The 57103-nt window shown below is 64.6% G+C and carries 49 protein-coding genes (1 of these 49 cut by a window edge); 25 read left to right on the forward strand and 24 right to left on the reverse strand.

The window, feature by feature from the left end; genetic code table 11:
• The 3 genes from ACDA63_RS01450 to ACDA63_RS01460 all read left to right on the forward strand — a co-directional run.
• A partial coding sequence (locus tag ACDA63_RS01450; protein ID WP_373661383.1) for a circularly permuted type 2 ATP-grasp protein occupies window positions 1–1166 on the forward strand: 1166 nt, incomplete at its 5' end.
• 103 nt (window positions 1167–1269) lie between these two features.
• A complete protein-coding gene (locus tag ACDA63_RS01455; protein WP_373661630.1) occupies window positions 1270–2211 on the forward strand; it encodes an alpha-E domain-containing protein in 942 nt (313 codons plus the stop codon).
• A gap of 43 nt (window positions 2212–2254) precedes the next feature.
• On the forward strand, window positions 2255–2989 hold the full coding sequence (locus ACDA63_RS01460; protein WP_373661384.1) for a peptidase: 735 nt from the start codon (window positions 2255–2257) through the stop codon (window positions 2987–2989).
• 15 nt (window positions 2990–3004) lie between these two features.
• Here the strand turns inward: ACDA63_RS01460 and ACDA63_RS01465 are convergent, their stop codons facing one another.
• The 3 genes from ACDA63_RS01465 to ACDA63_RS01475 form a co-directional block, all read right to left on the reverse strand.
• A complete protein-coding gene (locus ACDA63_RS01465) occupies window positions 3005–3406 on the reverse strand; it encodes a DoxX family protein (protein ID WP_373661385.1) in 402 nt (133 codons plus the stop codon).
• 118 nt (window positions 3407–3524) lie between these two features.
• Complete coding sequence (gene rsgA / locus ACDA63_RS01470) at window positions 3525–4406, reverse strand: ribosome small subunit-dependent GTPase A (protein ID WP_373661386.1); 882 nt, start codon at window positions 4404–4406, stop codon at window positions 3525–3527.
• Entirely contained in the window at window positions 4406–5650 is a 1245-nt protein-coding gene (locus ACDA63_RS01475) for a M48 family metallopeptidase (RefSeq protein WP_373661387.1), read from the reverse strand. Before ACDA63_RS01475 ends, rsgA begins: the two co-directional genes overlap by 1 nt.
• 68 nt (window positions 5651–5718) lie before the next feature.
• Between ACDA63_RS01475 and orn the strand changes: the two genes are divergently transcribed.
• Entirely contained in the window at window positions 5719–6279 is a 561-nt protein-coding gene (gene orn, locus ACDA63_RS01480) for an oligoribonuclease (protein ID WP_373661388.1), read from the forward strand.
• 4 nt (window positions 6280–6283) lie between these two features.
• Here the strand turns inward: orn and ACDA63_RS01485 are convergent, their stop codons facing one another.
• The 3 genes from ACDA63_RS01485 to ACDA63_RS01495 form a co-directional block, all read right to left on the reverse strand.
• Complete coding sequence (locus tag ACDA63_RS01485; protein ID WP_373661389.1) at window positions 6284–7480, reverse strand: hypothetical protein; 1197 nt, start codon at window positions 7478–7480, stop codon at window positions 6284–6286.
• Between the two features lie 10 nt (window positions 7481–7490).
• Window positions 7491–10283, reverse strand: coding sequence for a DUF3857 domain-containing protein (locus ACDA63_RS01490; protein ID WP_373661390.1), 2793 nt, complete (start codon window positions 10281–10283; stop codon window positions 7491–7493).
• A gap of 116 nt (window positions 10284–10399) precedes the next feature.
• The gene (locus ACDA63_RS01495) at window positions 10400–10633 is read right to left on the reverse strand and encodes a DUF2789 domain-containing protein (protein ID WP_373661391.1); all 234 of its coding nucleotides are present in this window, start codon (window positions 10631–10633) and stop codon (window positions 10400–10402) included.
• Between the two features lie 596 nt (window positions 10634–11229).
• On the opposite strand from ACDA63_RS01495, the gene ACDA63_RS01500 reads away from it, so the two are divergent.
• Window positions 11230–11847: a hypothetical protein gene (locus ACDA63_RS01500; protein ID WP_373661392.1), complete on the forward strand. Its 618-nt coding sequence runs from the start codon at window positions 11230–11232 to the stop codon at window positions 11845–11847.
• A 43-nt stretch (window positions 11848–11890) separates the two neighbouring features.
• On the opposite strand, the gene ACDA63_RS01505 is transcribed toward ACDA63_RS01500, so the two are convergent.
• The gene (locus ACDA63_RS01505) at window positions 11891–12121 is read right to left on the reverse strand and encodes a glycine zipper 2TM domain-containing protein (RefSeq protein WP_373661393.1); all 231 of its coding nucleotides are present in this window, start codon (window positions 12119–12121) and stop codon (window positions 11891–11893) included.
• Between the two features lie 259 nt (window positions 12122–12380).
• Here ACDA63_RS01505 and ACDA63_RS01510 point away from each other — a divergent pair, with 259 nt between their 5' ends.
• Window positions 12381–13685 carry an NCS2 family permease gene (locus ACDA63_RS01510; RefSeq protein ID WP_373661394.1) on the forward strand — a complete coding sequence of 435 codons (1305 nt, stop codon included), beginning with the start codon at window positions 12381–12383 and terminating at the stop codon, window positions 13683–13685.
• A gap of 63 nt (window positions 13686–13748) precedes the next feature.
• Here ACDA63_RS01510 and ACDA63_RS01515 read toward each other — a convergent pair whose 3' ends face one another.
• On the reverse strand, window positions 13749–14837 hold the full coding sequence (locus ACDA63_RS01515) for a nitrous oxide reductase family maturation protein NosD (protein WP_373661395.1): 1089 nt from the start codon (window positions 14835–14837) through the stop codon (window positions 13749–13751).
• 55 nt (window positions 14838–14892) lie between these two features.
• Entirely contained in the window at window positions 14893–15684 is a 792-nt protein-coding gene (locus tag ACDA63_RS01520) for a tetratricopeptide repeat protein (protein ID WP_373661396.1), read from the reverse strand.
• A 303-nt stretch (window positions 15685–15987) separates the two neighbouring features.
• On the opposite strand from ACDA63_RS01520, the gene ACDA63_RS01525 reads away from it, so the two are divergent.
• Together ACDA63_RS01525 and infA are read left to right on the forward strand one after the other, a co-directional pair.
• A complete protein-coding gene (locus tag ACDA63_RS01525; protein WP_373661397.1) occupies window positions 15988–16191 on the forward strand; it encodes a cold-shock protein in 204 nt (67 codons plus the stop codon).
• 254 nt (window positions 16192–16445) lie between these two features.
• On the forward strand, window positions 16446–16718 hold the full coding sequence (gene infA, locus ACDA63_RS01530) for a translation initiation factor IF-1 (RefSeq protein WP_373661398.1): 273 nt from the start codon (window positions 16446–16448) through the stop codon (window positions 16716–16718).
• A gap of 152 nt (window positions 16719–16870) precedes the next feature.
• On the opposite strand, the gene ACDA63_RS01535 is transcribed toward infA, so the two are convergent.
• Window positions 16871–17110, reverse strand: coding sequence for a DUF1653 domain-containing protein (locus ACDA63_RS01535; RefSeq protein WP_373661399.1), 240 nt, complete (start codon window positions 17108–17110; stop codon window positions 16871–16873).
• Between the two features lie 135 nt (window positions 17111–17245).
• On the opposite strand from ACDA63_RS01535, the gene ACDA63_RS01540 reads away from it, so the two are divergent.
• Complete coding sequence (locus ACDA63_RS01540) at window positions 17246–18850, forward strand: YdiU family protein (RefSeq protein ID WP_373661400.1); 1605 nt, start codon at window positions 17246–17248, stop codon at window positions 18848–18850.
• A gap of 166 nt (window positions 18851–19016) precedes the next feature.
• Window positions 19017–20528: a glycoside hydrolase family 28 protein gene (locus tag ACDA63_RS01545; RefSeq protein ID WP_373661401.1), complete on the forward strand. Its 1512-nt coding sequence runs from the start codon at window positions 19017–19019 to the stop codon at window positions 20526–20528.
• A gap of 54 nt (window positions 20529–20582) precedes the next feature.
• On the opposite strand, the gene ACDA63_RS01550 is transcribed toward ACDA63_RS01545, so the two are convergent.
• From ACDA63_RS01550 to ACDA63_RS01560, 3 genes are all read right to left on the reverse strand, one after another.
• Entirely contained in the window at window positions 20583–21815 is a 1233-nt protein-coding gene (locus tag ACDA63_RS01550) for a sugar transporter (protein WP_373661402.1), read from the reverse strand.
• Window positions 21816–22028: 213 nt separating this feature from the next.
• Window positions 22029–23090: an NAD(P)-dependent alcohol dehydrogenase gene (locus tag ACDA63_RS01555; protein ID WP_373661403.1), complete on the reverse strand. Its 1062-nt coding sequence runs from the start codon at window positions 23088–23090 to the stop codon at window positions 22029–22031.
• Between the two features lie 171 nt (window positions 23091–23261).
• Window positions 23262–23993, reverse strand: coding sequence for a hypothetical protein (locus ACDA63_RS01560; RefSeq protein WP_373661404.1), 732 nt, complete (start codon window positions 23991–23993; stop codon window positions 23262–23264).
• On the opposite strand from ACDA63_RS01560, the gene ACDA63_RS01565 reads away from it, so the two are divergent.
• The gene (locus ACDA63_RS01565) at window positions 23977–24264 is read left to right on the forward strand and encodes a hypothetical protein (protein ID WP_373661405.1); all 288 of its coding nucleotides are present in this window, start codon (window positions 23977–23979) and stop codon (window positions 24262–24264) included. The genes ACDA63_RS01560 and ACDA63_RS01565 overlap by 17 nt on opposite strands.
• Window positions 24265–24484: 220 nt before the next feature.
• Here ACDA63_RS01565 and ettA read toward each other — a convergent pair whose 3' ends face one another.
• Window positions 24485–26149 (reverse strand): energy-dependent translational throttle protein EttA, encoded by a 1665-nt coding sequence (ettA, locus tag ACDA63_RS01570; RefSeq protein WP_373661406.1) that lies wholly within the window; start codon window positions 26147–26149, stop codon window positions 24485–24487.
• Between the two features lie 173 nt (window positions 26150–26322).
• Between ettA and ACDA63_RS01575 the strand changes: the two genes are divergently transcribed.
• Window positions 26323–31275, forward strand: a complete 4953-nt coding sequence (locus ACDA63_RS01575; RefSeq protein WP_373661407.1) for a tetratricopeptide repeat protein — start codon at window positions 26323–26325, stop codon at window positions 31273–31275.
• A 30-nt stretch (window positions 31276–31305) separates the two neighbouring features.
• Here ACDA63_RS01575 and ACDA63_RS01580 read toward each other — a convergent pair whose 3' ends face one another.
• Together ACDA63_RS01580 and ACDA63_RS01585 are read right to left on the reverse strand one after the other, a co-directional pair.
• Window positions 31306–32898, reverse strand: coding sequence for a methyl-accepting chemotaxis protein (locus ACDA63_RS01580; protein ID WP_373661408.1), 1593 nt, complete (start codon window positions 32896–32898; stop codon window positions 31306–31308).
• Between the two features lie 409 nt (window positions 32899–33307).
• The gene (locus ACDA63_RS01585; RefSeq protein ID WP_373661409.1) at window positions 33308–33895 is read right to left on the reverse strand and encodes a polymer-forming cytoskeletal protein; all 588 of its coding nucleotides are present in this window, start codon (window positions 33893–33895) and stop codon (window positions 33308–33310) included.
• 193 nt (window positions 33896–34088) lie between these two features.
• Here ACDA63_RS01585 and ACDA63_RS01590 point away from each other — a divergent pair, with 193 nt between their 5' ends.
• A complete protein-coding gene (locus ACDA63_RS01590) occupies window positions 34089–35246 on the forward strand; it encodes an aminopeptidase (protein ID WP_373661410.1) in 1158 nt (385 codons plus the stop codon).
• Here ACDA63_RS01590 and ACDA63_RS01595 read toward each other — a convergent pair.
• Window positions 35219–35524 carry a hypothetical protein gene (locus ACDA63_RS01595; RefSeq protein ID WP_373661411.1) on the reverse strand — a complete coding sequence of 102 codons (306 nt, stop codon included), beginning with the start codon at window positions 35522–35524 and terminating at the stop codon, window positions 35219–35221. The genes ACDA63_RS01590 and ACDA63_RS01595 overlap by 28 nt on opposite strands.
• A gap of 158 nt (window positions 35525–35682) precedes the next feature.
• Between ACDA63_RS01595 and ACDA63_RS01600 the strand changes: the two genes are divergently transcribed.
• Window positions 35683–35847 (forward strand): LiaI-LiaF-like domain-containing protein, encoded by a 165-nt coding sequence (locus ACDA63_RS01600; protein WP_373661412.1) that lies wholly within the window; start codon window positions 35683–35685, stop codon window positions 35845–35847.
• A gap of 17 nt (window positions 35848–35864) precedes the next feature.
• The gene (locus ACDA63_RS01605) at window positions 35865–36644 is read left to right on the forward strand and encodes a hypothetical protein (protein ID WP_373661413.1); all 780 of its coding nucleotides are present in this window, start codon (window positions 35865–35867) and stop codon (window positions 36642–36644) included.
• A 130-nt stretch (window positions 36645–36774) separates the two neighbouring features.
• Here the strand turns inward: ACDA63_RS01605 and ACDA63_RS01610 are convergent, their stop codons facing one another.
• Together ACDA63_RS01610 and ACDA63_RS01615 are read right to left on the reverse strand one after the other, a co-directional pair.
• The gene (locus ACDA63_RS01610; protein WP_373661414.1) at window positions 36775–37836 is read right to left on the reverse strand and encodes a DUF6515 family protein; all 1062 of its coding nucleotides are present in this window, start codon (window positions 37834–37836) and stop codon (window positions 36775–36777) included.
• 33 nt (window positions 37837–37869) lie between these two features.
• The gene (locus ACDA63_RS01615) at window positions 37870–38421 is read right to left on the reverse strand and encodes a YMGG-like glycine zipper-containing protein (RefSeq protein WP_373661415.1); all 552 of its coding nucleotides are present in this window, start codon (window positions 38419–38421) and stop codon (window positions 37870–37872) included.
• Window positions 38422–38611: 190 nt separating this feature from the next.
• Here ACDA63_RS01615 and ACDA63_RS01620 point away from each other — a divergent pair, with 190 nt between their 5' ends.
• The 5 genes from ACDA63_RS01620 to ACDA63_RS01640 all read left to right on the forward strand — a co-directional run bounded on the left by ACDA63_RS01620 (window position 38612) and on the right by ACDA63_RS01640 (window position 43716).
• Window positions 38612–39238 (forward strand): DUF47 domain-containing protein, encoded by a 627-nt coding sequence (locus ACDA63_RS01620; RefSeq protein ID WP_373661416.1) that lies wholly within the window; start codon window positions 38612–38614, stop codon window positions 39236–39238.
• 33 nt (window positions 39239–39271) lie between these two features.
• Window positions 39272–40294: an anion permease gene (locus tag ACDA63_RS01625; RefSeq protein WP_373661417.1), complete on the forward strand. Its 1023-nt coding sequence runs from the start codon at window positions 39272–39274 to the stop codon at window positions 40292–40294.
• 120 nt (window positions 40295–40414) lie between these two features.
• Window positions 40415–41911 carry a sensor histidine kinase gene (locus ACDA63_RS01630; protein WP_373661418.1) on the forward strand — a complete coding sequence of 499 codons (1497 nt, stop codon included), beginning with the start codon at window positions 40415–40417 and terminating at the stop codon, window positions 41909–41911.
• On the forward strand, window positions 41908–42522 hold the full coding sequence (locus tag ACDA63_RS01635; RefSeq protein WP_373661419.1) for a response regulator transcription factor: 615 nt from the start codon (window positions 41908–41910) through the stop codon (window positions 42520–42522). The genes ACDA63_RS01630 and ACDA63_RS01635 overlap by 4 nt, the downstream gene beginning before the upstream one ends.
• 702 nt (window positions 42523–43224) lie before the next feature.
• Complete coding sequence (locus ACDA63_RS01640; protein ID WP_373661420.1) at window positions 43225–43716, forward strand: heme-binding protein; 492 nt, start codon at window positions 43225–43227, stop codon at window positions 43714–43716.
• 44 nt (window positions 43717–43760) lie between these two features.
• On the opposite strand, the gene ACDA63_RS01645 is transcribed toward ACDA63_RS01640, so the two are convergent.
• The 3 genes from ACDA63_RS01645 to ACDA63_RS01655 form a co-directional block, all read right to left on the reverse strand.
• Window positions 43761–45116 (reverse strand): esterase/lipase family protein, encoded by a 1356-nt coding sequence (locus ACDA63_RS01645; protein WP_373661421.1) that lies wholly within the window; start codon window positions 45114–45116, stop codon window positions 43761–43763.
• 120 nt (window positions 45117–45236) lie between these two features.
• On the reverse strand, window positions 45237–48203 hold the full coding sequence (locus tag ACDA63_RS01650) for an HD domain-containing phosphohydrolase (RefSeq protein WP_373661422.1): 2967 nt from the start codon (window positions 48201–48203) through the stop codon (window positions 45237–45239).
• Window positions 48204–48424: 221 nt separating this feature from the next.
• Entirely contained in the window at window positions 48425–49315 is an 891-nt protein-coding gene (locus ACDA63_RS01655) for a LysR family transcriptional regulator (RefSeq protein WP_373661423.1), read from the reverse strand.
• 119 nt (window positions 49316–49434) lie between these two features.
• Between ACDA63_RS01655 and ACDA63_RS01660 the strand changes: the two genes are divergently transcribed.
• From ACDA63_RS01660 to ACDA63_RS01670, 3 genes are all read left to right on the forward strand, one after another.
• Window positions 49435–50079 carry an NAD(P)-dependent oxidoreductase gene (locus tag ACDA63_RS01660; RefSeq protein WP_373661424.1) on the forward strand — a complete coding sequence of 215 codons (645 nt, stop codon included), beginning with the start codon at window positions 49435–49437 and terminating at the stop codon, window positions 50077–50079.
• A 120-nt stretch (window positions 50080–50199) separates the two neighbouring features.
• Entirely contained in the window at window positions 50200–50790 is a 591-nt protein-coding gene (locus ACDA63_RS01665) for a malonic semialdehyde reductase (RefSeq protein WP_373661425.1), read from the forward strand.
• 110 nt (window positions 50791–50900) lie between these two features.
• Window positions 50901–52088: a multidrug effflux MFS transporter gene (locus ACDA63_RS01670; protein WP_373661426.1), complete on the forward strand. Its 1188-nt coding sequence runs from the start codon at window positions 50901–50903 to the stop codon at window positions 52086–52088.
• 6 nt (window positions 52089–52094) lie between these two features.
• Here the strand turns inward: ACDA63_RS01670 and ACDA63_RS01675 are convergent, their stop codons facing one another.
• Entirely contained in the window at window positions 52095–53483 is a 1389-nt protein-coding gene (locus ACDA63_RS01675) for an MATE family efflux transporter (protein WP_373661427.1), read from the reverse strand.
• Window positions 53480–54034 (reverse strand): hypothetical protein, encoded by a 555-nt coding sequence (locus ACDA63_RS01680; RefSeq protein WP_373661428.1) that lies wholly within the window; start codon window positions 54032–54034, stop codon window positions 53480–53482. The genes ACDA63_RS01675 and ACDA63_RS01680 overlap by 4 nt, the downstream gene beginning before the upstream one ends.
• A gap of 485 nt (window positions 54035–54519) precedes the next feature.
• Between ACDA63_RS01680 and ACDA63_RS01685 the strand changes: the two genes are divergently transcribed.
• Window positions 54520–56082, forward strand: coding sequence for a glucan biosynthesis protein G (locus tag ACDA63_RS01685; RefSeq protein ID WP_373661429.1), 1563 nt, complete (start codon window positions 54520–54522; stop codon window positions 56080–56082).
• Window positions 56055–57103, forward strand: partial view of a glucans biosynthesis glucosyltransferase MdoH gene (gene mdoH / locus ACDA63_RS01690; RefSeq protein WP_373661430.1) — the 5' end (the start) only. 1243 nt of this gene lie beyond the right edge of the window; only the first 1049 of its 2292 coding nucleotides appear in the window; the start codon lies at window positions 56055–56057; its stop codon lies beyond the right edge, outside the window. Before ACDA63_RS01685 ends, mdoH begins: the two co-directional genes overlap by 28 nt.

Here is a 57103-nt window from a genome sequence, read left to right on the forward strand (position 1 = left end):
CTTCGGGCTTGCGCCAGCGCGTCAAGGCGCTCAACGCCTTCATCCACGACATCTACCACGACCAGGCGATCATCGCGGCAGGGCGCATCCCGCGCGAGCAGGTGCTGGGCAATGCGCAATACCGACGCGAGATGCAGGGCGTGAACGTGCCGGGCGACATCTACGCGGCCATCGCCGGCATCGACGTCGTGCGTGCCGGCGCAGGCGAGTTCTACGTGCTGGAAGACAATCTGCGCGTACCGTCCGGCGTGTCGTACATGATCGAAGACCGCAAGATGATGATGCGGCTCTTCCCCGAGCTGTTCGCGCGCTACCGTGTCGCCCCCGTCGAACACTACCCGGACCTGCTGCTGGATACGCTGCGCGCCGTCGCACAGCAGGGGACGCCCGACCCGACGGTAGTCGTGCTCACGCCCGGTTCGTACAACAGCGCGTACTTCGAGCATGCCTTCCTCGCCCAGCAGATGGGTGTGGAGCTTGTCGAAGGTCGCGACCTGTTCGTGCGTGGCGGGCGGGTGTTCATGCGGACCACGCAAGGGCCGCAGCAGGTGGATGTGATCTACCGTCGCATCGACGACGATTTTCTCGATCCCAAGGCGTTCCGCCCCGACTCAATGCTGGGTGTGCCGGGCCTGCTGGACGCGTATCGCGAAGGCGGTGTGACGCTGGCCAACGCCATCGGCACCGGTGTGGCAGACGACAAGTCGATCTATCCGTACGTGCCGGAGATGATCCGCTTCTATCTGGGCGAAGAGCCGCTGCTCAACAACGTGCCCACGTACATGCTGCGCAAGAAGGAAGACCTCGACTACACGCTGGCCCATCTGCCCGAATTGGTCGTCAAGGAAGTCCACGGCGCGGGCGGCTACGGCATGCTGGTGGGCCCAGCGTCGACCCGCGAACAGATCGAAGACTTCCGCAGGCGCATCCTCGCCGCGCCCGACAAGTACATCGCCCAACCGACACTGGCGCTGTCGGCCTGCCCGACCTTCGTCGAGCGAGGCATTGCCCCGCGCCACATCGACCTGCGTCCGTTCGTCCTGTCGGGGCGCGAAGTACGTTTCGTGCCCGGCGGGCTGACCCGGGTCGCCCTCAAGGAGGGCTCCCTGGTGGTGAACTCATCGCAAGGCGGCGGTACCAAGGACACCTGGGTTCTGGAGGGCTGAGGCGATGACCATCGACACCACTGTCACGCAATCGCAGAGTCAGTCCGACGAGGGCGACATCGGCCTGGTCGCCACGCGCCGCGTGGGCGTACGCGCCGGCGTCATGCTCAGCCGCACGGCGGACCACCTGTTCTGGATGTCGCGCTACGTCGAACGCGCCGAGAACATCGCCCGCATGCTGGACGTAAACAACCGCATGTCGCTGTTGCCGCAGAAGACGCAGGACGTCGAACGTCAATGGCGCGCCGCGCTCGATACCATGGGGCTGCTCGAACTGTATCGACTGACCGGCAAGCCGCACCAGCCGTCGGCGGTGATGCACTTCATGGTGCTCGATCGCGACAACCCGTCGAGCATCGTGTCGTGCCTGCGCGCCGCACGCGAGAATGCCCATGCCGTGCGCGGCACGCTCACCTCCGAGTTGTGGGAGACCATCAACGCCACCTGGATTGCCATGCGCAGCTTCACCGCCGCGGGGCTGGAAGGCGATGGCGCTTCCGAATTCTTCGAGTGGGTGAAGTTCCGTTCGCATCTGTCGCGCGGCGTGTCGGTCGGCACCATGATGCGCGACGAAGCGATGCACTTCATGCGGCTGGGCACCTTCCTCGAGCGGGCCGACAGTACGGCGCGCCTGCTCGATGTGAAGTTCCACGAACTGGGGGTGTCGAACCGTCGCGACGAAGCGGCCGAGTACTACCAATGGAGCGCGCTGCTGCATTCGGTGTCAGCCTTCGAGATCTACCGCCGCGTGTATCGCGATGTCATCACGCCGGCGAAGGTGGCGGAACTGCTCGTCCTGCATCGCGACATGCCGCGTTCGCTGGCGCACTGCACCGAAGAGGTCTACGAGTTGCTGCTCAAGGTCGCCAACCAGCGTTCGGCCGAAACGGAGCGGCGGGCGGGCGAACTGGCCGCATCGCTGCGCTTCGGCCGCGTGGACGACGTGTTCGAGGAAGGGCTGCATGAATACCTGACCGGTTTCATCGACAAGGTGGGCGATCTGGGCAACCGCATCTCGAACGATTTTCTCGTACCGCTGACATGAATGCCGCTATGCTGGCTGACGTTGCCCAGCGGATGGAACGAACATGACGTACTGCGTAGGCATGCTCCTGGATACCGGGCTGGTCTTCCTGTCGGACTCGCGCACCAATGCGGGGGTCGATCACATCAGCACGTTCCGCAAGACCTTCATCTTCGAGCGCGAAGACCGTGTGCTGGCGCTGCTGACATCCGGCAATCTCGCCGCCACGCAGGCGCTGGTGTCGGTACTGCGCGGACGCCTGTCCGACGAAACGCAGCCGAACCTGTATTCGGCCGCCAACATGTTCGAGGCGGCGACGGTGGTAGGCGAGACGCTGCGCGAAGTGCACCAGCGCGATGCCGCGGGGCTGGCCGCGTTCAATATCGAGTTCAACGCGGCGCTGATACTTGGCGGGCAGATCAAGGGCGAGCCGCCGCGGCTGTTCATGATCTACGCTGCGGGCAACTTCATCGAGGCCACGCCCGAGACGACGTATTTCCAGGTGGGCGAATCGAAATACGGCAAACCGATCATCGACCGCGTGCTCAAGCGTGACACCTCGCTCGAAGAGGCTGCCAAGCTGGCACTCGTGTCGATGGATTCCACCGTCAAATCCAACCTGTCGGTCGGGCTGCCGCTGGACCTCACGTGCATTCACACCGACGAACTGAAGGTGGCGCTGCATGAGAGCATCGACGCCGACAATCCGTACTTTGCCGCTCTGCGCAACCGGTGGAGTGACGCCCTGCGCACCGCCTTCGCGGCGCTGCCCGATCCCGACTGGCTCAAAGGGCTGTGAGCGAGGCCTGCGCCCTCAATAGAAGAAATTGCGCGGGAGGGGCCGGTACTGGATGGCGACCACGACGCACGCCAGCGCCCAGAAGATCGGGTATTCGGCGCCGCCCTGATTCCACAGCCACACCGTATTCGATGTGAGCCACGTCGCCACGGCTGCCGCGCACAGCGTGGTCACACCCAGCAGGGCGGCACGGCGTACCTGAACGCCAATGATCAGACCGAGTGCGGCCAGCGATTCGAGCGCGATCGCGACATACACGAAGAGATCAGGGTAAGGGATGCCGGCCTTGGCGAAGAAGGCCGTGGCACCTGCGAGGTTCCCCAGCTTGAAGAGAATGTGCGGAATGAAGAACACGCCACACGCGATCCGCAACACCACCAGTGCAGGTGGGACATCGTAGCGACGGCCCCGCATCATCGGACACTCCCGTGGATCGGCCAAGACGGCCGCCGACAGACTACGGGCGTTTTGCGCGGCAAGACTTGTGCGGGGTCATTGCGGACGGTCGCACTACGGTGATTTTCACAGGCGGTTCTCAATACAGGGACTGCGCGAAGCGTTTCTCGGCCAGCAACTTGAGCAACACCTCATAGCGGCGGGCATCGAAGTCGCCGCTGGCGACCGCTGTGCGGATCGCGCAATCGGGCTCGGACTCGTGCCGGCAATCGCGGAAGCGGCAGGTGCCCAGCAGCGGGCGGATTTCGCGAAAGCCTGATTCGATGTCCTCGCGCGACAGATGTGCCAGGCCAAAAGCTTGCAGCCCCGGGCTGTCGATCAAGTCGCCGCCACCGGGCAGGGCATACAGGCGCGCATGCGTGGTGGTGTGTTTGCCGCTGTCCAGAACGTCCGAGATCTCGCGCGTGGCGGCCGCCGCATCGGGGACCAGCGCATTGGTCAGCGTCGACTTGCCCATGCCGGACTGGCCAACCAGCAGGCTCAGTTCGCCGGGCAGGCGGGCGCGCAGTGCCGCCACGTCGCCGTGCGCAGACAACTCGATCACCTCGTAGCCGATGCGTGCGAAGGGCGCGAGCAGTTCGCGCGCGCGCGGCAGGCTGTCGGCCAGATCGCACTTGTTGAGCACGATGCGCAGTGGGATCTCCTGCGACTCGGCCGCGCACGCGCAGCGCGAAATAAGTTCGTCCGAGAAGCTCGGTTCGGTCGCCACCACCACCAGCACTTGCGTGACGTTGGCCGCGATGAGTTTTTCCTTGAAAGCGTCGGCTCGGTAGAGCAGCGAACGACGGGGCAGCAGTTTTTCGATGACGCCCTGGTCGGCCGAAGTGGGCGACACGTCGACACGGTCGCCGCACGCTACCACGCTTTTTTTGGCGCGAGGAAAACACAACAGGCGCGTGCCGTCCTCGAACTGCACCTCGTATTGCCGCCCGAAAGCGGCCATCACCACGCCGGTACGCATCAGCGCTGCAGGTGGGCGATACGGATCGCCGCGGGCGGGTGGGAGTCGTAGAACAGCGAGTGGAGCGGATCGGGCGTCAAGGTCGAGGCGTTGTCACGATAGAGTTTGACCAGTGCCGACACGAGGTCGGCGGCGTTGGCGTGCTGCTTGGCGTAGCTGTCGGCTTCGAACTCGTGCTTGCGCGACCACATGCTGGCCAGTGGCGAGAAGGGGAACAGCACCACCGGCAGCACCAGCGAAAACAGCATCAGCGCCAGCGCATTGCTCTGTGCCGACACGCCGAGCCCTTCGTAGAACCACGGTTGTTCGATCAGATACCCCAGCAGCGCCATGAACGCGAACGAGCCGACGGCCAGCACGGCCAGTCGTTTGATGAGGTGGCGGCGCTTGAAGTGACCAAGCTCGTGTGCGAGCACGGCTTCGATCTCGGTCGGAGCCAGCGCGTTGAGCAAGGTGTCGAAGAACACGATGCGCTTGCCCGCGCCAAAACCGGTGAAGTAAGCATTGCCGTGCGCCGAGCGCTTGGAGCCGTCCATCACGAACAGTCCTTTGGCGCGGAACCCGCAGCGGGCGAGCAGCGCTTCGACGCGCGCCTTGAGCGATTCATCCCGCAGCGGCTCGAACTTGTTGAACAGCGGCGCGATGAAGATCGGGTAGATCACCATGGCGGCGAGGTTCACCGCCAGCCAGAAGGCCCAGGTCCATACCCACCACAGATTGCCGGCGCGGGCCATCAGCCACAGCACGACCCACAGCAGCGGCGCGCCGATGATGATCGCCAGCAGCGTCTGCTTGGCGATATCGGCGGCGAACAGCCGCAGTGTGGTGTGATTGAAACCAAAGCGCGCCTCCAGCCGGAAGGTGCGGAACAGCGTCAGCGGCAGGTCGTAGATGAAGCCGATGGCACCGATCAGGCCGAACAGCAATACGCCGTGCACGAGTCCGGCCGGATCGAACCAGTGGGCGAGCAGATCATGTGCCGCCTGCAGTCCGCCGCCGAGGGTCAGCACCAGCAGCCAGATCGTGCCGAGCGCCAGATCGATCAGGCCGACGCCGGCCTTGGCAACGGTGTAGTCGGCGGCACGCTGGTGGGCGTCCAGTGGGATGTCCGCCGAGAAGGCTGCCGGCACGCGGTCGCGATGGGCCTGCACGTGGCTGGCATGACGCCGGTTGAGCCAGGCGCGCAGCACCACCGAGAGGGTGAGCAGCAGCAGGAAGACGGTCGTCAGTTGGGTGGCGGTCATTGGGGGCGCGGTGGCGGGCTATGGTCGTGCGACAATGCCCGTCAATTTTGATTCGAGGTCGAAAAATTATGGCACAAGACCAGAACCATCTCGTCTGGGTGGATATGGAAATGACCGGGCTGGAGCCCGAGCGCGATCGCATCATCGAGATCGCCATGATCGTGACCAACAGCCGTCTGGAAGTGGTGGCCGAGGCGCCGGTCATCGTCGTGCACCAGCCCGACAGCGTGCTGGACGCGATGGACGAGTGGAACAAGAACACCCACGGCCGCTCGGGCCTGATCGACAAGGTGCGCGCTTCGACCACCGACGAACCCACGGCGGAAGCGCAGCTTCTGGAGTGGATGCGCCAATATGTGCCGGCGCGCACGACCCCGATGTGCGGCAACTCGATCGGGCAGGACCGCCGTTTCATGGTGCGCTACATGCCGCAGCTCGAGGCGTACTTCCACTACCGCAACCTGGATGTTTCCACGCTCAAGGAACTGGCCCGTCGCTGGGCGCCGGCGATGGCTTCGGGCTTCGTCAAGCGCGGTGCGCACACTGCGCTGGCCGATATCCAGGAATCGATCGCCGAACTGGCGTACTACCGCGACAACTTCCTGCGCCTGCCCGGCGCCGGGACCTGAGTCGTCAGTTACCCGACAGGCGGGAAATACCGCGCTCGATGGCCGCGGCGCTCTGCTGCGAGATCTCGCCTTCGATATCCGCTTCCCGCTTGAGCTCCACGGCCAGCGTGCGGTATTGCTCCTGTTGATCGGGCACATCGAAGGTCAGTACACCGTCGGTGACACGGGTGCGGCCGAGGTTGGCTTCGGCCAGATCGAGCATGCGCCCGATGATCTGCTGCACGCGGCGCTGGTTTTCCGAAAACCGCAATTGCATGTCCAGCGAGTCGGCCAGCCGCTGTTGAACCATGCCCATCATGGTGGCGGGCATATGCTGCGCCAGGCTCTGCGTACTTGCCTCCATGTTGGCGAAGAGTTGCTCGTCGCGCTCCGTCAGGCTCGCGCCAAGGCGCGCCAGTTGGCGGCGGCCTTCTGCGATGCCTTCGCTGGTGGTCAGGGATGATGCACTCAGCCACTTGTCGATGGGCGACGCCTCCACCGCCGCGCTGTAGCGCACCTGGATGATCGTCGAGCGCTGGATGAAACCGGCCATGGCGAGCATCAGGTCGCGATATTCGGGCGGCACCGATTCCAGGCCCGCCGTATCGGTGGACAGGCGCACGTCATCGGGCGTCTCGGCCATGCGTCGCACGCGCTCGGCCAGTACTTTGTTGGCCTGCAGCAATTGGGCGTTGAACGAGCGGGCCAGCGAATCGATGACAGCCTTGGTCATCTTGCCCATCCGCTGTTCCCCCACGAGCCTGCCTCCGGGCGTCATCGAGAACGCCCCGATGGCCGGCATGTCCTGCGGCAGCAGGATCGCCTTGGCACCCGCCGGATTTAGCACGCTGGCCTTGATGTACTGACCGGCACGCCGGCCCGTGGGCGTACGCAGGAATTCGGCCAATTGGGCGCTCTCCTGCGGCGTGGCCTCGCGGCTCAGCTCATCGACGAAGGCTGCGCTCACCCGCTCGCGCGGCAATCCCTGCATCCATCGCGCCGTCATGGCGACGAACGCGCCCGAATCCGGGTTGGCTTCGAGCCGCGCCATGGCATACATGAACAGGTCGACGCAGCCGATGCCGTCGACCACGGTCTGCAGGTCGTCGGCGCGCGATGCTGGCGTTGCGGCTTGTGCCGGGGCGGCCAGCACGACAAGCGCGATGGCGGCCGCCTGGATCAAGCAGCGGGCGCGTCGGCTCCTGGTGGTGATGAAACGCATGTGCCGGCTCCTAGTGGCGGGTCGCCGCCAATCGAGCGCGCTCCTGGCGCGCCGCGTAGTGCAGTAGGCGGTTGATGGCGCCCTTGTCCTGCGAGCGGCGCAGGTAGGCTTCGGCCAGCGTGGTCTGGTTGCGCAGCAGGTAGTACTCGCCGACGTAGAAATAGGCTTCGGCCAGCAGCACGTCGAGGTCTTCGCCCTGCGCGTTGGCATACACGCCCTGCATCATCTGATCCGGCGTCTGGGTGCCGTTGAACAACGGGATGACCGGCCCCGGCCAGTCGAGTTGAGCGGGGAGGGGTGCCTTGGTTGCGCGGCCGGCGCGCGTCAGGCTGATGAGTCGCCACACCTCGCCGCGATTGCGCATGTTGGCTTCGGTCGCCAGATCGCGTGAACGTGCGAAGTCATCGGTGGCGTCATCGATCTTGCCGTTCAGATAATTCGCCAACCCACGGCGGTAGAACGAATCGCTATCCGCCAACCCCAGCGCGATGGCGCGCGAGATGTCGTTGACCGAACCGCTGAGGTCGCCTGTAACGATGCCGACGGTTGCGGCGCATTTGACGATGCCAGCGTCATCCGGCAGACGCTTGCGGGCGGCGGCAACATCGGCCAGCGCTTCGTCGGCACGGTCGAGGAAAGCATATGCCATGGCCCGTTCGCAGTAGGCGCGCGCCTGGTCCGAGTTGCCCAGCACACGGGCGGCGAGCGAATCGCTCGTCCCCTTGATGATGCGTTCGAGTTGCTCGCGCGCGGCTTCCTGATAGGCAACACCGCCCGCAGCGGACGCGTTTGCCGTCTTGATGTCCGCAGCGCCGAAGTCAAAGGCGCCCCCGGCCAGTTCATTGACCTTGCGGATGTCGGCGAGGAAGGCCGGCGTGTCGGCGGCCGCGATGCGGTCGGCACGCACTTCGAGTTCGACGCTCGCCTGAGCCTGTCTGCCGCGCTGCGTCGCCTGGTAGTTCGCCACGAAGGCCGGATTGCTGACGCTGCGTTCGGCCGGGCGGCGAAGAGTGTCGACGTTGGCGGGCAGATCGAGCGTGAATTCGTAGCGGATCACCGAAGGAAAGCTCGGGATCGCCAGCGGGAAGGTGCGGCGGCCGGAACTCGGCACATAGAACGTGTCGCGCAGGTTGCTGGCCTGGTAGGGCGCATACCAGCGGTCGCCCTCTTTTTCGAAGAAGTTCTCGATGCGGTAGTCCAGTTCGACACGGGCGATGTTCAGGGCTGCATCGTCCTTGACCTCCGGTGCGCGCAGCAATTGTGTCCTGGGGTAGCGGCGATCGAGCCCGCCTTCGTAGAACTTGCGCCACTGCTCGGGCGTGACCGAGGTCATCGCGCGGCGCAGTGATTCAGCCCCGAGGCCCGCAAAACTCAGCGTCACATGCATCGTCACCGGCTTGTCGAAGGCTTCGGCGGTCACGCGCTCGGCGCGCACTTCGGTCATCAGCGTCCGATTGGCGCGTGCCGTTCTGCGCAGCTTCGATTCGCCGCCGGCGATCACCAGCACCTGCGTGTCAGGATGCGCTTCGCCGATGCGTGCCAGCGGGCTGATTTGCGCGCGCAGCGTCGGATCGAGGTAGTACTCCTGGCCCGAGGGCAGACGCACGCGGACGATGACGTGATCGAAGTCGAGCGGACTCGGCAGCATCTGATCGAGATTGCGGCGGTTCTGCGTCGCCAGCAGCACGGGGCTGGCGTCGATACCCATCTGGCGCAGCATCGAGACGAGCAGCAGCGACTTGTCTTTGCAGTCGCCGTAGCGGCGCGAGAGGACTTCATGCGGCGCAAAGGGGCGATGCGAGTTCTCGCCGAAGGGCAGGGCCAGGTAGCGGATGTCGTTCTGCACGAAATCCAGCGCGGCCATGACCTTGCCTTCTGCGGTCGGGGCCTGTCGCGCCTTCTGCAGGATGCGGTCGAATTCGGCGTCTGCCGGTGCGGGCGTGAACAGACCGCGCGCCCAATCCACCACCTGCGACCATTCGCTGAATTCCGAAAATTGCAGGTAGCGCAGCGCTTCGACATCGCCCGGCATGTATTCGTCGATGTTGACCGGTGGAAGGTCTGCGGCTTCGAAACGCAGTGTGCGGCGTCCGGCGCTGGTGCTTTCACGTGGCTGAATCTGCGCGCCGCCATCGGGCGCGATCAGCTTGTAGCGCAGTTTGCGCTCTGCCGGCATGTCGATGCTGACGACCCGGCGCACGACCGGAATGGCGGCGTCCCACTCGGCGGATTCAAATACCTTGCCGCCGAAGACGGGGTTCTCGCCAATCAGGCTATAGGCAATGTCGAGCGTGTCGCCCACGCGTATGTCATCGCTCAGCACCACCGCCGACACCCAGCCGCTGACGATGCTGTTGTCCGCCTCCTGTTGTGGGCGGACAAAACGCACCTGCACGGTGGCGAGTTTGTCGATGGACTGCCCGCTGCGGATGATGGTGAGCCGGTGCAGGACCAGTTGCTGATAGTCCGGCTGGAAGGCAATCGAATACTGGCCGAGGTAGCCGAGCGCGGACGCGTCATTGACCTGCCACGCCCGGTGCACGAGTGTCTGCGGGCGATCCATGCCGTAGCGGAATTGCGTATGCCCGAGCCGCATGATCAGCGCGCTGGACGATGTCGGCGCCACCGGTGCGTCGATCCACTCGCCCCACGGCGGCAGTTGCGCCGAGCGGGCAAAGGCCTGTTCCGGAATGGACACCGTCTGCATGACGGGCGCGGCGGCGTCCTGCGCGTTCGCCGACAGGCTGAAGACGATCGTCAGCCAGGCGAGCGCCACGCTCGCGGCCCTGGTGCTGAATTTCATGCTATCCCCGGTGTGTGTATGCGACTTCAGCCTGCTCAGACAGGTCTGATGCCGATTTTACCGGGTTTGCGTCGCTGCCCGGCAATGGACTGCCGGGCGGGGATTGAAGATTCTTCTCAGCCGCGCAGGCGGACGTTGAGTTGGTCGACCACTTCGGCCCAGTCCGCGTCGAGCAGGATTTCTTCGCGCAGCAATGCCGATTGCGCCGGAGTCCAGCAAGCGGCCTCGTGCAGCGCGATGCTGTCGGGCAACGGACGATGCGACGCGATGAAGGCGTCGATCGATGCGTTGTCGGTGGGCAGCCCAAGTTGGGCGAAGAGATTGTTCAGTGAATGCTGGGGCGCTTCCATCGGAAACCTCGCGGATGTCGGGAAAGAGTGGCGCTGTGTCACGCTGGGGCTCATCCGCGGCAACGATACCGCGAACGAGCCCTCTGCCCGCAATATTACTGCCCGCAGGTCGTTTGCGCTCGAGCGCGCCACCGGCTTCGGGCCACGTCGCCTTGCCTTCGGACGCCGTCACGCGCAGGCCATGCCCAGCCACGGCGGCGTTGCGGATGTGCATGCCGCGTGTAGCCTTGATCGATACGTCGTTGAACACCACGTGGGTGAAAGGCTTCTCTGGCGTGCCGACGATATAGGCCACCTGCGTGAATGCGCCGGTCGAGGTCAGTTTTTCGAAGCGAATGTCATCGAAGTAGGGCGTCTTGGTTTCGTTGTACGCCTGCACTGGATCGGCGTCACTCGGGTAGATCTGATTGCCGAGCACGAAGTCGCCCTTGAATTCGCCTTTCCGCAGGGTCCATTGCGCGCGGGGCGCACAACGGGGCGCACTCTACTCGCATGCCAGGCCAGGGGGCTGACTGCAAATACCCGCTACGCGCACCGACGTTGCCGGTGGCATGCGCTTTGCCATAATGAATTCGAGACCCTTCACGGAGCGCGCGATGAATCGTACGACGGCCCGGGTGATAGTGCTGATTCTCGTCATGGGTGCCGAAGCCTGGTTGCTGTGGCCGGGCTCCGCGTGGCGCTTCGAGTGGTTGCCGTTCGTGGCCCTCGTCATTGCGCTGGCGATATGGGCCGCGCTCGAGCAATACGCCGAGCACGTAGGGCGTCGTCATGTCGAGCGGGTCAGGGGAGAACGCGACGCACTCATAGTCGATCAGGTCGAGGCGGTCATGCCCGATGCGAGCGTCGTGCAGTTCTTGTCGGACCATGACTTCATCGCGCCATTCGACAAGGCCAAAGTCGATCCGCTCTTTTATATGGTCCGCGCGTGGCGCACCCTTGCGCCCGAGTTCCTGAATGAAGCGCTCGCCCAGGCGGCGACGAACCTGGACGCTGCGGCGACCGATCTGGTCTTGCGTATCGGCCAGTACACGCATCCTTTGCCCAATGGATTTCTTGGCGTCAAGCCGGCGGAACAACAGGGCGAAGCGGCGTCGGAAAAGGTGCGCACCGAGGCGCGCCACCTGAACGAATCAGCCAATGCGTTCGTACGGACGTACGAGCGGTTTGTGGAAGTGGCACGGCGGGGGCCCGCGGCGCGCGTGGCCGAGTGATCCGATCCGGCCACGGCGCTGTGGGTGTGTTGCCTTGGGTCGGCTATTTCTTCTCTCGGTTCTTGCCGACCTGGTTGCCGATGACGCCGCCAACGGCAGCGCCGCCCAGTGTGCCGGCGGCGCCGCCGTTGTCGATGATGGCGCCGGCTGCGCCACCGACTGCTGCGCCAACGGCGGTGTCGCGTTCACGCGGGGTCATGTTCGAACAAGCCGCCAGGCCGATGCTCAATACCGCTGCCGACATGGCCGCAGCGAGGGGTCCGGAGCGTTTCATGATGTTCTCCTCCATGCGTTGGAACGGGGCGCAAGTCGTCCGACACCCCTGTACCGGTTCATCCGCAAGCTTCGCTCCCGCTACACCACAGCACGGAAAACACCCGGGGAGCCGAAGGAATCCTTACCTGCCGCAAGACCGACGACCCATGTCGTGGTTACAATCGCGCCCGCACGTTGCCCGCCACGGCCTTGCTGCAATGCGGCATCCCGTGGCATGCCGATTCACCCTGTTCCACACCCACCAAGGGGCTCATTACATGCTGGAATCCTTCTTCAAGCTCAAGGAGCACGGCACCAACGTCAGGACCGAGGTCATCGCCGGCCTCACTACTTTCCTGACGATGGCGTACATCCTGTTCGTCAACCCAACGCTGCTGTCGCAGACCGGCATGGACCACAACTCGGTGTTCGTGGCGACCTGTCTGGCTGCGGCCATTGGCACGCTGGTGATGGCGCTGGCCGCCAATTACCCGGTCGGCATGGCGCCCGGCATGGGGTTGAACGCCTTCTTTACGTTCGCCGTGGTCAAGACCATGGGCTATTCGTGGGAAGCCGCGCTCGGCGCTGTGTTCATTTCGGGCTGCATCTTTCTGGCCATCACCATCCTCGGCCTGCGCGCCTGGCTGATCGCCGGCATTCCGCACACGCTGCGTTGCTCGATCACGGCGGGTATCGGTCTGTTCCTGGCGATCATCGCGCTGTCCAATGCCGGCATCATCGTCGATCACCCCGCCACGCTGGTCACGCTCGGTGACCTGCATAAGCCCGCCGCGCTGCTGACGGTGCTGGGTTTCTTCATCATTGGTGTGCTCGATGCGCTGCGCGTGCGCGGCGCAATCCTGATTGGCATTCTGGCGGTGACGGTGATCGGCACGCTGCTCGGTTTCAACGAGATCAAGGGCGTGTTCTCTGCGCCGCCGTCGATCGCGCCGACCTTCTTCAAGCTCGATCTGGCCGGCGCTCTGCAAGGTGGCTTTGTCGCCGTGGTGCTGACCATGGTTCTGGTCGAAGTGTTCGACGCCACCGGCACGCTGATGGGCGTGGCCAAGCGCGCCGGCCTGCTGCGCGAAGACGCGCCGGGCAATCCGCAGAAGCGTCTGGGCCGCGCCCTGTTCGCGGACAGCATCGCCATTCTTGCGGGCTCACTGTTGGGCACCAGCTCGACGACCGCCTACGTCGAAAGCGCTTCGGGCGTCCAGGCCGGTGGGCGTACCGGCCTGACCGCGCTGGTCGTGGCGGTGTTGTTCGTCCTGTCCCTGTTCATTGCGCCGCTGGCGACTTCGGTCCCGGCCTACGCTACCGCGCCGGCACTGCTGTACGTGGCTGGCGTGATGATGCGCGAATTGGTCGAAGTGAACTGGGACGATGTGACCGAAGCGGCGCCCGCCGCGCTGACCGCGCTGGCAATGCCGTTCACGTACTCGATCGCCAATGGCCTGGCCTTCGGCTTCATCAGCTACAGCGTGCTCAAGCTGTGCACCGGCCGCGGTCGCGAAGTGCATCCGGCTGCGTGGGTAATCTCGGTGCTGTTCATCATCAAGTACACCTTCTTCCCGGGCTGATCGGGCAAGTCGGCAAAAAAAGGGGCATCCCTCGGGATGCCCTTTTTCGTTGACGCCGCCGCTTCAATTGCGGGCGAGGCTGCGCACGTCGTTGTAGACCAGGCAGCGCCCGTAGCGGTCCCACGAAGGTTCGTGGTTGTCATCGCGGAACGCATCGCCCAGCGAAGCGTTGGCGCGTACATCGCTCGGCTTGCAGTTGGCCGCGTCGTCCGGCGCCACGCTGTAGCCATATTGATTGCCGGCGAAGGTGTTGGACTGAAAGCGGTTGTTGGAGCTCATGCTGTTGTCCCAGCAGCGCACCGGATCGCGCGTGCGGATGGAACAGGTGATGAAAACGCCCGAGCCCCCGTTGTGCAGGAAGGTGTTGCCGCTGACTTCATTGCGGTACGCGTCGGCCAGGTAGATGCCGTGCGAACCGTTGTTGCGCAGGACGTTGTCGCGGATCTCGCTGTCCTGCAGGTTTTCGGTGGTGATTCCGGCCGCGTGATTGCCGGCCAGCGTGTTGCCGATCACTTGGGTGCGCAGTGCACGGTTGAGCGAAATTCCATCCCAGATCGCGCCGTACACCGTGTTGCCCTGGATGAGGACGTTGGCGCTGCTGTATTCGGTGAGGATGCCGGCGCTGCGGCAATTGTTGACCGTCAGCTCGCGGATGATGATGTCCTGCCCCGAACGGACCGTCACCCCGCTATTGGTGAGATAGGCGTATTGCGGATCGAATTCGCCACCCTGGTCGCCATTGCCTTCGAGCAGCATGCGCTCGATGGTCACGTGACGCGTCACGTGTGCGGGTTGTGCCTGTCGGTAGTCGCCCACCAGCAACACCGAGCTCTGCACGCCGGGCGCCAGGCGCACGATGGTCTCCACGCCTTCGCCGCGCAGGGTGGTGTTGTCGCGTTCGATGGCTACAAACCGCTGCACGCTGTACTCGCCGCGCGACAAACATACGACGGCGCGCGAGCCATCCCTGGGCAAGCCGTCGATGGCGGCCTGGATGTCGGCGCCTGGCGCGACGTTTACCGTGCAGTCGGTCGTCGGCGCGGCGGTGGGCGCCGCAGGCTTGGAGGTACTTTTGATGGGGCGAGCGGCGGCGGACACGGCCACGGCCGCAAGAAGACAGGGCAGAGCAAGCGACAGGATTTTCTTTTTCATCGTTCTACAGTGTTGCGCGGCGCTCGAAAGTCGCGCCGTGCCGTGCGGCAAAGTCTCAACTGGCGGCAAGGCCGGATTGGGCCCGCTGCAGCCATTCGCGATTCACATTGCGTGCATAGCTGGGCCAGAAACGCGAATCCTTGATGATCTCCTCATACAGCGCGCGCGCGCGGTCGTTGTCCGCGGCGCTGCCCTGCGTGCGCAACCAATCGGCGTAACGGCACTTGGGCTCCGGATCGGCGGCGACCACCAATGCGGCTTCGAAGGCCGCACGCGTACCGGCGGCGTTCGTGCTGGCAAGGGCCTGCGCGTAGCGCAGGGCGGGGTCAGGCTGACGACGCGTTTCCGGGTGCGCGCTGAACAGGCGTTCGAGCGTGGCGACGCACTCGGCGGGCAGGCCGCATTCGAGCTGTACCCGGGACAGACCTTGAAGCAGGGCCGGATCGTCGGCGAACGGGCCGGTCGCGGCCTCGCGATAGATGGTCAGTGCCTCTTTCGGCTGGCCTGCGTCGGCCAGCGCGGCGGCGAGCTTCATGCGATTGCCGACCGTGGGCGTCTGTTCGACGGCTGCGCGGGCCTCGCGCAGATTGCGCGCAGGGCTGACGGCCTGGTTGATGGCGCGGCGTACGGCGTAGGCCCCCCTGCTGCCGCGCAGCTCCGGCAGGTAGATCGCAAAGAAGTACACGATGCTCCCCAGTAGCGGGAACATGAACAAAATGAACACCCAGTACATGTTCTGCCGGCTGCGTACGGCATGAATGCCGAAGTACAGGGCGATGAGGATGTGCAAGCCAATACCGAAAATTGGCATGGTGGCCAGGTTGGCAAGAAGATTCAGGAGCGACATAGTATCGGCAATGACTCAGGGAAATCCCTCGTGTTCCCGCAAGACATGGAAACTCTTTGTAAGTTAAGCAGAAGCCGCGCCACGCCTCGTTTCCCGGGCAACGGATGCTTTGTCACGATATGTGACGAAGGACACTTGCGTGATGTCTCGCAAATGGGCATTATATTCGCTGGGAATCCGGGTTAAGTGTGTCTCTCCATACTGTTCCCAACGGTACGTCGGTTAGTCATCTAGCAGATCTTGATTCTCCAACCGCAGGATTTTCCTGCAAATCGTTTTAATTCAAATTTTCAGGACGCTATTATGGCAACTGGTACTGTCAAGTGGTTCAACGACGCCAAGGGTTTCGGTTTCATTACTCCGGACGGCGGCGGTGAAGACCTCTTCGCTCACTTCTCCGCAATCCAATCGCAAGGTTTCAAGTCGCTGCAAGAAAACCAGCGCGTGACCTTCGATGTGACGACCGGCCCGAAGGGCAAGCAAGCTTCGAACATTCGCCCCGAGTAATCAGGCGTAGTGTGCGAAAAAAGCCCGGCCGCGCCGGGCTTTTTTTCTTCCGGGCCGACGTCACATAGTGGACGGTACGACCCGACAGTGCCTCGTGACGAGGACCCCGCCCGTCCGTTTCTGGACCCGCACGCGCCCCCGCCCCAAGCATTTTTATCCCGGCCATTGCCGGCAGGACCGATCAGGCGGCTATACTCTCGCGCCTGCTGTCCATACTGCATCCCGCCGAGCGGGACCAAAGGAACCAACTATCTATGGCAAAAGAAGAAGTCATTGAACTGAGTGGCGTTGTAAACGAAGTACTCCCCGACACGCGTTTTCGCGTAACGCTCGACAACGGCATCGAGGTGATCGCCTACGTTGCGGGCAAGATGCGCCAGCACCGCATCCGTATCCTCGCCGGCGACAAGGTCGACCTGGAAATGTCGCCCTACGACCTGAGCAAGGCTCGCATCACGTTCCGTCACATCGAGTCCCGCGGCCCCGCTCCGACCGGCCAGCGCAAGGGCAACTTCCGCCGTCGCTAAGACGTATCCCCGGCCCGATCGCGTGATGTAACCGCTACGGCGGCGCACACGGCGACGCCATCTGGCCGAGGTCCATTCAGGCAGACGTATCTCCCGCTCCAGCGGGGTTTCAGGCATCGCCCGGGCGGCGAGGCTTTGTCACATCTGCAGGATCAGTCGCCGATCCGCGCAAAGCGGGGTTGCCGCTGGCCCTGCACTTCAATCTCTTCCACGAACATCGCCCACGGGCGCACCCACCAGCCGCTGTCGTTGTACAGCGGTCGATAGACCACCATGGGTTCGAGCGTCTCGGAATGGCGGGCGACACTGACCACTTCGTATTCGCCGCCCTTGTAGTGCCGGTAACGGCCCGGCGACAGATCGGGCAGGGCGGGCAGCTTGTCGTTGCTCATCGGGACTCCTTCAGTCAGACGAGCGATGATGCCAGTCCGACCGTTGCGGGTCGACGCCGACGCGCTATCGGCACCATGCATGTCAGCACGGGACATCCGGCCTAGAATGGCAGCTCGCTCCGACCCATAACAAACATGAACGCCCCCGACCTGCCATTGCGCCCGCTCGACGCATTCGAGTTCGACGATCTTTTCGTCCGGTCCCTCTCCGCCGACCCCGATACGCGCAACATCTCCCGACCGGCACCCCGCGCGGTGTATTCGCGCGTCGAGCCGACGGCCGCCAGCACGCCGCGTCTGCTGGCGTGGTCGGACGTGCTGGCGCGCTCGCTGGGTGTTGCACGACCGGCCGAGACCGGGTTGGTCGCCGACGTCCTGGCCGGTTCGCGCGTGCTGCCGGGCATGAAACCGTATGCCGCGCGTTACGGCGGTCACCAGTTCGGCAATTGGGCTGGGCAGTTGGGCGATGGTCGTGCGATTACGCTCGGCGAAATCATTGACCGGAACGGACTGCGGCAGGAACTGCAACTCAAGGGGGCCGGCAAGACACCGTACTCACGCCACGCCGATGGCCGTGCCGTGCTGCGCTCGTCGATCCGCGAGTTCCTGTGCAGCGAGGCCATGTTCCATCTTGGCGTCCCGACCACACGCGCGCTCAGTCTCGTGACAACCGGCGATGGCGTGGTACGCGACATGTTCTATGACGGACGCCCGGCGACCGAGCCCGGCGCCGTCGTCTGTCGCGTGGCGCCCAGTTTCGTGCGCTTCGGCAACTTCGAAATCTTCGCCGCCGAAGACGAGGCGGACAACATGCGGGCGTTGGCCGACTGGGTGATCCGCCATCACTATCCGACGCTCGGTGAACCAGGCCCGGAAACCTACCCCGCGTGGTTTGCCGAAGTCTGCCGACGCACTGCTGTGATGGTGGCGCACTGGATGCGCGTCGGCTTCGTGCATGGCGTGATGAACACCGACAACATGTCGATCCTCGGCCTGACCATCGACTATGGTCCGTATGGCTGGCTGGAAGGCTTCGATCCGGGCTGGACGCCGAACACCACGGATGCGCAGGGACGTCGCTACGCGTACGGCCAGCAGCCGCAGATCGCCTACTGGAACCTCACCCGGCTGGCGGGCGCGCTCACCATGCTGATCGAGAACGAAGCCGATCTGCATGCCGGGCTCGAGCTTTATCGAGAGACATTCGAGCAGACCTGGTCGGCCATGCTGGCCGACAAGCTCGGTCTGCACGCCGACACCGTGATGGACGGCTCTCTGGTCAGCGATCTTTTCTCTATCCTGCAGGCCGAAGAAACCGACATGACGATCTTCTTCCGCCGGCTGGCCGATATCGACTGTAGCGAGAAGGCCGACAAAGATGCCCGCATCCTTGTCCTGCGCGAGGCGTTCTACGATTCCTCCGCGCTGGACGGCGCCCATCTTCTGCGGCTCGCAGGCTGGCTCGACCAGTACGCCGCCTGGGTGCGCGCACAGGCTGAGGAGCCCGCAGCCCGAGTCACTCGCATGCATGCGGCCAATCCCAAGTACGTGCTTCGCAACTGGATGGCGCAACAGGCCATCGACGCGGCCACGGCGGGGGACGCATCGCAGATCGAACGCCTGCTGACCGTCCTGCAACGGGCTTATGACGAGCAGCCCGACAACGAGGATCTATTCGCCCGACGCCCAGAATGGGCGCGCAATCGTCCGGGCTGCTCGGCTCTTTCGTGCAGCTCGTAATGTCAAGCGGGTTTGTTTTTGCGGGGGTCGAAATATCAGGCAATAAATCGGTATAGTCAGACATCTTTTTTCCGGGTGACGCGCAGCCAGTGCGTCGTTGCCTGCTTCGCCAGACTTCTTGTAGCTGTTCGTTCAACGACAATCGCAAAAGAGGAGGCAGTCGAAGATGTCCAATCCGTCCGACGAGAACAAAACGGGGACGCGGCTCTCACGCCGCGATGTTCTGAAGCTCGGTTCGTTATCAGCACTATCCACCGCACTGGGCGCAACTTTTGGGTTGCAGGGGTGCGCCACCGCGTCGACCGATACGAAAGTTGCCGGTGCGTCATCGCCAGCCGGGCAGGCCGGCAGTATTCAGGTCACCGGTTGGGAATCCTATTCGGCCGTGCGCGCACGCATCCTGCCGCCGGGGTTCCCGGCACGTGATTTCAACATCAAGGACTACGGCGCCGTCGAAGGCGGCACGCAAGACGCTACCGGGGCGATCAACAAGGCGATCGACGCATGCAGCGCGGCAGGTGGCGGGCGCGTGGTCGTGCCGGACGGTACCTTCATTACCGGGGCAATCTTCCTCAAGAGCAACGTCAACCTGCATCTGCAATCGGGTGCCGTGCTCAAGTTCTACACCGATCCGGCCAAATACCCGGTGGTCTTCACGCGATGGGAAGGCATCGAGTGCATGAACTACTCGCCGCTGATCTACGCATACGAGCAGCGCAACATCGCCGTTACAGGCCGGGGCACGCTCGACGGACAGGCATCCAATGCCAACTGGTGGGCGTGGAAAGCCAACGGCACGCCGGTCAGCCAGTTGCCTGACCAGAAAAAGCTCATCGAGATGGGAAACAAAGGCGTGCCGGTATCGGAGCGCGTCTTTGGGCCAGGGCACTTTCTGCGGCCGAACTTCATCCAGCCGTATCGCTGCGAGAACGTATTGATCGAAGACGTTTCGATTCGCCAGTCGCCGATGTGGGAAATCCACCCGGTGCTCTCGCGCAATGTCACCGTGCGTGGCGTGAACATCGTGTCGCATGGACCGAACAACGATGGCTGCGACCCCGAATCCTGCCGCGACGTGCTGATCGAGAACTGTGTGTTCGATACCGGCGACGACTGCATCGCCATCAAGTCCGGCAAGAACAACGATGGCCGGCGCGTGGGTGTGCCGTCCGAGAACATCATCGTGCGCGGCTGCCAGATGAAGGATGGCCACGGCGGCGTGGTGCTCGGCAGCGAATGCTCCGGCCACATCCGCAACGTGTTCGTCGAAGACTGCAACATGGACAGTCCCAACCTCGACCGCGTGCTGCGATTCAAGAACAACGCGGTCCGCGGCGGCGTGCTGGAAAACGTCTTCGTGCGCAACGTGACGGTCGGCAAGGTCGGCGAGGCGATCATCACCATCGACTTCCTGTATGAAGAAGGGGCCAATGGCGATTTCAAACCGGTCGTGCGCAATGTGCAGATGGACAAGGTCACGGCCGACGCGGCGCCGCGCATCATGTACATCGTTTCCTTCCCCGGCGCGGAGATCGACCAGATCAAGTTGTCCAACTGCGTGTTCAAGGGCGTGGAGTCGACCGAAGTCATTGCCACTTCCGGCACGATCTCGCTGACCAACGTGGTGATCGAGCCCAAGAACAAACCGGCGAGCCTGAGCACGCGCGGCACGCTCTAGGCCCTGCAACGCACACAAAAACGGCGCCGCAAGGCGCCGTTTCCATTTGAGTCGTTAGCAGGCTCTGAAGCCAAGCATTCGCCCCATCGCGCGCCGTTGTCGCTGCCAACGCGCCCGCAGGCACATCTCGCGGCGGAAGACGAGCAGGCACCAACCCAGCGCAGCCGCAGCCAGCGCACCCGCAACGTAGCCGATGTTGCCCATGCCGAAGTGGATGCTGACCTGGTTGCCCAGCAATGCGCCGCCGCCGATCCCGATGTTGTAGATGCCCGAGAACAACGACATGGCGACGTCGGTGGCATCCGGTGCCGCTTCGAGCACCTTCACCTGCATGCCCAGGCCGATGACCATGATCGACATGCCCCACACCACGGCAAGAATCGCCAGCGAAGCCTGCGCGGCGGAGGCGGCGACCAATAGCAGCGTGGATGCCATCAGCGCGGTCACCGCGCCCGTCACCAACAGGCTCGGGTGCCGCGTGCCGAAACGGCTGAATACCAAGCTGCCCAACACGCCGGCACCGCCGAAAAGCAGCAGGAACACGGTCGCAAAATCGCCCTGCATGCTGGCCACGTCCTGCACGAAAGGTTCGATGTAGCTGTATGCGGTGAAATGCGCGGTGATGATCACTGCGATCAGAACATACAGGCGTGTCAGCCGCACGCGACGGAACAGGATTGGCACACTGCTGAAAGACCCGGCGCGCCGGCTCGGCAGCAATGGCAGCAAACGCCACAGCGCCACCATCGTCAGGACCGCCAGCACGCCGATAGTGAGGAAGGTGATCCGCCAGCCCAGGTGCTGACCGAGCACGCGACCCAGCGGCACGCCCACCACCATCGCCAGGACGGTACCCGTCGACAGCAGGCTCAGTGCCTGCGCCTGCTTGCCGGGCGGCGCCACGCGCACTGCCAACGATACGGTGATCGACCAGAACACCGCGTGCGCCAGCGCGATCCCCAGGCGCGACACCATCAGCGTGGCAAAGCTCCAGGCCACGCCCGAGAGCACGTGGCTGGCGATGAACAGTGCGAAAGTGCCCAGCAACAGTTTCTTGCGTTCGATGTTGCGGGTGGCCAGCATCATCGGCAGCGAAGCGAGCGTGACGATCCACGCGTAGATCGTGATCATCAGGCCCGTATGCGCGGCATCCATCGAAAAGCTCGCGGCGATGTCGCTGAGCAATCCGACCGGGACAAATTCGGTGGTATTGAAAATGAATGCGGACAGCGCGAGAGCGATGACCCGGAGCCACGCCGTGGTGGCCGAAGTGTCGGGGGCGTTCATGGGTCTTTTATCGTCACGCCGGAGCCGGTGCGGCCCATGATCGACGTGCAGGAATGCAGGGTTAGCGCGCCCTGAATGCACGGAAGAACTCCGCACGCGGGCGCCCAGTGATGTTAGCGCTGGCCGCTGACCGAAAAGTTAGAAAATTGTTATGGATCGATAAACAAAACCGTTGGCTGCGCCCGCAACTCAGCCAACGGCGATGCCAACCGGTCAGTACTGGATCGTCACCACGGGCTTGATGAGGTCTGCTGGCTTGTCCTTCATCAGCATCAACGCGGGCTCGACGCCTTCCAGGCCGACGAAACGATGCGTGAGCAGCAGGCTGGTGTCGAGCTTGCCGTATTGCAGAAGGCGCGCGAGCTTTTCCATCTTCATCCGCCCGCCCGGCGTGAGGCCGCCCTTGATGTGCTTGTGCCCCATGCCCACACCCCATTCGACGCGCGGAATACAGATGCAGTCGCCTTCGCCGAGATAGTTCACATTGCCGATGGTCCCGCCGGGCCGCATGATCTTGACCGCCTCGGCGAAGGTGTCGACGTCGCCGCCGGCGATGATCACCTTGTCGACGCCGCGTCCCGCCGTCGCATCCAGAATCTGCGTGACGATATCGCCATTCTTGTAATTGACGATGTCGGTCGCCCCGTATTGCCGGGCCACCTCGATGCAGTGCGGGCGCGAGCCGACGGCAATGATGCGCGCAGCGCCATGCAGCGCGCAGCCAGCCACCGACATCAGACCGACCGGCCCGATGCCGATCACGGCCACGATATCGCCGAAACTGACACCGGCCAGCTCCACACCATGAAAGCCCGTGACCACCATGTCGCTGAGCATGACCGCGTCTTCGGGCTTGACGCCGTCGGGCAGCAGGGCGAGGTTCGCGTCGGCCTCATTGACGTGGTAGAACTCGGCGAACACGCCGTTCTTGTGGTTGGAGAACTTCCAACCGGCCAACATGCCGCCGGAGTGCATCGAATAGCCTTCCTGTGATTCGATGGCTCCCCAGTCCGGCGTGATCGCGGGCACGATCACCCGATCGCCCGGCTTGAAGTCCTTGACCAGCGAGCCGACCTCGACGACCTCTCCCACGGACTCGTGTCCGAGCACCATGTTGTGGCGCTCCCCGATGGAGCCGGCCCACACCGTATGCGTGTCGGACGTACATGGCGACAACGCCAATGGGCGGACAATCGCGCCAAGCGGATCTGCCACCGGTTTGTCCAGTTCGATCCAGCCGACCTCGCCGATCCTGAGCATCGCAAAACCCTTCATGGCAGACCTCCGCGAAGTGACATGACAGAAATGGATTGCCCGATTCCCGGCAAGCCGGACGGCGATCCAAGCCAAGTAGACGTTATAGCGTCGGGGCCGATGTTCCGCGATGCGGCCGGTGACAAAAGAAAAGGGGGACCGTCGGTCCCCCTTGATCTCGTTGGCGATGGATCAGTAGCCGGTGGTAACGCCGATACCGGCCGGAAGCTTGCCCCTGAGGTCTGCCGGCGAGTACGCGCCGGATGCGGACCAGATGACCCAGTCGATATTGCTGCGGTAATAGCTGGCGCGACCATCGCCGAAGCGCACGTAGTTGTCGCCCAGCGCATTGACAGCGAACATGTTGGCCACTGCGACCGGGCCAATGACTGGCGTGTCGTTGCCATCGATGTAGACCGTGACGATGCCAGAGAGCGGCGACGTCATGGTGACGGACACGTGATAGATGTGCGGCACCGACATGTCGGCGACCGCGCCCTTCAGGTCCACGCCATCAAGCTGGTTGATCTGGATGCCCTGGGTCGTCGCGTCATTGCGAATGATCCCTTCGATACGCCCGCCCGTGACGCCAACATCGGCCATCGCCAGATCGAACTCGAGCAGACGGGTGTTCGTGTCATACGTAGTGCCGGCGACAGGCAGCACGCGCGTGAGGAAAGTCAGCGTTTTTGGATACTTGCCGGCGCTGTTGATGACATTTTCGAAATAGGCCTGGCTGCGGTTCTCGATTGCCGTGCCTGTCGTGTCGAGCGCAATACTGCCATCGCCGAGCAGCCCAAAGCCGTTGACCCACGTGTAGCTCGAACCCGGTGCAGTCCCCGTCAGCACCGTGAAGCTGCTCGTGTTGCCACTGGGCAGGCTGATCGACCCCGCGGCGGTGGGCAGCTTGCTTGCGTCGTACACGCTCCACCGGACCGCATTCTGGCTGCTTGAGCTGGATTGCGTGCTCGACGATGTCGAGGACGAGACCGACGAGGACGACGACGAAGCCGATGAGCTCACCGACGAACTGGATGACGCGCTCGAAACGCTTGAACTCGACGACACCCCATTCGGCGATGACGTGCTGTCGTTTCCTCCTCCGCCACCACCGCAGGCGGCCAAGGCCAGCACGGATGCAAACAGCGTGAAGGAAATTCCCTTGTTGATGCTCAGACTCATTTTTCTCCCCTGAATGGCCCATGGCAGGGCGCTTTTGTAGAACGGTCCAGCGACCGCGGGGTGGAATGGTGCGGATGGACGCACCAAACGCGTGCGCGAATGCCCTTTCGTCCGTGGAGCGAGCACAAATGACGACGACATCGAATGACGCACGGACACGGCGGGTGGCAGATGCGTAAACGAAAGAACCCGCCATCAGGCGGGTTCGTTTGAGGACTTCGGCGTCCTGAAGGTCAGCGGCTGATCGGCTTGTACCGAATCCGCTTGGGCTTGGCGGCTTCTTCGCCCAGACGCTTCTTCTTGTCTTCTTCGTATTCCTGGTAGTTGCCATTGAAGAAGACCCATTGGGAGTCGCCTTCGGCCGCCAGGATGTGCGTGGCGATGCGGTCGAGGAACCAGCGATCGTGCGAGGTCACCAGCACGCAGCCGGAGAATTCCAGCAGCGCGTCTTCCAGCGCACGCAGGGTTTCCACGTCGAGGTCGTTGGACGGTTCGTCCAGCAACAACACGTTGCCGCCCGAGATCAAGGTCTTGGCCAGGTGCAGGCGACCACGTTCGCCGCCCGACAGGTTGCCGACGATCTTCTGCTGGTCGCCGCCCTTGAAGTTGAAGCGGCCGATGTAGGCGCGGCTGGGCATCTCGAACTTGCCGACCGTCAGGATGTCGGCGCCATCGGCGACTGCCTGGAAGACAGTCTTGGTTGCGTCCAGCCCTTCGCGGCTCTGATCGACGGCGGCCATCTTGACGGTGGGGCCGACGACGATTTCGCCCGAATCGGGTTGTTCCTTCCCCTGGATCATGCGGAACAGCGTCGACTTACCGGCACCGTTCGGGCCGATCACGCCGACGATGGCGCCCGGCGGAATGCTGAACGAGAGGTTGTCGATCAGCAGGCGGTCGCCAAAGCCCTTCGAGACGCCATTGAATTCGATGACCTTGTCGCCCAGGCGCTCGCCCGGCGGAATGAAGATTTCCTGCGTCTCGTTGCGCTTCTGGTATTCGACGCTGCTCATTTCTTCGTAACGGGCCAGGCGCGCCTTGCTCTTCGCTTGACGTGCCTTGGCGCCCTGGCGCACCCATTCGAGTTCCTGCTTCATCGCCTTGCGATGGGCGTTCTCCTGCTTTTCTTCCTGCGCCAGGCGGGCGCCCTTCTGTTCCAGCCAGGACGAATAGTTGCCCTTCCAGGGGATACCTTCGCCACGGTCGAGTTCAAGAATCCACTCGGCCGCGTTGTCGAGGAAATAACGATCGTGGGTGACGGCCACCACGGTGCCGGGGAAGCGCACGAGGAACTGCTCCAGCCATTCCACCGACTCGGCGTCCAGGTGGTTGGTCGGTTCGTCCAGCAGCAGCATGTCCGGCTTGGACAGCAGCAGCTTGCACAGCGCTACGCGGCGCTTTTCGCCGCCCGACAGCGGGCCGATCTTGGCGTCCCAGGGCGGCAGGCGCAGCGCGTCGGCGGCGATTTCGAGCTGGGTTTCCACGTCAGAACCGCTGGTGGCGATGATGTTCTCGTACTTGGCCTGCAGTTCGGCCAGCTTGTCGAAGTCGGCGTCCGGTTCGGCGTACGCGGCGTACACCTCTTCGAGCTTCTGCTTGGCTTCCATCACTTCGCCAAGGGCGGATTCGACTTCTTCGCGTACGGTCTTGTCGGCGTCGAGCTGCGGTTCCTGCGGCAGATACCCGATCGACACGCCCGGCTGATGCTGGACTTCGCCGTCGTATTCCTTGTCGGCGTTGGCCATGATGCGCAGCACCGTGGACTTGCCCGAGCCGTTCAGGCCGAGCAGGCCGATCTTGGCGCCGGGGAAGAAGGACAGCGAGATGTCCTTGATGATCTGTCGCTTCGGGGGGACTGTCTTGCTCACGCGGAGCATGGACATGACGTATTGAGCCATGGGGGTCTTGTGCCAAGCAGATTGCAAAGGCGTAAGGATACCTGCGCGGCGGGCTTCCTGCTCTTGAAGCGCGGCAAGTCATGTAGGAACGAGTCTTACTAGAATGGCCCAGCCGCACCCGTTGCGGGCCAACACGGGGCGCGTGCCGTGCAGAACCGATGTGAGACCTATTCATGAACCAGCCCGAACACTTGATCCTCGATGCGTCGGCGCAGATTCCGCCGCTTGCCGAGATCGACCGGCTTTGCGACCACGGCCACTACCTGCAAGCCCGGCCGTATCTCGAAATCCTGCAGGGGCGCCCCGATCCGGCATCGCGGCTGCTGGCCGCGCGCATCATGTCGCACCTGGGCGCCGACCGGGCTTCGGATGCGCTGGCGCACCGCATCTGGCGCGCGCATCGCGATCATCCCGAAGCCGTCCTCGCCTTCCTGCGGCAACGCATCTATCGCGGCCCGTACGAAGGCTTCAAATGGGTCGACGGCGCGCCCATGCCGGACAGCGCCGCACCGGGCGTGCTGGCGGAATACCACTCGCTGCTGGCTTTTCTGCATTCATGGGTGCGCGACTGGGAACGCGTCGATGAGCACTTTGCGCGTGCCCGTGAATACTGCGACGCGCTGCCGTGGATCTGGGTCGAGTGGGCGCACATCTGTGACCGGCGCGACCGTCACGACGAAGCATTCGCCGCGGTCGACCGCGCCGCCGCGCTCGAGCCGCGTTCGCGCGCCGTAGCCCAGATGCGAGCCCACTTGCTGGCAATCGCCGGCCGTCCGGAAGAGGCCATGGTCTTGCTCGACGAGTCGCTCCGGCACATGGAACACGGCGGCATGGCGCGCGCCTTGTTCGAGCTGCAATACGATCGCGGTCTGTACGACGCGGCCTGGACCACGCTCGATCGGGTCGAACGCTGTCTGCCGCTGGCCGAGAAGCCTTTGCGTACCTGGATTGCCAGCCGCCGGGCGGACGTGGCGATGCGGCAGGGCCGGTTCGACGTGGCGCGACAGCACAGCGAACTGGCCGCCGGGTCGTTCTATGGCGCGCTTGCCGGGCGACTGGCGGCGCCCAACCTCGAGACCGTCCACGTCCATCTGCCCGTCGGCTTCACGCGGCAGCACTGGATGACCTGCGCGCCCGCCACGCTGACTTCGCTGGCCCGATACTGGGGCGCATCGGTCGACCACCTCGATGTGGCCGAAGAAATCTGTTACGACGGCACGCCGTATCATTCCGAGCGCCAATGGGCGGAGAACGCCGGCTTTGCCACCGCCGAATTCACCGTCGACTGGGCGGGCGCGCGCGCCTTGCTCGACGCCGGTATCCCGTTCACGCTCACCACGGTCAATACAGCAAGCGGGCACCTGCAGGCCGTCATCGGCTACGACCTCGTGCGCAATTCGCTGTTGATCCGCGATCCAATGGCGCCCACGCACACCGAGTTCGAAGCGCAATCGGTGTTCGACTCGCACCGTTCCAGCGGCCCGCGCGGCATGGCTATGGTGCCGCGCGAACGTGCCGCTGAACTGCGCGCCATGCCGCTGGCCGATGCCGCGCTATGGGATGGCTACCACGGTGTGATGGCCGCACTGGCGCGTCACGATCGCGACGCTGCGATCCAGGCGCTCACCACATTGGAGAACACCGCACCCGGTCATCGGCTCGCGCTCACCAGCCGCCGCGCCCTGTGCAGCTACGACGGCGATGAGATGGCGGGGCAGGCGGCGACCGAAGCGTTGCTGGCGCTCTACCCGGATGACGTCAATCTGCAACTGTCAAAGGCCGCATCGCTGTGGTTGATCGGCGGACGCGCCCGGCACATCGAATGGCTGGCGCAACTGGCTCAGGGCCCGAATCCCGATCCGCATGTCCTGCTGCGCTACGCCGATCGCCTTGCCGAAGACCAGCGCCGTCTGCCGCTGGCGCACAGGATCGTGCGCCGGGCCTTGCGGCGCGGGCCGATGGACGCGGCCGTGTGGTCGCAGCGCGCGTCGCTGACCTGGCAATCCGGCGGCACCGTTGAGGCACTTGCTTACTATCGCGTCGCCGCGTGTCTGCAGGACACCAACGAAGACTACGCGGCGGCGTATTTCCGCGCCTGTCATTTTCTCGGGCGGACCGAAGAAGGCTTGCGCTTCCTGCGGCGACGCATCGACACGCTGGGGGCGCTGGCGTGGAATCCGGCTGCGACCCTGTTCCAGCAACTCGACATGCTGGAGCGCACGCCCGAGGGCTTCGCCGTACTCGACGAAGCGCTGACGCAGCACGGCGACAACGGCGCTTTTCTCGCGTTCTGCGCCGATGCGCGCGTGCGCTACGGCCAGCCGGACGAAGCCGCGCGCTTGCTGGCGCTCGCCCCCGAGGCACAACGTCGCGCGGACTGGCAGCGCGCCAGCGCGATGCTGTGCGACCTGCGCGGCGATCTGGCCGGCGCGGTGGCCTGTGCGCGCCTTGCATGCGAGCAGGAGCCGCTCAATGTCGGCAATCAGCGCCTGCATGCTTCCGTGTTGATGCGCCTGGAAGGACGCGCTGCCGTCATCGATTGGTTGCGCGGAGTGTGCGAACGCTTTCCGCGCAACCTCGCGCTTCATCGGCTGTGGTACGAGCTGTGCGACGCCGACGATCCTGCGTCCGAAGAAGCCGTTCTGCGCGGCATTGCCGAAGCCCATCCGGGCAACATCTGGGTGGTGCGGGAACTGGCCAATCACCTGACGCGCCAGCATCGCTACGCCGAGGCGCGCCCGTTCGCCGAGAGCGCGTTGCGGCGCGCGGCGGGGCAGTGCGAATCGCACGCCTCGATGGCGTTCCTCGAACTCTCCGAGCACGACTACGCTGCGGCGGTACCTCATCTGCGGCGTGCCATCGAACTCGACGTCGATTCCAGTTACGCGGTGAGCACGCTCATCAACTCAGCGCCCGACATCGCTGCGCGGCGCGAAGCCCTGGCTTTCGTACACCAGGAACTCGTCCGGCAGGTAACGGTGGGCGAAGGCCTGTTGAACTTCCAGGAAGTCGCTCGCCACGTCATGCCCGACGACGAACTACTGGCCCTGTTGAGCGAAGCCCGCGACCAGCGCGGCGACCTGTGGCACGCGTGGACCGCGCTGGCGGTGCAGCTTGTCGACATGGGGCGGCCGGCAGATGCCATGCCCGTGCTCGACGATGCGGTCGAGCGCTTCCCCCTGCTGCCGCGCGTACATCTGGAACGTGCGCGCGCGTGCCTGCTGTTGGGACGCCACGCCGAGGCGCTGGCCAGTGCCGACGCCGCATTGAGCATCAATCCCGCGTGGGGGCGGGCGGTACACATGTACGTCGATATCGTCGTCAACGAAGCGCGCGAACTCGACCGAGGCGAAACCATCGTGCGGCGTGCGCTGGCGCGCGACACCACCAACGCCGACATGCACGCATTGCTCGGCTGGCTGTTCGAACGCATGCATCGATACGACGATGCGCTGGTGTCGTTGCGTGAGTCGCTCAGACTCGACCCGTCCGTCCGCTGGGTGTGGGAGACGGTGCTGCGCGTCACCGATGAGCTGGACCGCGAGCCCGAGTTCGAGCGCATGCTCGACGATCTGATCGCTTCTCGCCCCGCCGATGCCGACGCCTGGGCCACATGCGCACGGCATACGCATGACGCCGCCAAGGCCGCGCGTGCGGCACGCCGCGCGGTGGAACTCGAACCGCGCAGCATTCCTGCGTGGCGCACCTACCTCGACGGCCTGCTGCGCGAGGGCGCGCTCGACGAGGTGGAATCCGCGCTCGGGCGCATGCCGTGGCAGGACAGCGTGCCGGGGCCGCTGCCCTCTTTCGCCGCGAGACTGGCGCGCGAGCGAGGCGACGACGAGCGGGCCCGTGCGCTCATGCAGACTGCCTTGCAGGCAGAGCCCAACGACTACGGCCTATGGCGCGAATTCGCCGATTGGCATGACAACGACGGTCGTCATGCCGACTACCTCGACGCTTCGCGCGAATTGCTGCGCATCGCACCCAACTTCGCGCCTGCGCATGGTTACCTGGGGCACGCGTTGATCAAAAGCGGCCATCACGCCGAAGCCATACCCGCGCTACGCCGCGCGGTCGAGCTCGACTCGGCCTACATGTTTGCGATCAGCAACCTGTTCGACACGGCCATCAAGGTCAAGGACGCCGATGCCGCTGAATGGTCGCTTGCGGCGATGGAGAGCGCCGATGTCTCGGCACCGGCCTTACAAGCACGGCGCGTCAGTGTCGCGTGCGTGCGCGGTTCGCACGACGAAGCCCTGGCCGCGTTTGATGCGTTGCTCGATCACGGTGACGACGTGTCGCAGCAGAGTTTCGATATTGCGGCCGATGCGTTGCAGGAAGCCGGTTTCGAAAACGACATTCCGTCTCGAACCGAAGCCGCCGTGCGTCGCGGCGCATGCCCGGGGGCGGCCGTGCGCCGTCTGGTCGCGCGGACCTACATGGGGACCAACGGCCGCGCCCTGCTGCGCAAGCTCAAACCCCTACTGGCCGAGGACATCGGCCACGCGCTCAAGCGAGGGTTGTTGCGCGTGTCGGGGCACACGTCGGATCTCGCGCTGTTGCGTGGCCTGCGTCGGCGGTATGGCGAGGCGCTGCGTGTCGATGGCGAATGCTGGGGGCTGGTGGGTTGGTCCCTCATCCAGTTCGACCGTTACCGCGAAGCGGTGTCGTGGCTGGCCGATTGGCAGCAGCGCGCCGACGCGCCTTCATGGGCGCTCGACAACCTGTCGTTCGCGTACTGCGCGCGTGGCCGCCTGGACGCTGCCGGGCAGGTGGCCGCGCACACGCACGAACGCGACAAGGACGACGTCGATCCGTTGGTGTGGCTGGCCGCCCAATGCGCCTACGCGGGGCGCGCCACGGAATCCTTTGCGTGGCTCGATCGCATCGGCCGCCGCGAGCTGCCGGACTATCTGCGGCCACTGCATCTCCTGCTGTGCGGCTACCGCGATGCCGTGGAGGCGAACGACAGCCGGCTGGCGGCCGAAGCCTTTAGGCGGGTTTCGCGGGACGTGCTCGGTGGTGTTCGCAAACTGCGAAGCAATCTCACCGTGCAATTGCTGATGCGGCACACTCCGCCATGGAAGTGGCCGTATCGCTGGTGGCAATTGCGTCGCAACTGAGCGGAGCGGGGCGTATCCGCGCCCCGTGTATCAGTACTGGAACCGGGACACCACCACGTTGAGCTGGTTGGCCACCTGTTCCAGTTCCTGCGTGGCGTGTGCGGTCTCGTCCATGCCTTGCGTGGTGGTCTCGACCATGCGGGCGATCTGGTCGACCTGTTGTGCGAGGCTCGTGCTGGCGGAGCTTTGCTCGCGGGTCGAGTCGGCCACATCGGCCACGAGTTCGGTCGCACGCGTCGCACCTTCGGCGATCTGCTGGAGGACCGAGGCGGATTCTTCTGCCGCGGTGACGCTGTGCGCCACGCGTTGCGAGGCCTGTGCCATGGCGTCGACCGCACCCGTCGTTTCGGACTGGATCGCACCCAGCGTGGATTCGATCTCCACTGTCGCCAGTGCGGTGCGCTCGGCGAGCTTGCGCACTTCGTCGGCCACCACCGCAAAGCCGCGCCCGGTCTCGCCGGCCCGTGCCGCCTCGATGGCGGCGTTGAGCGCGAGCAGGTTGGTCTGCGCGGCGATTTCCTTGATCGATGCCGTCACTGTGCCGACTTCGGCCGCACGGCGGCTCAGGCTTTCGATGCGTTCGCTGGCCTCCGACACTGCACCGGAGAGCTCGCGCATCTGCGTGGCGGCTTCGCTCACCTGGGACTGGCCTTCGATGGCGCGACGGGCCGCTTCGCGGGCGTGCGTCTCGGTCTGGGTGGCGTGATCCGAGATGTGACCGATGCTGACCGTCAGCTCTTCCATCGCGGCCGCCATGGCCTGCGTGGAGTCGGACTGCCGATGGGCGCCGTCGGCCACGCTGGCCGAGGTGGCGCTGATCTCCTGCGCGGCGGTGCCGAGTCGATCGGCTCCGCTGGTGATTTCGTGCACCGTGGCGCGCAGGCGACCGATAAGTGCGCCCAGTTCGCTGAGCATGCTGTTGGCCGGCGCGCCTTCGACCTGGGCGCGCAGATCGCCTTCGGCTACGCGCTTCATGATGGCGACCGCGTCGGCAGGTTCGCCGCCGACCTGCTGCAACACCGAACGACCGACGATGAACACCAGCCCGAATACGCCGAGCGCCAGCACCAGCACGATGCCCAGATTGCGCAGCAGATCGGCACGGAAGGCGGCGTCGACGTCATCCACGTACATGCCCGTGCCGATGATCCAGTTCCATTGCGGGATCGCCTCGGCGTACGAAATCTTCGCCGCCGGCACGGTGCCGCCCGGATGCGGGAACTTGTAGTGCACAAAGCCGCCGCCGCGCTGGCCGGCGGCAATCAGGTCGGCCACATAGCGGCGCCCGTCCGGGTCTTTCGCTTCCATCATCTGCGTGCCTTCCGTCGAAGGCTGCGGCGGCAGCAGGACGTTCACCCCGTCATTGCGGAAGATGAAGATGTATTCGCTGCCGAGGTAGCGGGCGTTGCGCACCGATTCGCGCGCGAGCGCCTGTGCGGCCTCGCGACTGAGCGCGCCGGCCTGTTCCTGCTTCTGGAAGTGGATCAATTGCGTGCGCGTGGCTTCGACGATGGAATGCAGAAGCTGCATGCGCTGATCGTACGAAGTCGAGCGTTGCGACATGGCACCGACGACGCCAACTGCCAGCATGCCGATCAGAGCGGCGCCGGCAAGGGTCATCATTTTGGTTCTGAGGCTAAGGCGAGACAGCATTGTTGTGACACCTGAGACGTGGAGGACTCAGTGCACAACGGTCGTACGCGGATTTCCTAAACGGCGTAATTCCGCTTTTCTTTATATTGATAGAAATCAAACAAAAACTGCGAAACAGTATGCCCTTACGGGAAGGCCGTTCTCGCTGGGTTTTGCGCCCGATTCTGCCGTGCGGTTAGACGTCGCCCGTGTGCGACAACGTGTCAAAAATTCACAATTGTTGAAAGTGGGAGGCGGGGGACAGAGCTTTTGTGGCTGAAGTCCGTACAGGCGGCCGGACAAAAAAAGGGCATGCGGGAGGACGCCGCATGCCTGCAAGAGTCGGGGGGTGAGGGGCCCCGACGGAGGAAGTGCCGCGACCGGCGTCGCAGCGAGTCTTTCAGCCTGCCGCTGAGCTCAACAGCGGCGTGATTTTCGAGTTGCGTTCGTCCTTGCTATCGGCGAGGGCTTCGATCTCGCCCGAAATGACGCCGCCCGATTCGATGAGCAGCTTGCCGTAGCGGATCTTGCCCTTCACCCGGCCGGTCGCATGAATGATGAGTTGCTGGCGTGCCGTGAGTTCGCCTTCGAAGACACCGTGGACTTCAGCAATATCGATGCCCACCTTGCCGGCGAACGCGCCTCGCTCGGTGATGCGGATGACGCGGCTGTCCATGGTGGCTTCGACGCGGCCTTCGACGATCAGCGTGTCGCAATCCAGGATTTCGGCGCCCTTGAGCTTGACGTCGGGACCGACAATGAGGCGGCTACCGGTGGGTTCAGGGCTGTCCTGCACGGGCGCGGGTTCCGCTGCCACGGGCGTTTCCGGTAGGCTGGGCGCAGCCGGCTCGGGGCGGATTTCGGCCTTGGGCACTTCGCTGGCCGGCATCGAAGGATATGTCGTCGCGCCAAGCTGGCCGGGGCGAGGCGAGCGGTCGGAGAGGTTGTTCGGATTTTTGCTGAGGACGGGTTGCTGCTTCGTGAACATGTTTTCTCCTAAGGTGGCGCGCGGCCTGCAAGGCGTGCCGCATCGCGGCCCTAATGGCAACCAGCGTGCCAGCACGGAAAAAACGTATGTGAAACAGTGTTTTGCGTTTGAAACGCACGACGCCGTGTTCGTCCGGAATCACTCGTGGCGTCGCCACGCGGCGTCGCTGTTTGAAGGACTTTTGCATAAGCCTATGAAAAACAAGCATTTCGTGGCGTCGCCTGGTGGCGACATGCTGCGAGGCGTGCAGCGAATCGCCGGGCGCGGCGTCTCGGTCCTCGCGGCGCTGGCGTGCGCAGCATGCGCGGGCGTCGGCCCCGGTTACTACTGGCAGGCGATGAGCGGCCAGATCGACGTGATGTGGCGGGCAGAAGACGTGCAGTCGATCGAACGTTCCCACGCGACCCATTCAGATCTGCGCGACCGCCTCGTCCTGGCGGAACATCTGCGCGCCTATGCGACGTCGGAACTTGGCCTGCCGGACAACGGCAGCTACCGGCGTTACGCCGACCTCCAGCGGCCGTATGTTGCGTGGAACGTCTTCGCGACGCCTGCGTTGTCGATGCAGCCGCACGAATGGTGCCTGCCCGTGGCGGGGTGCGTGAGCTACCTTGGGTTCTTCTCCGAGGCCGATGCCCGTGCCAAGGCCGACGAACTGCGCCGGCAGGGCATGGACGTCTACGTCGGCGGCGTGCCGGCCTACTCAACGCTGGGCTGGTTCGACGATCCGCTGCTCAATACCTTCATCAACTGGCCCGAGCCCGAACTGGCCCGCTTGATCTTCCATGAGTTGTCGCACCAGTTGCTCTACGTGAAGAACGATACGGAATTCAATGAGTCGTTCGCGGCCACGGTGGAAGAAGCCGGCGTGCGGCGCTGGCTGTCACAGCCGGGGCGCGAATCGATGCTGGCCCAGTTCGAGGCGTCGCAGCGGCGGCGCGATGATTTCGCTGCGCTGGTGCTCGACTATCGCAAGAAGCTCGCGGCCCTGTACGGCAGTGCGGCGAGCGATGAGGACAAGGCGCGCGGCAAGCATGATCTGATCGCCCAACTGGGTGCGACCTACGCGCGCATTCGTGACGAACGCTGGGGCGGATTCGCGGGCTACGATCGCTGGTTTGCGCAGGACATCAACAACGCCACGCTGGCTTCGATCGGCCTCTACCGCGGATTGGTGCCCGGGTTTTCCGCCGTATTGGCCGAGGAGGGAGCAGACCTGGGCCGCTTCTATGCGCGCGTCAAAAAGATCGCCGCGATGCCCGAGCCCGACCGCCGGACCGCGCTGGTCCAAGCCCAGCACGCGCAGGCCGCGCGCAACGCTGCTCAGCCGCCGCGTGCGCCGAACTTGTAACGCCCCTCGGTGGTGCCGCGAATGGTCTTGTCGGATGCGTCGGGAGGGGGCGGCATGATGCTGGCGTGGGTGGGCGTGGCGTCCAGCCAGCCCATCCGGTTGCGCATCTCCAGCGACATCGATACGAGTTCGATATCTTCGCTTTCCTCAGCGCGATCAAGCACTTGGTGGGCGTACTCGCTGTCCTCGAAGAATCGCTGCGTATTGAGGGAAATGCTCTGGTCCTGGCGGAGACGAATCTTCAGGCGGGCAATCAGTTGTATCAGCTGTGGATCCATCGTGAGCCTCTCGAAGGGGATGCCCTCCTCAAAGCAAGCGATATGCCGGATATGTCAAAAGTGATGAGCATTGCGGCCGCCCGGTTTGAGCCAGCGGCTTGTCCGCCGCGATCGGCGCTGGCACAGTGCGCATCCCGAATCCACTCGATGTCCAAATCATGAGTAGCCGTACGATTTTTCTCTGCCTGTTCATCATCGGAGTACTGTTTCTGCTGGCCAATTTCGGCATCATTCAGATTCACTACGTCGGCCCGATCATCGCGCGCTGGTGGCCGGCCCTGCTGGTCTTCTTCGGTGTGCTGGGGCTGATGAGCAAGCGCTGACCCCAACTGGAATCTTCATGCAGAACGAATACACCGCTCCGGTGCCGCCGGATAACCTGCTGCCCCACGCCAACCGCGACACTCAGCGGCAGGCGGCCCGACTGGCGCAGGAATCCTTCGGCGCGGCCTTTCGCCTCACGCTCGAAGGCAAGCCCGACAAGTTGCCCGTTGTCATCGACAAGCTCGCCGCGCACCTGCGCGAGTGGTCCGGGATGAGTACGGTCGACGGGCGTGCCGCGCGCATGGCGTTGCTCATGGCTGGACTGGATCAATGGGGCCTGGCTTTCAGCCAGACCTTCGACGCTGGTGGCATGGGGGGGCTGTCGTTGCTGCTGGGCAAGCTGCGCGACGCCATGGACGTGGCGGAAGAAGCCGCCTGCCAGCGTTTCTTCGACGACATCAACAACGACGAAGCCTGTGCGCTGGACTTCAAGGTCGAGCTGCGGCGCGAAATCCACCTTGCGCTCTGGCACGCGATGATCGCCTCCGAAGACCGCGACGAGGCGTTCGGCATCCTCGAACAGCTTGGCGCGATGATGCTGGCGCTCACGCGCACCATGCCGACGCTGGGCTGGCGCCTGCTGGCCGACGCGCTGGCCTCGGTGCAGATCCGTTGCCTGCAGCAGGGGCTGGCGCTCGAAGGGCTGGGTCAGGAGACCACGCAGCAACTCTTTGGCGCGGTGGCGCAGGAACTGCCCGAAGACCTGCGCGGATTGGTGATGGAGCAGGCTTCGCAGGCCGTGATGGCCTGGCAGCGGGCTCGACGCGAGAACGACGACCAACAGCCACAGGGCTGATCGGCGTCCTGCATGAAAAAACGGGCGGATCGTCCTGGACGGTCCGCCCGTTTGCTGTGTGTGTCCAGGGCCCGTATTCCGGGGCTGCCCGGTTCGTGCGCGCGATCCGCCGGCGCGGGCGGATCGACGCTCAGCGCATGGTGTAGCCGCGACCGTCCATGCATGCGTCCATGGCGCGCGCATAATCGTCACGCATCGAAGGCACGGCGTCGCCAGCGATGCCGCCATTGGGCAGGGTCGGATCGTAGCCCGACTGATTCACCGCCCATTCATAGCATTGGTAGCGATCTTCGTCCTGCTGCGCCTGCGATTGCCCGTCGCGCGGGTAGTAGAAGACCTTGTCCTTGGCCGACGCGACCACCTTCGGCGGATCAACGATCTGGTAGCCATCGGGCACGGCACGGTAGTACGTGTCACCGGCGTAGTAGTAAGTCGTGCCGCCGATCACGCGCGTCGTGTAGTAATCGGGCAACAGCGGAATCACCACGCCCACGGGGGGCGCGATCACCACGAAGCTCGAACGGTACGGCTGGTACCAAACACCCGACGAAAAATAGTAGTTCGCTCCACCGTGCCAATACACAGCGGGTGCGGCCGGCAACACATTCACCACCGCACCGCGGCGCGGATAGACCCGAGGGGCTCCCCAATGGACCGGAGCCGGCCCGGGCGCGGGCCCCCAATGAGGCATCGGCGCAACCGGACGTGGGCCGGGGCCCGGGCGCGGATCGGGCCGTACCACCGGTCCGCCTACCGGACCGGGATGGGGTCCCGCGTATCCGCCGGGAGCGGGGCGTCCCGCGTAGCCGCCCGGGGACGGTCTGCCGGCATAGCCGGGACCATCGCGTGAATCGATATTCGGACCGCCGCGTTGCGGGCTCCAACCTCGGGTTGGGCCGTCCCGGCGATCTCCGCGATCCTGCCCATCACCTTGGCCCGGGTTGCTGGGACGTCCCGGATTGTCCGGGCGCCCAGGGTTGTCGCGGCCAGGATTGTCGGGGCGTCCCGGATTGTCGCGGCCAGGGCCTCCGCCCTGATGGTCGCCGCGCCCTGCGCCGGATCCCCAGCCGCCATGCTGTCCGCCGCCGCCGCGATCCGGCGGGGCCGCCAGCGCCTGTCCGGCATGGGCGATGAACATCAGCAGCGCGCCGGCCAACCCCAGACGACGTACGTTTGCAGAGGTGGTGGGCATGATCGTTCTCCTCGTTGTTTTCGCCGTGCGCGTTCAGCGCACGTGGTAGCCGCGGCCTTCAAGGCAGGCCGTCATGGCACGTCGGTAGCCGTTGCTTTGCGCGCCGTAGCTGTCGCCGCGCCGCTGGATGGCGGCATTGCTTGCGTCGGCCGCGCGCTGGGCGTCCTGTTGCTGTGCCGAGTCGGCAGCCGCGCCGGTCAGTCCGCCGACGACGGCGCCGATGGCCGCGCCGGTGCCGGCGTTATGAGGGTTGGACACCGCCGCGCCGATGATTGCGCCCGTGGCGGCCAGAATGACGGTGTTGGCGTGATCGTTCGGGGCCGGTTCGACATAGGCCGGCGCTGGGGCCTGCTGGGCGTAGTTGGGGTCGAAGCCGCTTTGATTGACGGCCCAGTTGTAGCATTCGAAGCGGTCGCGGCGCGTCTGCTGCTCGGTCTGCCCGCGCGCCGGATAGGCATAGATCGGTGTTTCGGTGCGCGCTGCCGGGGCGGGCGCGTAGCGCGACGGAGGCGGCGTTGCACACCCGGCCACCACGACGGCAAGCAGGGCGGCGGCGGGTGTTGCGAGTCGCAGAAGCGTGTACATGTCGGATTCAGATAAAGGCAGGGCCTTTCCGCATAGTCGTGGACGGTCGGTGCCGCCGCTGTAAGCGACTGTGAGGATTTGTATCCATGAGACGGCCATCCTCTGACCCAGCGCAAGATTGACACCAGCACAGCGAAAATTCCTGCCGCTCATCGTAAAATTGCGGTTTTGTTACAACAGACCCCCCTCAATGTTTTCGCGACTGATGCCCCGGGAAGGGCGATTTTTTGAGTACTTCGATGCCGTAGCCGTCAAGGTGGTGGAAGGCGCACGTGAGCTGGTGGCCTTGATGGACGATATATCCCAGCTTGAAGCGCGCCGTCACCGCATCGACACGATCGAAAAAGAAGCCGACGTGATCACTCACGACACGCTCGAACTCCTTCACAAGACCTTCATCACCCCAATTGACCGCGAAGACATCCACAGCCTCGCCACCCGCCTGGACGACATCCTCGACCTGGCGCAGGCAAGTTCGGCGACGGTCTACGAATTCGACATCCAGGTCCTGACGCCCGAAGCCAAGCAACTGGCTGAGATCAACCTGCGCGCGTCCGAAAAGGTGCGCGACTGCGTGGCCCTGCTGTCGAACATGGAAAACGCGCAGAAGATCCTCACGCTGTGCAAGGAAATCGGCCGGCTCGAAGACGAGTCCGACCACATCACCCGGACCGCCATGGCGCGTCTGTTCCGCGAAGAGCCCGATGTGCGGCAAGTCATGAAAATGCGCTCCGTGTACGAGCGCCTCGAAGACATGGCTGATCGTTGCTACATCGTTGCCACCATCATGGAAGGCATCGTGTTCGAGAACGCGTAAGGCGTTCCACACCGGCTCTCAACGGAAACCACGATGACCTTTCACATACTGCTGCTCATCATCCTGATGGCGCTGGTGTTCGACTTCATGAACGGGTTTCATGATGCGGCGAACTCCATTGCGACGGTGGTTTCCACCGGCGTGTTGCGTCCCCAATGGGCCGTCCTCTGGGCGGCCAGTTTCAACTTCCTGGCTTTCTTTCTGTTTCCGCTCAACGTGGCGGCGACCATCGGCAAGGGCACCATCGATCCGTCCATCGTCGATCATTACGTGATCTTCGGCGCACTCATCGGTGCCATCAGCTGGAACGTCATCACCTGGTTCTACGGCATCCCGTCCAGCTCCTCCCACGCGCTCATCGGCGGCCTGTCGGGTGCCGCCGTCGCCAAGGCGGGCACCGGCGCGCTGGTTGGGTCGGGCCTGCTCAAGACCGTCGCGTTCATCGTCATCTCGCCGTTGCTGGGCATGGTGCTGGGCTCCTTGCTCATGCTGGCGGTGTCGTGGGTTTTCGTGCGCAGCACGCCGCGCAAGGTCGATCGATGGTTCCGGCGCCTGCAACTGGTGTCGGCCTCGCTCTACAGCCTGGGCCATGGCGGCAACGATGCGCAGAAGACCGCCGGCATCATCTGGATGCTGCTGATCGCGGCGACTGCCTCGCACGCCGAAGGGCTGCCGCACTGGATGCACGCCGACGCGGATCACTTCCCGTACTGGGCGATCGTGGCCTGCTACATCATGATCGGCGCAGGCACCATGTTCGGTGGCTGGCGTATCGTCAAGACGATGGGGCAGAAGATCACCAAGCTCAAGCCGGTCGGTGGCTTCTGTGCTGAAACGGGCGGTGCGATCACCCTGTTCCTCGCCACCGCGCTGGGCATTCCGGTATCGACGACCCACACCATCACCGGCGCCATCGTCGGCGTGGGCGCCACCAACGGCATCAATGCCGTGCGCTGGGGCGTTGCCAGCAATATCGTGTGGGCCTGGCTGCTGACGATCCCGTGTTCCGCCTTCATCGGCGGACTAGCCTGGGAAGTGGCCCGCCGCATCCTGTAATCCGGCGCGCCCGGCGGGCGCCTGCGGCGTCCACCGTATTTGTGCGGATTGAATCCATGCATGGCCCGTGCGTAAAGTGCGGGCCATGTGTTTTTCAAGCTCCGCGCAATGCCCGCCGCCATGCGACTGAACCCCCGACTGTTCCTGCTCGGTAGCGTGCTCGCCTGGCTGGCCTGCTGCGTTCTGTTCGCCGCCTGGCTCATCGGCAACGAGCGCAGCCGTACGCGCGACGATTTCACCACGCAGGCGCGCATCGCCTACAGCATCCTCACGCAGCGCGCCGAGCAGCAGGAGGCGGTGCTCGCCTCCCTCGTCGCGCTCGAACACGCCATGCCGGGTAACGCACCGGTGATGAGCAATTTCGCGCTGTCGATCCAGCATGGCTACCCGCAGCTCGTCAGCGTTGAACGCTATGGGCGCGAAGACACCGGTTGGCGGATGTTCTCCACCAACGGCGGCGCAGCCGCACCGTCCCGGCAACTGGATGCCGCAGCCGATCAACCTGGCGGCACCGCTGGCACCCAGGTCGCCGTGCTGGATGACGGTTACCGGCTGTTCCGTGCCGCCGGCCACGACGTGGTGTTCGCGCTGCGCGTCTCGGCGCCTGCGCTTGCGGAACTGGCGCAGTCCGGCGCGCCAAGTTTCCAGTCGGTGCAGATGCGCACGGCAGACGGACGCACGCTATGGCGTTATGAACACCCCGCCGCGTGGAGCCCATGGCCTGCGCTACAACTGGAAAAGCAGCTCAACACGCGTGGGCAACCGTTCGTGATGACGGCCACGCATGCGCCGCTCGGCGCCGGCGTACCGTGGGGCCGGCTGGTGCTCGGTTGGTCCATACTGGGCGCTGCTGCCGCGCTGGCCGCGTGGTCGATGGCGCAATACCGGTCGCGCACGCTGGCGCAACGCCAGTTGCGGCTCGCGCAGGCCACGCGCATCAACGCCATGGGTGAGGTCGCTGCCGGCATCGCGCACGAACTGAACCAGCCGCTCACGGCCGTGCTCGCCAACACGCAGGCCAGCGTGCGCTGGCTCGAAGACGATCCGCCTGATCTCGTGCGCGCGCGCGAAGCCGCCAGCGGCGCTGTGCAGCAGGCGCGGCGGGCCGGCGCGATACTCAAGCGCCTGCGCGAGTTCATCTCGCCGCATACCGGTGCGGCAGAGGCCGTGGACCTCAATCGTGTCGTCGACGATGCACTCAGCCTGATGAGCGAAACCTTCCGGCAGCGGCAGATCCGCGTCGTGCGCAACATGGCGCCGAATCTGCCGACGGTGGCAGGGAGTGCGGTGGCATTTGAGCAGGTCATCGTCAATCTCCTGCTCAACGCGGCCGACGCGCTGCTGCACGTGCCCGCACCGCAACGCGCGCTGCATATCGACAGCACGCTCGACGGCCCGCAGGTCGTGGTGGTGGTGCGAGACTCCGGCGGCGGGCTCAATGCCGAAGCGCTGGCGCGCGTGTTCGAACCGTTCTACACGACCAAGGAGGGGGGCATGGGGCTTGGTTTGACCATCTGCGAGAGCATCATCCACGAAGCGGGCGGCACGCTCGGTGCCGCCAACGTCGATGCCGGCGCGGCCTTCACCTTGCGCCTGCCTGTGGGAGCCGCCACATGAACCAGCAATCGCCGGTGGTGTACCTGCTGGATGATGACGACGGTGTGCGCGGATCGCTGTCGATGCTGCTGTCATCGGTCGGCTTGCGCGTGCAGGCGGCCGCCAACGCCGAGGCGTTCATCGCCAGTTTCGATCGCGACGCCATCGGCTGCCTGATCCTGGATATCCGCATGCCGGGGGAGTCCGGCCTGCAACTGCTCGAACGCTTGCCCACGCTGGGCGTGGATCTGCCCGTTGTCATGCTCACCGGCCACGGCGACATGGCCGCCTGCCGGCGCGCCTTTCGAGGCGGTGCGATGGAATTCCTCACCAAGCCGGTGGACGAAGACGCGCTCATCGACGCGGTGCAGGCAGCGGTGCGCACGCACATTGCCAGTCGCGAACGTGGCGCCGTCACGCGGGCGGCGCAGGAGCGCCTGGCGCGGCTGACCGAGCGTGAGCGTGAAGTTCTCGTGCATATCGTCGATGGGCTCTCCAACAAGCAGATCGCGCGCAGGCTCGATCTGTCGCCGCGGACGGTGGAGACGCATCGGGCGAACCTGTTCGAGAAGCTTGGCGTAGATTCCCTGGCGCAGTTGGTGAGGCTGTATCTGGATGGGGTGAGGGGATAGCGGGCGGGGCTTTTGCGAAAGACCCTGACCGCTGAGCCGACAGTTTCGAGCGGCCCTTGTGCCCATGCGTGGGTGCAGCGTTGCTGGGCGGAAGAGCGGAGCGTCATCCGCCATTGCGGCCCATTTGTGCAGCGGTGAAAGGCCCTTTCTCCCCATGAAGGAGCTCTAGCTCCACGCACATCGAGGTGCGAGCCATGGGTGGCCCCATTTGAGCCGCCAAGCAACGCGGACAAGTCAGGTCGCCCGCGTAGTGCGTCGGCGAGGACTGTCTGATGAGCGCAGCGACGAGTTCCGCAGCCGCCTGACTTGAGGAGTAGCGCAGGGGACCCACCGTAGGTGGGCGGCGATGCTGGGGTCGGATCGACGGTTACTTTCTTTTCGAAAACAATAAAGTGACTCGGCCGCCGGGACGAACTCCCGGCCGTCGAACATCGGCAGTCATCACCACCGTCGATAGTCGGAAGCCCACGCAACAAGAAGAGTCGTTCTTCCCATGCCACATCACGATCACATCTCCGCTGTGGCCACGCCATCGCGAGAACGTGGCGGCTCAGGCAAGAAGCGCCACAGTACTCCGTCCGTATTTGTACGGACCCCTCTCCGCTATCGCTGCGATGTTCGCGCGCCGAGGCGATCCTTAAGATTCCCTCCATCGGTTGCCCCGCAACCGCACCCCGTCACCCAACACAGAGGAGAACCCTCATGCGTCATATCGCCATCGCCACGCTCGCCGCCGTCGGCATTGTCAGCACGTTGCCTGCCCAAGCCCAGGTCCGTACCGAGAAGAACATTTCGCTCGCTCTGGCCAGCGAGATCGCTGCCGCCAGCGTCGAAGCCTGCACGGCCAAGGGGTACGCCGTGACGGCGACCGTCGTCGATCGTGCTGGCACCGTCCGCGCTGTGCTGCGCGCTGACAATGCTGGTGTGCACACCGTGGATGCCAGCCGCGCGAAGGCGTACACCTCCGCGTCCACCCGCACGCCGACGGGGACGATCCTGGAAAACGTGCAGAAGACGCCTGCGGCCCAGTACCTGCCGAACATCGAAGGCTTCCTGGTGGTGGCGGGTGGTGTGCCGATCAAGAGCGGCAACGACGTGATCGGCGCCGTGGGCGTCGGCGGCGCGCCCGGTGGTCATCTGGATGAGCAGTGCGCAGCCGCTGCGCTCGACAAGGTCAAGGACAAGCTGATCTGAGCGACGCAGTGTTCGTCCGCGGCGCGATGCCGCGGACGTCTGCACTACCGTTGCTGCGCGACCCGCTCGGGATGCGCGGCAGACGCCGTTGCCGCGTCGTCGAGCAGCTTGTGCACGACCGTCAGCGTGCGTGGGTCGCTCAGCACGCCCACGTGACTGCCCTCGACGCCAACCAGTGCGGTGGCGTCGTCCTGCGCTTCGACGCGCAACTGGCTGGTCAGGGCGATGGTGCCGTCGCCCCCCTGATTGGGCAGGTACGAAAACAGCAGATAGTGTCGCACGCCGGGAGGAAGGCGGACCCGCGTGTGGGCCTCGTCGTCGCGGTAGAAAAGGCTGTCGAGGAAGTCGCTGCGTGGCGCGATGTCGATCCACGACCATACCGGCGTCGGAGCGTCGCGCACGCCGAGCGCGGCGGATGCCACGCCATCCCACGGGCCTGCCACGGTGATGAACAGCGGTACAAAATCGTCGCTGATGGCGTGCAGGTGCATCAGCATCGCGCGTGAGACCAGCGTGCCCATGCTGTGCGAGACGACCATCGCCTCCGGGAAACCATAGCGCAGATGTACCTCGTGCATCAGTTCGGCAAGGCGCCTGGACAGCAGTCCGAGCGGAATGCCGGATGGGTAAAAGACCACCCACGGCTGAAAGCGTTTGGTGTCGAGGTTGCCGATGAGATTGCGGAAATCCGTCGGTGTGCCGCTCAGGCCGTGCACGAAAAGCACCGGGATCTTCTTGGGGTCGTAGTCCTGCAGGAAGTAAATGCCCATGCGGGCGCGCTGGATGAAGTCGTAGGGCCGCCACAGGCCCATGGTGGCCATGGTGCGCGAAAAATTCGGGTCGTCCAGCGTGGTGATCTGGCCAGCCGTCAGTGGCGCGGCAGCAAAAGTCTGCCCGAGCTGCTGCTGGTCTTCGCCGATGCGCATGCTGAAGAAGTCGACACTTGCCTCGCCGACATCCGGTATGCCGTTGATGACGACGTTCTGCACGATCTCTTCGCCGCGCCCGGCGCAGTGCACACTTTGCTCGGCATTGGGCACGTAGGCCGGTTCGCCCGCGTCGTAGCTGAGGTTGCTGTTGAGGTCCTGCACGGCGACGACGGCGTAATCGCCGGCGACGGCGCTGAAACCCCATTGGTTGGTGCGCGATAGCACCGAGAAGTCATAGACCTGCCAGTTCTCCCGCTCCAGCGGTGTGCCGTCGACATGCCGATACAGCGCCACGATGAGCGGCGCGCGCGTATTGCCGGCCTTCTTGTCGGCCAGTTGCACCGCGACCGTGCCGCCGATCTCGCAGCGAGCGGAAAGCTTGGCTTGCTGCGTGCCAACCTGGAAGAGGGCGCAGCCCGATAGCGCCAGGGAAGTCGTCAACAGGATCGCGAGCTGGCGGAAGCGTGTCATGGTCATGTCGTCACGATGAGATCGTCGAAGCATAGCGTGGCGCATTCTCTGTTCCTTGCTCTGGATCCGACCGTGCGCGGCGGACATGCGCCCCAAAGCCCGCCTCGCGCTTCATTGGCGTTACGGCTCCCAGGGCGAGTTGCCCGGCGACGGCCCTTCGGCCAGTTCCGATGGATCGACGTAGCGCGACAGGTCGACCTGATCGATCTGCTCCTGCGGCAGGTAGCGGCGCGCGTATTCGAGATACACCCCCGAGGTGAGGAATAGCGTGAAGAGGTCGGCGTCGATGTGCCGCTCGTCGCGCATGCGGGCCATGATCTCGACTGCTTCCGATAGCGTCTTGCCGGTCTTGTAGGGCCGATCGGCGGCGGTGAGCGCTTCGAAGATGTCGGCGATCGCCATGATGCGAGAGCGCGTGCCCATTTGGTCCGCGGTGAGCCGGCGAGGGTAGCCTGTGCCGTCGAGTTTCTCGTGATGGCTGCCGGCGATGTCGACCACGCGCGATAGATGCTTGGGCCATGGCAGGCGCGTGAGCATGCGGATGGTTTCGACGATGTGCTCGTTGATCTTGTAACGCTCTTCCGGCGTGAGTGTGCCGCGCGGCGTGGACAGGTTGTAGAGCTCGCCACGGTTGTAGAGATTCTCGGGGACCGCCATGCGGATGCCCCACGGGTTGTCGGAGGCGATGCGTTCGCGGCGCGGGCGCGCAATGATGTGCTCGGGCCGATCGGCCAGCAGCGGTTCGAGCGTCGGTACGGGGTGGTGGTCCGAGGCGAGCTTGCGGGCGAGTTCGTCGTGCGACAGGCCCAGGCGATCGTCCAGCGTGCGCGTCCACATGCGGCGACCGATACTGCGTAACCGCTCGACGTCGTTCGGTGCCATGAATTCGCCGCCGTGATTGCTGCGCGCCACGAAGGCGAATTCCTCATCCAGTTCGGCCCACGATTCCTGCAGCTCTCGCAGGCGCGTCGTGCGCTCGGCGCCGTTGGCGATATCGCGCCAGCAGGCCACTTCGGCTTCGCGCTTGAGCACCTCGAAGCGCATGCGTACCTCATGAATGCGGTCGTAGAGCGTTTCCAGCTTGGTCGCCTTGTCGACGACGAATTCCGGCGTGGTCACCTTGCCGCAATCGTGCAGCCACGCGGCGATGTGCAACTCCTCCCACTGCTCGGCGCTCAGGCGGTAATCCTTGAACACGCCAGTGGTGGCATCGTCGGCGGCATGCGCCAGCATCTTGGCCAGTTCGGGCACGCGCTGGCAGTGGCCGGCCGTGTAGGGATTCTTGGCGTCGATGGCGCCGGCAACCAGTTGGATGAACGACTCCAGCAAGTCTTTCTGTTCTTGCAGCATGCGCTGCGCTTCGATGCTGACCGCGGCGAACGACGCCACCGCTTCGAGCAGGGAAATCACGTCCTGCGGCGACGTGTGGCGGAATACCGCTTCGTCGTAGCTCATGATCAGCACGCCCAGGGCTTCGCCTCCGCGCGTGCGCAGCGGCACCGACACCAGCGCCTGTTCCCGATCCGTCGGCAGATTGGGATACCACGATTGGGCGCTCGCTTCGGCCGCCGGAATGTGCAGGCTGCCGGAGCGGACCGCGCGCACGGCAGGGTGACCCGAATCGAAATCGGGGAAGATCGGCGTGGCCGGCGACATGATGAGTGTTTCGCCGACGCGGGCAACGATCGGCAGCAGGCTCTTGTCCGGTTCGAGCAGGTAGATCACGCCGCCGCTGGCGTGGGTGAGCTGGCTGGCTTCGTTCAATACCAGGTCGAGCAACTTGTTCAGGTCGCGTTCCGAGGCCAGCGCCTGCCCGACGTTGAGAAACTTGCGGATGGTGGTCTTCATGCCCGCCATCGACTGCGCGAGGTCGTCGATTTCGAGGATCGAACTCTTCACCGACGGGCGCTCGTCGAACTTCAATGCGCGCACGTGTTCGGCTTCGGCGGTGAGCAGGTGCAAGGGGTGCGAGGCAAGTTTGGAGAGCCACCATGTCATCAACACGGCAATCACCACGGCGATCAGTGCGGCAATCAGGCCGCGGTCGCGGATGGCGTCCGCGTCCGAGAGCAATTCGCTCATCGGGGCCGCAATGGCGAGATAGATCGGCTCGCCTTCTTCGGTCAGGCGCGAGACGGTCGTCTGCCAGTCGTCGCCTTCGGTGTGGAGCGCGCGCGGACGCCCGTCGCGCTGCGCCGGGTCCAGGGCGAGCAACCCGACCAGCGGATTGACCATGGTGCTGGCGCGCGGCAGGTGGGGCACGCCATTGGCGTCGACGGTGACCTCGGCGTCGCGATTGGACGTCGACAGGACTTCGCCTTTTTCGTTGAAGACGAAGACCAGCGAATTTTCCGTGGGCTTCAGCCTGAGGAGTGTCTCTGACAGCGTCGCCAGCGTGACATCCACCGCCGCGACGGCGCGGCCGTTCTGCGAGCGCTGCGCGAAGGTCGCGCCGATCTCGCGCGTGGTGAAGAACAGGTAGGGTGCCGTGACGAAGAGGCCGCTGCGCTGATGCGCCTCCTGGTACCACGGTCGCGTGCGCGGGTCGTAGAGGTAGTCGGCACGATGCCGATCGGCCAGCAGCCCGAGGTTGGCGTCGAAAAACAGGAAGCGCCCCGTCATCTCGCCGTTTTCCATCGCGCGGCTCTGGATCAGGAAAGCGCTGTCCTTTGGCGCATCGAAGGATTGCGCCAGCGCGCTGTCGGGCTGCAGGCGCCGCAGCAGGAAGAAGTCCCCCGAGTCGTAGCCGATGTAGATCGCCGAAATGCTCGGCCCGTTGAGCAGCGACTGCGCCATCAGCGGCAGTTGTTGCAGCCGCGCGGGCAAGGTCGACAGGTCGGCGCTGCCGGCCTGCGCAAGGAGACGCGCTGCGCCCACAGCAGGCCGGTAGGCCGCGGCGATGTCGGTGCGGATACGCTCGGTGATGTGTTCGAAGAGGGTGGCGGATGCCGACAGCAGCATCTCGCGCGTCTGCTGGTATTGCTTGGCGACGAGTATCGTTGCAAAGCCGATCAGCAGGCAGAGGAACAGTGCCGCAATGTAGACGCGCAGCCGGTACCGGCGCATGCGCTTCAGTGCAAAAGCCATCTCGAGCTCCCGCGGCAGCGACGGACGCCGCCGGCCGCCTCTCATTTTCGGGGATGCCTTCGCGATCCGTCGCGAAGACTCACTTCGCCAATCCGGAAACCTCGCTTTGCCGGCATGCCTGATGCATGTGCGGCATACGTCTGGATGTTCTTGCTGCAATCGCCCGTCGTGTTGTCAGCCCAGGCTTTGTGTATCGCTCGGTGGACGAGACCGATGCCCCGCTATCTTGCAGCATTTTCGAGATGTTGGCGGAACAGCTCGATGAATGCGTGAGTTTTTTCCGGGGTATGCCGTCCGGGTGGATATACCGCGTGTATGCCGCCGGCCGGCAGCGTCCATTCGGGCAATAGCCGGACCAGTCGGCCAGCGGCGACGTCCTCGCGCGCCGCGATGTCGGCCACTGCCGACACGCCCGCGCCGCCACGCGCGAGCGCAGCCAGCGCCTGCGGCGAGTCGGTGCGCAGCGGCGCACGCATGCGCACCTCGACGGTGCGGTGGGGACCCTCGAAGCGCCATGACAGCGGGCTGCGCAGCAGGCTCAGGGCGATCCAGCGGCGTTGCGCGAGGTCTTCCGGTTGCAGGATCGGGCCGGTCTCGGCCAGATACGTGGGCGAGCAGACCACCCATTGCTGGAATTCCCCCAGCCGTGTCGCCCGCAGCGATGAATCCTTCAGCCACCCCATGCGCAGCGCCACGTCGATGCCGCCGGCCACGAGATCGACGACTTCATCGGTGGCGATCAACTCTATCTGCATCTGGGGATGCGCCCGCGAGAAAGCTGCCACGGCGGGCGCCACCACCGTCGTCGCGAAATCCACGGGGGCGGTCAGGCGCAGTGTGCCGCGCAGTTCGTGGCGCGTGCGGGCTGCGCGGGCGAGAGCCTCTTCCGCCTGCCTCAACAGCGGTGCGCATTCGGTCAGCAGATCGGCGCCGGCCTCGGTGGGCACTACGCGGCGCGTCGTGCGCGACAGCAACGTGACGCCGAGTTCGGTTTCCAACCGTTTGACCTGCTGGCTGACCATGGCCTTGGTCGTGGATAGCCGCTGCGCTGCGGCGGTAAAGCTGCCTGTTTCTGCTACGGCGACGAACATGCGCAGGCGATTGAGATCCATGGTCATTGTCGTGTAATCGATAACAATGAATTATGAATCGACTCGTTTATCTATCCAATCGAATCGTCGATCATTCACATCACCTACTGAACACAACGCCATATCAACTGGAGTCAATCATGAAAATCGCCCTCATCGGTGCCACGGGTTTCGTCGGTTCGGCCGTCCTGCAAGAACTGCTCTCGCGCGACCATCAGGTCACGGTCCTCGGTCGCAGCGCGGACAAGCTGCCCCGGCACGCCAACCTCGAGTTCGTCCAGACCGATGCCTACGACGCGGACCAAGTGGCGCGCGGCGTAGCGGGGCAGGACGCAGTGGTCAGCGCTTTCAATCCGGGCTGGGGCAAGCCGGATATTCGTGCCTTGTTCATGAAGGGGCACAACGCCATCGTCGCCGGTCTCAAGCAGGCGGGCGTGTCGCGCTTCATCGAAGTCGGCGGCGCCGGCAGCCTGTATGTCGCGCCCGGCGTGCAGGCGCTCGATACCCCGCAGTTCCCGGCCGAATGGCGCGAAGGGGCCGAAGGCGCGCGTGATGCGCTCAACAGCCTGCGCGACGAAAAGCAGCTCCAGTGGACCTTCGTTTCGCCCGCCACGCTGCTGCAGCCGGGCGAGCGCACCGGTACGTTCCGTCTCGGCGGCGACGATTTCATGGCCGATCCGGCCGGCGGCCCGGGCCGCATTTCGACGGCCGACCTGGCGGTGGCCATCGTCAATGAACTGGAACTGCCGCAACACGTTCAACAGCGCTTCACGCTGGCGTACTGAGCGTCGCGGGGCGGTATCGCCGCCGTCGAATGTGTAATCAATGATCAGATGCGGACGATTGCCGGCCGGAAAATGCGACAATCGTTCGCTCCCTAGTGTTAAGCAATAGAAGGAAATGTCATGAGCCAGGCGCTCGACGATCGTTCGCTCGATCAACTGTTCCGCACCGCACGCACTTACAACGGTTTCAATTCCGCTCCCTTGCCCGCCGACACGGCCGAACGCCTGTACGAGCTGATCAAGTGGGGGCCGACCTCCATGAACGGCCAGCCGGGCCGCTTCGTATTCATCACCTCCGACGAAGGCAAGCAGCGCCTGCTGCCGGCACTCTTGCCGGGTAACGTCGAAAAGACGCTGGCCGCGCCGATGACGGTCATCGTGGCCTACGACACGCGCTTTTTCGAACACCTGCCGCGTCACTTCACCGCCTACGATGCGCGTCCGATGTTCGAGAGCAACGCTGCGCTGGCCGAGTCCACCGCCTTCCGCAACAGCTCGCTGCAGGGCGCCTACCTGATGATGGCCGCCCGTTCGCTGGGACTGTCGGTCGGCGCCATGTCGGGCTTCGATCCCGCCAAGGTCAACGAGGCGTTCTTCCCGGATGGTCGCTACAAGGTGAACTTCCTATGCAATATTGGTGTCGGTGACGACACCAAGGTGTACCCGCGCGCGTCGCGATTCGAGTTCGACGAGATCGCCGAAGTCATCTGATCGCGTCGCGACGGTTACTGCACCTTCCGCCCGCACCGCTGGCCTGCCGCCGGTGGTGCGGGCGGATTTCGTTTTTTGCGCCCCACTCATACAAGAACAGACTACGTCGCATGAACGACCTTTCCCGACGCTTTCCCTCCTGGTTGATCCTGCTCGGCACGCTGACGGCCATCGGCCCGATGTCGGTCGACATGTACCTGCCCAGCTTCCCTGCGCTGGAGGCCGATCTGGGCACCGGCGCGCCGCTCACGCTGGCGAGCTTCTTCGTCGGGCTGGCCATCGGGCAGCTCGTGTACGGCCCGGTCAGCGACCGCATCGGCCGTCGCCCGCCGATCTACTTCGGGTTGATGCTGTACATCGTCGCCTCGTTCCTGTGCGCCCATGTCACCAGCATCGAGTCGCTCATGGTGCTGCGCTTCGTGCAGGCGCTGGGCGGGTGCGCGGGCATGGTGATCTGCCGCGCCATCGTGCGCGACCGGTGCGATCCGCGCGCAGCGGCGCAGGCGTTTTCGATGCTCATGCTGGTAATGGGCCTGGCGCCGATTCTGGCGCCCATGTTCGGCGGCTGGATTCTCGGCGTGGCGGGCTGGCAGGCGATCTTCTACGTGCAGATGGCGTTCGCCTTCATGTGCCTGGTGTGGGTGCACGTGTCGCTGACCGAGAGCCGCAACTTCGCCCACGCCGAGCCGCTGCACCTTGGCCGCGTGCTGCGCACCTACGGCAGCCTGTTCCGCGACGCACATTTCATGGGCTACACGCTGACGACGGTGGTGGCCTCGACGGGCATGTTCGCCTATATCGCCGGCTCGCCGAAGTTGTTGATGGAGCAGTACGGCATCGAGCCGACGCATTACGGCTGGGTGTTCGGCGCCAACGCGTTCGGCTTGATCGGGGCGGGGCAGATCAACGCGCGGCTGTTGCGCCGCGGCGGCAAACTGGACGACATCCTGCGCCGCTCGCTGGTGCTGCCGCTGGCGGCCAGCATCGTGTTGCTGGTGTGTGCGTGGCTGGGCTTCGCACCGATCTGGCTGGTGCTGCCCTGCTTGTTCGTCTACATGATGAGCCTGGGCTTCATCAACCCCAATGCGGCGGCCGGCGCGCTCGCGCACCACGGCCAGCGTGCCGGGTTGGCCAGTGCGCTGATGGGCTCGCTGCAATTCGTGCTGGCGGCCATCGTCGGCGCGATCATGGATGGATGGCTCGACGGCACGGCCCGTCCGCTTGCCACGATGATGGCCTTGAGCGGCATCGGTGCCTGGGTCGTGCACCGCTGGCTGGTCGGGCGCCAGCCAGCGTGATCGGACTCAGGCCGCTGCTGGCGCGTCGCCGAGCAGTGTGCCCAAGCGTTTGACGGCGTACCGTAGCAGTGCGCCGAAAAGCACGCTGGCCATCACCGTGGCCAACGTCGCCGACCACCAGAAGCCGGGCAGGCCGAGCGCATCGATGCCAAGCGCATTCACGCCGCGATAGCACAGCCACCACCCACCTGCGAGTCCGATGCCCCAGAAGCAGAAGATGTGGATCGCCATCGGCCGAGCGCTGATCTTCAGCCCGCGCAGTGCCTGCGCGCCGACTGTCTGCACCGCGTCGAACAACTGATACGAAGCGATCAGGCCGATGAGCGCCAGCGCCGCGCCCTGTACGGCAGGGTCGGGCGTAAACAGCGCGATGACCGGCCGGTCGAAAATCCATAGCAACAAGCCGATGGCCACCGAGCAGGCAATGCCGAGGATCAGCCCGGCGCGCACCGTCTTGCGGACGCGCGCCGCATCGGCCGCGCCAGCCGCCTGTCCGACCAACGACAGTGTGGCGATCGAAATCGACAGCGGCAGCATGTAGCAAACCCCTGCGAAATTGCCCGCGATGCGATGGCCCGCGACGGCAATCGGGCCGAGCGGCGACACGGCCAGGGCAATGAGCGCGAAGCTGGTGATCTCGACGAAGGTGGACATGCCGATCGGCAGGCCGAGCTTGAGCAGTTCCATCTGGCCGCGCGTATCCGGCGCCTGCCATCCGGCCAGAAGCTGATAGCGGCGGCTGGCCGAAGAGCGCGCCAGATACAGCAGCGACAGCACGGCCATGATCACGCTATCGATCAGCATCGATAGCGCGCAGCCCACCACGCCGAGCGGGTGCAATCCGCTCCACCCGAACGCCAGCGTCGGCGCCAGCACGACATGCAGTAGCGCCGTCGCCAGTCCAAAGAACATCAGCATGCGCGGCTTACCCAATGCATTGAGCATGCCGCCGCAGGCGCGGTAGATGAGCGTGCCCGGCAGGCTCCACGCCAGCACGGCGAGGTAGGCGCGCGTGCGCGCTTCGACCTCCGGCGACATATCCGACAGATGCAGGATCCAGCCTGGGAAGGCGAGCGCCAGGATGCCGACGGCGCCCAAGAGCAGCGCCAGCCAGATGCTCTGCTGAAAGCAGCCGGGCAGGGCGTCGAAACGCTTGGCGCCGTAGTGTTGAGCGGCGATCGGCGTGACGCCTTGCACAATGCCGGCGAATGCCAGCGCCACCGAGATATACACCCCGCTGCCGATGCCGACGGCAGCCAGGTCGAGCGTGCCGACGTGGCCGGCGATGACTGTATCGACCAGCGCCGTGCTCATCGAGGCGAGCTGGGCGACCAGGATCGGTGTGGCATGACGCGCGATCGCCGCGACCAGTGCCGCGGTGCGTGGACGGCTCATGCCACCGCTTTCAGCTTGCGATAGCGCGAACGCCAATACACCCCGGCCAGCACGGCCAATGCGGCAGCGCCCATGAACCAGAAGGCCACGCCCTGCCAGTAGCCGAGCGGATCGACGCTGCGCGCGACCTGCCCGGCCGGGAATTTGTAACGGATGCTGCCATCGATCAGCGCCTTGATCGGCGGGTAGCACGCTGCCAGTGCCGGCAGCAACGTGGCCAGCCAGCCCAGGGGCACGGCCACGCTGTCTGCGCGCGCCAGCGGTGTTGCGCGCGGCGCAAAGCGCGATTCCACGCGCATGAACAACGCCACCAGCCCGAAGAACAAGCCTCCCAGCGGGCCGATCACCATGCCGAGCCCGAACAGCATCGACGCGCCGACGAACATGAAGCCCCCGAGTTGCGCGATCTGCCACCAGATGCGGCCCATCCAGATGTAGACGGGGGCGGAGATGAGCAGGCACAGAAGGGCGTAGAGCAGGCTACGACGGGTCTTGCGGATGAGATGGTCGCCCGGCAGTTCGTCGGGGAGCGCACGAGGATAGAAACGCATCGGGGCAGGGCGGCGGAGATGCCACCGGTCAGGCACAAAGGCGCAAGTGTAGCGGGTGGTGGCGCCAAAACCCATGTCGGCGGATGGACGAGCCGCGCCGCATGGCAAGCGTGGCAGCGCTCTGGCATGCGGACTGCTTCAGTGTGAAGTCATGTCGGCGAGGTGTTGCAATTGGCAATCCATAGAAACAATTGCTTTCAGCAACCACTGAGGTGCAGCCGTAAAGTGCTGCGACGCGACAGAAAATACCTACAGAGATATCTGATTCCAAATCAGGCATCGATCAGGCTTTAAGGCATTGAATTATCAATGAATAAATCGATTGTCGGTTCGCGGACGATTGTTTCTGTAGGACTGCTCCTACCCATTCGAGCTATCGGCTCGCATTCCAGGCTTCAGTGCCCATTCTTATATTTGTTTTTCGTGCGCTGCGTGCGCGCCCCCATCAGGCGGGGCCGGCGATCTGGCGCAATGGAACCCCACTCGTGACGACTGCCGCCGCTCCCTTCGTGCCAGCCTCCAGCCGTTTCACCCGTGCATTGGGTGCGCGCATTGCCGCGTTCGCCTTGCTCGCCGGTGCCTTTGTATCCGCGTCCGCCCAGGCCGCCAGTTTCGGCTTCGACGAAGTTGCCGCCATGGCGCGCAAGCTCGCCGCATCGCCGTACAAGTCATCGGCCGGGAGGATCCCGGCGGAGCTGAAAAACCTCACTTACGACCAGTATCGCGACATCCGTTATCGCCCCGATCGTTCGATCTGGCTGCGCGAGCGTCTGCCGTTCGAGCTGATGTTTTTTCACCTGGGGGGGTATTTCACCGATCCGGTGCGCATCAACGAGATCGGCGCCGGCGGCGTGCGCGAGATTCCCTTTGACGGGCAGTCATTCGACTACGGCAAGAACAAACTCACGCCGCGCCGCTGGGGCGACGTGGGCTTTGCGGGCTTTCGCATCCACTACCCGCTGAACAAGCCGGAATATAAGGACGAACTGGCCGTGTTCCTCGGCGCGAGCTATTTCCGCGCGCTGGGCCGCGGCGAGCGCTACGGGCTTTCCGCTCGCGGGCTGGCCATCGATACCGTGGGCGGTGCGGGCGAGGAATTCCCGCGCTTCACCGAATTCTGGATCGAGCGCCCGATGCCGGCGGCCAATTCGCTGGTCGTGTATGCCTTGCTCGATTCCAAGCGGGTCACCGGTGCCTACCGTTTTGAATTCCATCCGGGCGACGAAACCGTGATGGACGTGCGCGTGCGCCTGTTCATGCGCGCCGGCGTATCGACGCTGGGCATCGCGCCGCTGACCAGCATGTTCCTGTTTGGCGAAAACCAACCGCAGATCGGCGACTTCCGTCCCGAGGTGCACGACTCGGACGGTCTGTCGATCCATACCGGCGACGGCGAGTGGATCTGGCGTCCGCTGAGCAACCCGGCGCAGACGCTCACCACGTCGTTCTCGATGAAGCAGGTGCGCGGCTTCGGGCTCATGCAGCGCGACCGCGCGTTCTCCAGCTACGAGGACCTCGAAGCGCGCTACGAGTTGCGCCCTAGTGCGTGGGTGGAGCCCGTCGGCGACTGGGGGCCCGGGCGAGTGGAACTCGTGCAACTGAATACGCCCGACGAGACCAACGACAACGTCGTTGCCTATTGGGTGCCGGCCAAGGCGCCCGCCGTCGGGCAGCCGCTCGACTTGTCGTATCGCCTGCACTGGCAGGGCGCGCGTGACGCGCGTCCCGGCGCCTGGGTGGTGCAGACGCGCAAGGGCAGGGGCTTCGCCGCGCTGGACAAGGACGAATTCAAATACGTCGTCGACTTCGACGGCCCGTCGCTGCGCGCGTTGCCGTTCAACGCGCCGGTGCAGGCCGTGGTGAGTCAGCCGGTCAACGGTTCGCTCACCGAAACCAATCTGTTCCGCAATGACGCCACCGGGGGGTGGCGCCTTACCGTGCGCTTCAAGCGCCAGGATCCGACGCAGCCAGTCGAGCTACGCGCCTTCCTGCAACAAGGCACTAACGTACTGACAGAAACATGGAGCAACATACTTCCCCCGAACTGAGCGCGACCCTCGATCGTGCCAGCGTTCGCCAGTCACATGGCGAGCCGGGCATGCACGACGGAGCCAGCGCGCCGCCGATCCATCGCAGCAGCATGCTTGCGCGCCCCTGGGCGGGCTTCTGGCGCGGGCTGTGGATGGGAGTCGTCGGCCGATTCATTCCACGCCAGGCCACCGTGGCCGCCGCGGCCGAAGAACCCCTGCCGTGGGAAGCCGCTGCGCGTGTGCGCCGCCGCGTCCTGCTGCTGTTGATCGTGCTATCCAGCGCGCTCGCCACCTACGTCTTCGAAGAGGTGCTGCAGCCGATGGATGGCGACGTGCTCCAATGGGCCCGCATCAGCCTGTTCGCGTTGTTGTTCGCGTGGATCGGCGCTGGCTTCTGGACGGCCGTGATGGGTTTCTTCGTCCTCATCTTCGGTGACCGCCACGCGCTGCGTTACAAGGACTACGCGAACCAGGGGATCGCCAAGTCCTCGCGCACGGCGATCATCATGCCAATCTGCAATGAGCACGTAGCGACTGTGTTTGCCGGCCTGCGGGCGACCTGCGAATCGCTGGTGGCCACCGGCAAGCAGGACCTGTACGACTTCTACGTCCTGTCCGACAGCAACGACGCCGACATCCGCACGGCCGAACTCGCCGCGTGGGCGCAACTGCGCGAGGCGATGGGCGAGCAGGGCGCGCGCATTTACTACCGCTGGCGCCTGCATCGCACCAAGCGCAAGGCCGGCAACGTTGCCGACTTCTGCCGCCGCTGGGGCAGCGACTACCGCTACATGATCGTGCTCGACGCCGACAGCGTGATGAGCGGCGACTGCCTGGTGTCGATGGTGCAGATGATGGAAGGCAACCCGCGCGCCGGCATCATCCAGACCGCCCCGCAGGCCTGTGGGCACGACACGCTGCACGCGCGCGCCCAGCAGTTCTCGGCGCGCGTGACGGGTGGCGTGTTCACCGCCGGCATGCAGTACTGGCAGCTTGGCGAATCGCACTACTGGGGCCACAACGCCATCATCCGCGTTGC

It is taken from the genome of Uliginosibacterium sp. sgz301328, from assembly GCF_041807905.1.
Taxonomy (GTDB): domain Bacteria; phylum Pseudomonadota; class Gammaproteobacteria; order Burkholderiales; family Rhodocyclaceae; genus JBGVSA01.

Bases quoted from the DNA above. Each gene is read 5' to 3' on its own strand.
- ACDA63_RS01660 (WP_373661424.1), top strand. From the start codon at position 49,435: ATGAAAATCGCCCTCATCGGTGCCACGGGTTTCGTCGGTTCGGCCGTC.
- orn (WP_373661388.1), top strand. From the start codon at position 5,719: ATGGCACAAGACCAGAACCATCTCGTCTGGGTGGATATGGAAATGACC.
- ACDA63_RS01665 (WP_373661425.1), top strand. From the start codon at position 50,200: ATGAGCCAGGCGCTCGACGATCGTTCGCTCGATCAACTGTTCCGCACC.
- ACDA63_RS01485 (WP_373661389.1), bottom strand. From the start codon at position 7,480: ATGCGTTTCATCACCACCAGGAGCCGACGCGCCCGCTGCTTGATCCAG.
- ettA (WP_373661406.1), bottom strand. From the start codon at position 26,149: ATGGCTCAATACGTCATGTCCATGCTCCGCGTGAGCAAGACAGTCCCC.
- ACDA63_RS01600 (WP_373661412.1), top strand. From the start codon at position 35,683: ATGAGTAGCCGTACGATTTTTCTCTGCCTGTTCATCATCGGAGTACTG.
- ACDA63_RS01500 (WP_373661392.1), top strand. From the start codon at position 11,230: ATGAATCGTACGACGGCCCGGGTGATAGTGCTGATTCTCGTCATGGGT.
- ACDA63_RS01595 (WP_373661411.1), bottom strand. From the start codon at position 35,524: ATGGATCCACAGCTGATACAACTGATTGCCCGCCTGAAGATTCGTCTC.
- ACDA63_RS01550 (WP_373661402.1), bottom strand. From the start codon at position 21,815: ATGAACGCCCCCGACACTTCGGCCACCACGGCGTGGCTCCGGGTCATC.
- ACDA63_RS01675 (WP_373661427.1), bottom strand. From the start codon at position 53,483: ATGAGCCGTCCACGCACCGCGGCACTGGTCGCGGCGATCGCGCGTCAT.
- ACDA63_RS01670 (WP_373661426.1), top strand. From the start codon at position 50,901: ATGAACGACCTTTCCCGACGCTTTCCCTCCTGGTTGATCCTGCTCGGC.
- ACDA63_RS01605 (WP_373661413.1), top strand. From the start codon at position 35,865: ATGCAGAACGAATACACCGCTCCGGTGCCGCCGGATAACCTGCTGCCC.
- ACDA63_RS01525 (WP_373661397.1), top strand. From the start codon at position 15,988: ATGGCAACTGGTACTGTCAAGTGGTTCAACGACGCCAAGGGTTTCGGT.
- ACDA63_RS01645 (WP_373661421.1), bottom strand. From the start codon at position 45,116: ATGACACGCTTCCGCCAGCTCGCGATCCTGTTGACGACTTCCCTGGCG.
- ACDA63_RS01610 (WP_373661414.1), bottom strand. From the start codon at position 37,836: ATGCCCACCACCTCTGCAAACGTACGTCGTCTGGGGTTGGCCGGCGCG.
- ACDA63_RS01505 (WP_373661393.1), bottom strand. From the start codon at position 12,121: ATGAAACGCTCCGGACCCCTCGCTGCGGCCATGTCGGCAGCGGTATTG.
- ACDA63_RS01455 (WP_373661630.1), top strand. From the start codon at position 1,270: ATGCTCAGCCGCACGGCGGACCACCTGTTCTGGATGTCGCGCTACGTC.
- ACDA63_RS01580 (WP_373661408.1), bottom strand. From the start codon at position 32,898: ATGATGACCCTTGCCGGCGCCGCTCTGATCGGCATGCTGGCAGTTGGC.
- ACDA63_RS01575 (WP_373661407.1), top strand. From the start codon at position 26,323: ATGAACCAGCCCGAACACTTGATCCTCGATGCGTCGGCGCAGATTCCG.
- ACDA63_RS01460 (WP_373661384.1), top strand. From the start codon at position 2,255: ATGACGTACTGCGTAGGCATGCTCCTGGATACCGGGCTGGTCTTCCTG.
- ACDA63_RS01475 (WP_373661387.1), bottom strand. From the start codon at position 5,650: ATGACCGCCACCCAACTGACGACCGTCTTCCTGCTGCTGCTCACCCTC.
- ACDA63_RS01635 (WP_373661419.1), top strand. From the start codon at position 41,908: ATGAACCAGCAATCGCCGGTGGTGTACCTGCTGGATGATGACGACGGT.
- ACDA63_RS01545 (WP_373661401.1), top strand. From the start codon at position 19,017: ATGTCCAATCCGTCCGACGAGAACAAAACGGGGACGCGGCTCTCACGC.
- ACDA63_RS01535 (WP_373661399.1), bottom strand. From the start codon at position 17,110: ATGAGCAACGACAAGCTGCCCGCCCTGCCCGATCTGTCGCCGGGCCGT.
- ACDA63_RS01540 (WP_373661400.1), top strand. From the start codon at position 17,246: ATGAACGCCCCCGACCTGCCATTGCGCCCGCTCGACGCATTCGAGTTC.
- rsgA (WP_373661386.1), bottom strand. From the start codon at position 4,406: ATGCGTACCGGCGTGGTGATGGCCGCTTTCGGGCGGCAATACGAGGTG.
- ACDA63_RS01515 (WP_373661395.1), bottom strand. From the start codon at position 14,837: ATGAAAAAGAAAATCCTGTCGCTTGCTCTGCCCTGTCTTCTTGCGGCC.
- ACDA63_RS01490 (WP_373661390.1), bottom strand. From the start codon at position 10,283: ATGAAATTCAGCACCAGGGCCGCGAGCGTGGCGCTCGCCTGGCTGACG.
- ACDA63_RS01465 (WP_373661385.1), bottom strand. From the start codon at position 3,406: ATGATGCGGGGCCGTCGCTACGATGTCCCACCTGCACTGGTGGTGTTG.
- ACDA63_RS01555 (WP_373661403.1), bottom strand. From the start codon at position 23,090: ATGAAGGGTTTTGCGATGCTCAGGATCGGCGAGGTCGGCTGGATCGAA.
- ACDA63_RS01630 (WP_373661418.1), top strand. From the start codon at position 40,415: ATGCGACTGAACCCCCGACTGTTCCTGCTCGGTAGCGTGCTCGCCTGG.
- ACDA63_RS01510 (WP_373661394.1), top strand. From the start codon at position 12,381: ATGCTGGAATCCTTCTTCAAGCTCAAGGAGCACGGCACCAACGTCAGG.
- ACDA63_RS01495 (WP_373661391.1), bottom strand. From the start codon at position 10,633: ATGGAAGCGCCCCAGCATTCACTGAACAATCTCTTCGCCCAACTTGGG.
- infA (WP_373661398.1), top strand. From the start codon at position 16,446: ATGGCAAAAGAAGAAGTCATTGAACTGAGTGGCGTTGTAAACGAAGTA.
- ACDA63_RS01585 (WP_373661409.1), bottom strand. From the start codon at position 33,895: ATGTTCACGAAGCAGCAACCCGTCCTCAGCAAAAATCCGAACAACCTC.
- ACDA63_RS01625 (WP_373661417.1), top strand. From the start codon at position 39,272: ATGACCTTTCACATACTGCTGCTCATCATCCTGATGGCGCTGGTGTTC.
- ACDA63_RS01590 (WP_373661410.1), top strand. From the start codon at position 34,089: ATGAAAAACAAGCATTTCGTGGCGTCGCCTGGTGGCGACATGCTGCGA.
- ACDA63_RS01520 (WP_373661396.1), bottom strand. From the start codon at position 15,684: ATGTCGCTCCTGAATCTTCTTGCCAACCTGGCCACCATGCCAATTTTC.
- ACDA63_RS01620 (WP_373661416.1), top strand. From the start codon at position 38,612: ATGTTTTCGCGACTGATGCCCCGGGAAGGGCGATTTTTTGAGTACTTC.
- ACDA63_RS01650 (WP_373661422.1), bottom strand. From the start codon at position 48,203: ATGGCTTTTGCACTGAAGCGCATGCGCCGGTACCGGCTGCGCGTCTAC.
- ACDA63_RS01640 (WP_373661420.1), top strand. From the start codon at position 43,225: ATGCGTCATATCGCCATCGCCACGCTCGCCGCCGTCGGCATTGTCAGC.
- ACDA63_RS01680 (WP_373661428.1), bottom strand. From the start codon at position 54,034: ATGCGTTTCTATCCTCGTGCGCTCCCCGACGAACTGCCGGGCGACCAT.
- ACDA63_RS01615 (WP_373661415.1), bottom strand. From the start codon at position 38,421: ATGTACACGCTTCTGCGACTCGCAACACCCGCCGCCGCCCTGCTTGCC.
- ACDA63_RS01655 (WP_373661423.1), bottom strand. From the start codon at position 49,315: ATGGATCTCAATCGCCTGCGCATGTTCGTCGCCGTAGCAGAAACAGGC.